At 63.1% G+C, this 57,671-nt stretch carries 50 protein-coding genes and 1 tRNA gene (1 of these 51 only partly in view); 19 read left to right on the top strand and 32 right to left on the bottom strand.

What is annotated here, in order from left to right; translation table 11 throughout:
* Positions 1-64: 64 nt before the first annotated feature.
* From ABWI03_RS06375 to ABWI03_RS06340, 8 genes are all read right to left on the bottom strand, one after another.
* Entirely contained in the window at positions 65-2,647 is a 2,583-nt protein-coding gene (locus tag ABWI03_RS06375) for a glycosyl hydrolase 2 galactose-binding domain-containing protein (RefSeq protein ID WP_298775038.1), read from the bottom strand.
* A 2-nt stretch (positions 2,648-2,649) separates the two neighbouring features.
* Positions 2,650-3,636 (bottom strand): DUF1839 family protein, encoded by a 987-nt coding sequence (locus ABWI03_RS06370; RefSeq protein ID WP_296555420.1) that lies wholly within the window; start codon positions 3,634-3,636, stop codon positions 2,650-2,652.
* Positions 3,636-4,592 carry an amino acid--[acyl-carrier-protein] ligase gene (locus ABWI03_RS06365; RefSeq protein WP_095972141.1) on the bottom strand — a complete coding sequence of 319 codons (957 nt, stop codon included), beginning with the start codon at positions 4,590-4,592 and terminating at the stop codon, positions 3,636-3,638. Before ABWI03_RS06365 ends, ABWI03_RS06370 begins: the two co-directional genes overlap by 1 nt.
* Positions 4,589-5,779: an acyl-CoA dehydrogenase family protein gene (locus tag ABWI03_RS06360; RefSeq protein ID WP_298775035.1), complete on the bottom strand. Its 1,191-nt coding sequence runs from the start codon at positions 5,777-5,779 to the stop codon at positions 4,589-4,591. Before ABWI03_RS06360 ends, ABWI03_RS06365 begins: the two co-directional genes overlap by 4 nt.
* Complete coding sequence (locus ABWI03_RS06355) at positions 5,776-6,018, bottom strand: acyl carrier protein (protein ID WP_095972139.1); 243 nt, start codon at positions 6,016-6,018, stop codon at positions 5,776-5,778. Before ABWI03_RS06355 ends, ABWI03_RS06360 begins: the two co-directional genes overlap by 4 nt.
* Positions 6,011-6,457: a holo-ACP synthase gene (locus ABWI03_RS06350; RefSeq protein ID WP_095972138.1), complete on the bottom strand. Its 447-nt coding sequence runs from the start codon at positions 6,455-6,457 to the stop codon at positions 6,011-6,013. Before ABWI03_RS06350 ends, ABWI03_RS06355 begins: the two co-directional genes overlap by 8 nt.
* Before the next feature lie 285 nt (positions 6,458-6,742).
* Positions 6,743-7,384 (bottom strand): ScbR family autoregulator-binding transcription factor, encoded by a 642-nt coding sequence (locus tag ABWI03_RS06345; protein WP_003946317.1) that lies wholly within the window; start codon positions 7,382-7,384, stop codon positions 6,743-6,745.
* A gap of 189 nt (positions 7,385-7,573) precedes the next feature.
* Positions 7,574-8,227, bottom strand: coding sequence for a TetR/AcrR family transcriptional regulator (locus ABWI03_RS06340; RefSeq protein ID WP_095972137.1), 654 nt, complete (start codon positions 8,225-8,227; stop codon positions 7,574-7,576).
* Positions 8,228-8,381: 154 nt separating this feature from the next.
* On the opposite strand from ABWI03_RS06340, the gene ABWI03_RS06335 reads away from it, so the two are divergent.
* The 6 genes from ABWI03_RS06335 to ABWI03_RS06310 all read left to right on the top strand — a co-directional run bounded on the left by ABWI03_RS06335 (position 8,382) and on the right by ABWI03_RS06310 (position 14,458).
* Positions 8,382-8,452 (top strand) — tRNA-Gln (locus ABWI03_RS06335).
* A 78-nt stretch (positions 8,453-8,530) separates the two neighbouring features.
* Complete coding sequence (gene glmU / locus ABWI03_RS06330; protein WP_095972136.1) at positions 8,531-9,982, top strand: bifunctional UDP-N-acetylglucosamine diphosphorylase/glucosamine-1-phosphate N-acetyltransferase GlmU; 1,452 nt, start codon at positions 8,531-8,533, stop codon at positions 9,980-9,982.
* 54 nt (positions 9,983-10,036) lie between these two features.
* On the top strand, positions 10,037-11,017 hold the full coding sequence (locus ABWI03_RS06325) for a ribose-phosphate diphosphokinase (RefSeq protein ID WP_003946284.1): 981 nt from the start codon (positions 10,037-10,039) through the stop codon (positions 11,015-11,017).
* Between the two features lie 239 nt (positions 11,018-11,256).
* A complete protein-coding gene (locus ABWI03_RS06320; protein ID WP_030536285.1) occupies positions 11,257-11,913 on the top strand; it encodes a hypothetical protein in 657 nt (218 codons plus the stop codon).
* Between the two features lie 77 nt (positions 11,914-11,990).
* Positions 11,991-13,571, top strand: coding sequence for an SLC13 family permease (locus ABWI03_RS06315; protein ID WP_296556503.1), 1,581 nt, complete (start codon positions 11,991-11,993; stop codon positions 13,569-13,571).
* Positions 13,571-14,458 (top strand): cyclase family protein, encoded by an 888-nt coding sequence (locus ABWI03_RS06310; RefSeq protein ID WP_298775026.1) that lies wholly within the window; start codon positions 13,571-13,573, stop codon positions 14,456-14,458. The genes ABWI03_RS06315 and ABWI03_RS06310 overlap by 1 nt, the downstream gene beginning before the upstream one ends.
* Before the next feature lie 19 nt (positions 14,459-14,477).
* Here the strand turns inward: ABWI03_RS06310 and ABWI03_RS06305 are convergent, their stop codons facing one another.
* The 7 genes from ABWI03_RS06305 to ABWI03_RS06275 form a co-directional block, all read right to left on the bottom strand.
* Complete coding sequence (locus ABWI03_RS06305; RefSeq protein ID WP_298775023.1) at positions 14,478-15,683, bottom strand: PQQ-dependent sugar dehydrogenase; 1,206 nt, start codon at positions 15,681-15,683, stop codon at positions 14,478-14,480.
* A gap of 108 nt (positions 15,684-15,791) precedes the next feature.
* Entirely contained in the window at positions 15,792-17,339 is a 1,548-nt protein-coding gene (locus ABWI03_RS06300; protein ID WP_353798766.1) for an HNH endonuclease signature motif containing protein, read from the bottom strand.
* 110 nt (positions 17,340-17,449) lie between these two features.
* Complete coding sequence (gene egtD / locus ABWI03_RS06295; RefSeq protein ID WP_298775019.1) at positions 17,450-18,421, bottom strand: L-histidine N(alpha)-methyltransferase; 972 nt, start codon at positions 18,419-18,421, stop codon at positions 17,450-17,452.
* On the bottom strand, positions 18,418-19,164 hold the full coding sequence (gene egtC / locus ABWI03_RS06290; protein WP_298775017.1) for an ergothioneine biosynthesis protein EgtC: 747 nt from the start codon (positions 19,162-19,164) through the stop codon (positions 18,418-18,420). The genes egtD and egtC overlap by 4 nt, the downstream gene beginning before the upstream one ends.
* A gap of 1 nt (position 19,165) precedes the next feature.
* Positions 19,166-20,473, bottom strand: a complete 1,308-nt coding sequence (gene egtB, locus ABWI03_RS06285) for an ergothioneine biosynthesis protein EgtB (RefSeq protein ID WP_353798758.1) — start codon at positions 20,471-20,473, stop codon at positions 19,166-19,168.
* A complete protein-coding gene (gene egtA / locus ABWI03_RS06280) occupies positions 20,470-21,693 on the bottom strand; it encodes an ergothioneine biosynthesis glutamate--cysteine ligase EgtA (protein WP_298775015.1) in 1,224 nt (407 codons plus the stop codon). The genes egtB and egtA overlap by 4 nt, the downstream gene beginning before the upstream one ends.
* Before the next feature lie 78 nt (positions 21,694-21,771).
* The gene (locus ABWI03_RS06275) at positions 21,772-23,046 is read right to left on the bottom strand and encodes an APC family permease (protein WP_298775012.1); all 1,275 of its coding nucleotides are present in this window, start codon (positions 23,044-23,046) and stop codon (positions 21,772-21,774) included.
* Between the two features lie 14 nt (positions 23,047-23,060).
* Between ABWI03_RS06275 and ABWI03_RS06270 the strand changes: the two genes are divergently transcribed.
* Together ABWI03_RS06270 and ABWI03_RS06265 are read left to right on the top strand one after the other, a co-directional pair.
* A complete protein-coding gene (locus ABWI03_RS06270) occupies positions 23,061-24,242 on the top strand; it encodes an aminotransferase class V-fold PLP-dependent enzyme (protein ID WP_095973540.1) in 1,182 nt (393 codons plus the stop codon).
* Between the two features lie 82 nt (positions 24,243-24,324).
* Positions 24,325-25,785 (top strand): FAD-dependent oxidoreductase, encoded by a 1,461-nt coding sequence (locus ABWI03_RS06265; RefSeq protein ID WP_298775007.1) that lies wholly within the window; start codon positions 24,325-24,327, stop codon positions 25,783-25,785.
* On the opposite strand, the gene ABWI03_RS06260 is transcribed toward ABWI03_RS06265, so the two are convergent.
* A complete protein-coding gene (locus ABWI03_RS06260; RefSeq protein WP_353798757.1) occupies positions 25,782-26,987 on the bottom strand; it encodes a GAF domain-containing protein in 1,206 nt (401 codons plus the stop codon). The genes ABWI03_RS06265 and ABWI03_RS06260 overlap by 4 nt on opposite strands.
* 306 nt (positions 26,988-27,293) lie before the next feature.
* On the opposite strand from ABWI03_RS06260, the gene ABWI03_RS06255 reads away from it, so the two are divergent.
* The gene (locus ABWI03_RS06255) at positions 27,294-27,902 is read left to right on the top strand and encodes a 50S ribosomal protein L25/general stress protein Ctc (RefSeq protein ID WP_003946242.1); all 609 of its coding nucleotides are present in this window, start codon (positions 27,294-27,296) and stop codon (positions 27,900-27,902) included.
* 109 nt (positions 27,903-28,011) lie between these two features.
* Positions 28,012-28,584 carry an aminoacyl-tRNA hydrolase gene (gene pth, locus ABWI03_RS06250; RefSeq protein ID WP_003946229.1) on the top strand — a complete coding sequence of 191 codons (573 nt, stop codon included), beginning with the start codon at positions 28,012-28,014 and terminating at the stop codon, positions 28,582-28,584.
* Between the two features lie 3 nt (positions 28,585-28,587).
* Here pth and ABWI03_RS06245 read toward each other — a convergent pair whose 3' ends face one another.
* Entirely contained in the window at positions 28,588-30,222 is a 1,635-nt protein-coding gene (locus tag ABWI03_RS06245) for a fatty acyl-AMP ligase (protein ID WP_124567123.1), read from the bottom strand.
* A gap of 292 nt (positions 30,223-30,514) precedes the next feature.
* On the opposite strand from ABWI03_RS06245, the gene ABWI03_RS06240 reads away from it, so the two are divergent.
* From ABWI03_RS06240 to ABWI03_RS34180, 3 genes are all read left to right on the top strand, one after another.
* Positions 30,515-32,179 (top strand): peptide chain release factor 3, encoded by a 1,665-nt coding sequence (locus ABWI03_RS06240; RefSeq protein ID WP_378375548.1) that lies wholly within the window; start codon positions 30,515-30,517, stop codon positions 32,177-32,179.
* Positions 32,179-32,829, top strand: a complete 651-nt coding sequence (pnuC, locus tag ABWI03_RS06235; RefSeq protein ID WP_124567125.1) for a nicotinamide riboside transporter PnuC — start codon at positions 32,179-32,181, stop codon at positions 32,827-32,829. Before ABWI03_RS06240 ends, pnuC begins: the two co-directional genes overlap by 1 nt.
* 325 nt (positions 32,830-33,154) lie before the next feature.
* Positions 33,155-33,463 carry a hypothetical protein gene (locus ABWI03_RS34180; RefSeq protein ID WP_003946211.1) on the top strand — a complete coding sequence of 103 codons (309 nt, stop codon included), beginning with the start codon at positions 33,155-33,157 and terminating at the stop codon, positions 33,461-33,463.
* A 14-nt stretch (positions 33,464-33,477) separates the two neighbouring features.
* Here the strand turns inward: ABWI03_RS34180 and ABWI03_RS06225 are convergent, their stop codons facing one another.
* The 7 genes from ABWI03_RS06225 to ABWI03_RS06195 all read right to left on the bottom strand — a co-directional run bounded on the left by ABWI03_RS06225 (position 33,478) and on the right by ABWI03_RS06195 (position 41,496).
* Positions 33,478-34,152, bottom strand: a complete 675-nt coding sequence (locus tag ABWI03_RS06225; RefSeq protein ID WP_124567126.1) for a pyridoxine/pyridoxamine 5'-phosphate oxidase — start codon at positions 34,150-34,152, stop codon at positions 33,478-33,480.
* A gap of 25 nt (positions 34,153-34,177) precedes the next feature.
* Positions 34,178-34,678, bottom strand: a complete 501-nt coding sequence (locus tag ABWI03_RS06220) for a nuclear transport factor 2 family protein (protein WP_003946235.1) — start codon at positions 34,676-34,678, stop codon at positions 34,178-34,180.
* A 97-nt stretch (positions 34,679-34,775) separates the two neighbouring features.
* Positions 34,776-35,417: a TetR/AcrR family transcriptional regulator gene (locus ABWI03_RS06215; protein WP_234036829.1), complete on the bottom strand. Its 642-nt coding sequence runs from the start codon at positions 35,415-35,417 to the stop codon at positions 34,776-34,778.
* A 5-nt stretch (positions 35,418-35,422) separates the two neighbouring features.
* The gene (locus ABWI03_RS06210) at positions 35,423-37,159 is read right to left on the bottom strand and encodes an ABC transporter ATP-binding protein (RefSeq protein ID WP_298774994.1); all 1,737 of its coding nucleotides are present in this window, start codon (positions 37,157-37,159) and stop codon (positions 35,423-35,425) included.
* A complete protein-coding gene (locus tag ABWI03_RS06205) occupies positions 37,156-39,069 on the bottom strand; it encodes an ABC transporter ATP-binding protein (RefSeq protein ID WP_298774992.1) in 1,914 nt (637 codons plus the stop codon). The genes ABWI03_RS06210 and ABWI03_RS06205 overlap by 4 nt, the downstream gene beginning before the upstream one ends.
* The gene (locus ABWI03_RS06200; protein ID WP_166813724.1) at positions 39,066-40,058 is read right to left on the bottom strand and encodes an ABC transporter substrate-binding protein; all 993 of its coding nucleotides are present in this window, start codon (positions 40,056-40,058) and stop codon (positions 39,066-39,068) included. The genes ABWI03_RS06205 and ABWI03_RS06200 overlap by 4 nt, the downstream gene beginning before the upstream one ends.
* A 55-nt stretch (positions 40,059-40,113) precedes the next feature.
* A complete protein-coding gene (locus tag ABWI03_RS06195) occupies positions 40,114-41,496 on the bottom strand; it encodes an MFS transporter (protein ID WP_298774988.1) in 1,383 nt (460 codons plus the stop codon).
* Positions 41,497-41,581: 85 nt separating this feature from the next.
* On the opposite strand from ABWI03_RS06195, the gene ABWI03_RS06190 reads away from it, so the two are divergent.
* Positions 41,582-42,220, top strand: a complete 639-nt coding sequence (locus ABWI03_RS06190; protein WP_298774986.1) for a TetR/AcrR family transcriptional regulator — start codon at positions 41,582-41,584, stop codon at positions 42,218-42,220.
* 70 nt (positions 42,221-42,290) lie between these two features.
* The gene (locus ABWI03_RS06185; RefSeq protein ID WP_298774984.1) at positions 42,291-43,265 is read left to right on the top strand and encodes an ABC transporter substrate-binding protein; all 975 of its coding nucleotides are present in this window, start codon (positions 42,291-42,293) and stop codon (positions 43,263-43,265) included.
* A gap of 1 nt (position 43,266) precedes the next feature.
* Here ABWI03_RS06185 and ABWI03_RS06180 read toward each other — a convergent pair whose 3' ends face one another.
* From ABWI03_RS06180 to ABWI03_RS06160, 5 genes are read right to left on the bottom strand one after another with little or no spacing between them, the layout of a single operon-like run.
* Positions 43,267-44,307, bottom strand: coding sequence for an ABC transporter substrate-binding protein (locus ABWI03_RS06180; protein WP_298774982.1), 1,041 nt, complete (start codon positions 44,305-44,307; stop codon positions 43,267-43,269).
* The gene (locus ABWI03_RS06175) at positions 44,304-45,155 is read right to left on the bottom strand and encodes an ABC transporter ATP-binding protein (protein ID WP_353798756.1); all 852 of its coding nucleotides are present in this window, start codon (positions 45,153-45,155) and stop codon (positions 44,304-44,306) included. Before ABWI03_RS06175 ends, ABWI03_RS06180 begins: the two co-directional genes overlap by 4 nt.
* A gap of 23 nt (positions 45,156-45,178) precedes the next feature.
* Positions 45,179-46,228: an iron-enterobactin ABC transporter permease gene (gene fepG / locus ABWI03_RS06170; protein WP_095973554.1), complete on the bottom strand. Its 1,050-nt coding sequence runs from the start codon at positions 46,226-46,228 to the stop codon at positions 45,179-45,181.
* A complete protein-coding gene (locus ABWI03_RS06165) occupies positions 46,225-47,352 on the bottom strand; it encodes a Fe(3+)-siderophore ABC transporter permease (protein WP_124567135.1) in 1,128 nt (375 codons plus the stop codon). Before ABWI03_RS06165 ends, fepG begins: the two co-directional genes overlap by 4 nt.
* Positions 47,349-48,236: a siderophore-interacting protein gene (locus ABWI03_RS06160; RefSeq protein WP_253253098.1), complete on the bottom strand. Its 888-nt coding sequence runs from the start codon at positions 48,234-48,236 to the stop codon at positions 47,349-47,351. The genes ABWI03_RS06165 and ABWI03_RS06160 overlap by 4 nt, the downstream gene beginning before the upstream one ends.
* Positions 48,237-48,493: 257 nt before the next feature.
* On the opposite strand from ABWI03_RS06160, the gene ABWI03_RS06155 reads away from it, so the two are divergent.
* Complete coding sequence (locus tag ABWI03_RS06155; protein WP_235169932.1) at positions 48,494-50,152, top strand: ABC transporter ATP-binding protein; 1,659 nt, start codon at positions 48,494-48,496, stop codon at positions 50,150-50,152.
* Positions 50,149-51,906, top strand: coding sequence for an ABC transporter ATP-binding protein (locus ABWI03_RS06150; RefSeq protein ID WP_235169933.1), 1,758 nt, complete (start codon positions 50,149-50,151; stop codon positions 51,904-51,906). The genes ABWI03_RS06155 and ABWI03_RS06150 overlap by 4 nt, the downstream gene beginning before the upstream one ends.
* Positions 51,907-51,949: 43 nt before the next feature.
* Here ABWI03_RS06150 and ABWI03_RS06145 read toward each other — a convergent pair whose 3' ends face one another.
* Positions 51,950-52,774 (bottom strand): helix-turn-helix domain-containing protein, encoded by an 825-nt coding sequence (locus tag ABWI03_RS06145; protein ID WP_298774968.1) that lies wholly within the window; start codon positions 52,772-52,774, stop codon positions 51,950-51,952.
* Between the two features lie 139 nt (positions 52,775-52,913).
* Here ABWI03_RS06145 and ABWI03_RS06140 point away from each other — a divergent pair, with 139 nt between their 5' ends.
* Complete coding sequence (locus tag ABWI03_RS06140; protein ID WP_298774966.1) at positions 52,914-54,404, top strand: acetyl-CoA acetyltransferase; 1,491 nt, start codon at positions 52,914-52,916, stop codon at positions 54,402-54,404.
* Positions 54,405-54,470: 66 nt separating this feature from the next.
* On the opposite strand, the gene ABWI03_RS06135 is transcribed toward ABWI03_RS06140, so the two are convergent.
* Positions 54,471-55,709: an HNH endonuclease signature motif containing protein gene (locus ABWI03_RS06135; protein ID WP_353798755.1), complete on the bottom strand. Its 1,239-nt coding sequence runs from the start codon at positions 55,707-55,709 to the stop codon at positions 54,471-54,473.
* Between the two features lie 188 nt (positions 55,710-55,897).
* On the opposite strand from ABWI03_RS06135, the gene ABWI03_RS06130 reads away from it, so the two are divergent.
* Complete coding sequence (locus ABWI03_RS06130) at positions 55,898-56,290, top strand: TetR/AcrR family transcriptional regulator (RefSeq protein WP_298777705.1); 393 nt, start codon at positions 55,898-55,900, stop codon at positions 56,288-56,290.
* Here the strand turns inward: ABWI03_RS06130 and ABWI03_RS06125 are convergent.
* A protein-coding gene (locus ABWI03_RS06125; protein ID WP_003946255.1) for an ABC-F family ATP-binding cassette domain-containing protein crosses the window boundary here: on the bottom strand, positions 56,287-57,671 show its 3' portion. The gene runs 424 nt beyond the window's last position; the window shows 1,385 of its 1,809 coding nt (coding positions 425-1,809); its start codon lies beyond the right edge, outside the window; it ends in the stop codon at positions 56,287-56,289. The genes ABWI03_RS06130 and ABWI03_RS06125 overlap by 4 nt on opposite strands.

Raw genomic sequence — 57,671 nt, 5'->3', positions numbered from 1 at the left:
GAGGCAGAGTTGTGCGCCGGTTCGATTCTATCGGTGCGCGATCTCGCAGCGCAGTCCGATCCGTTCAGTTTCCCGCAACGCTCGTCTTCTTCGTCGTCCGTTTGGTCGGTGAAGATCGGGTGGCCGGGACGCTCGGCGGTGTCACAGCCACGCTGGTGTGAGAGTTGAGCGCCCGAACCCGGCCGATTACCTTCGTTGCCTGGCCGGTTCTCCGCAGATGCACGGTCCTGCGACCGTTCGGCGCGAGGTGGAACCAGGAGTCTTCGGGCTCGAAGCCCTGCAGTTCGAGGGCAACGTATTGGGCGGCAGCATCGGTCGTGACGTCGACGACCCACTCGTCGTCACCGACAGTGCGCGCAGTAGCGACAAGTCCGACCGACCGCTCGAGGGGCCGTGCCGAACTCCCCAGGAGGTGCACCACTTCGTCCACCATCTCGCCGTCTTCGCCTTCGAGTGTGACGGTGACGGCGTCGTATGTCCGCGCCCCGAACCGAAAGACGTGAGTGAGGTCGGTGAAACGGCCGACAAGACTGTCCACCGACCAGGTCAGACTCGAATGCGCCTCCACCTTGACCGGTAACGCGACGTCGACCGGGACGACTCCTGACCGACTGTGCGCTCGAAACCTGATCTCGCCGACGACAGGTTCGGCGGTCTCGTTGATCGCGTCGAGCCTCAATCCGTCCATACCGTCGTCCGTGACGAGGAGCGCGATCGGTTTGGCGCTCCTGCGGAGCACGAACCACGGAGCTTTGGGGTCGCCGTTCCAATCGAGGACCCCCCATCCCGGTCCGGGCTCCAGATCCCGCAGTGCAAGCGTCAAGGCGCCGTCGCACCGAGAGTCCGGCCGACGCCAGTAACCGAGAGTGGACGCGAACGCCTCACAGACAGCTGCGCGTCCGAGGTCGAGATAGCGTTCCGGGTCGGACCACCGGACTTCACGAGCATCTTCGCCGAAGAGCGCGTGGACGTAGTGGTCCCGTACATCCTCGAAATCCCACGACGATCCGTTGTCCCGCGGCACCGCGGCTTTCCACGCCGGGTGGTGCCCCGCGACGGCGAGTGAACCGAATTCGTTCTCGATCACGGCATTCGACGGTGGAATCGAAAACGCCAGTGATTCGGTCGCAAAACGTACTCGCGCGCTGAGCACGTCAGCCAAGGGACGACGATAGGCCCCCACCCCGAAGTAGTGAGCGACCCCGCTTCCGACGTGCGTGGTCAATTGCTCTCCCCCGCGGGGCGCCGAGGGCGACGACGTCACGTACTCGAGGTCAGGTGCCACCGTCGAGATCAACTCCGGCAGTCTCGAATGAATGAGTGGGATGTGTTGATCGACCAAGCCCAGCATGGTCGGCTGCTGTTCGGTCTCGCTGCCCCCACAGAAGACTGCCAATGCGGGATTTCCACGCACCCTGCGCAGGTACGCGGTGACCTCGGCGACGACGAGTTCGAAAAATTCGTCGGTGTCGGGCGGGTCGAGCGTCGCCAACATCATGTCCTGCCACACGAGAATGCCCAGTCGCGCGCATTCGACCCAGAAGTGGTCGCTCTCGTAGAACATCGTCCCCGGGATTCGAACCATGTTCAGGCCCGCCTCGGCCAGTTTCTCCAGCACACGGGTGGTGCCGGCGTCGCCTTGAAGCGAGATCGGGTCGGTCGGCACCCACACCGAACCACGGCAGTACACCCCGATACCGTTGACACTCAACCGGAATCCACCATCGGATCTGTCAACTTCCACCGTCCGGAATCCAACGGAACCAAGATGCTCGGAGACTCCGTCCGTTTCCAACGTCACAGGATAGGTACACGGGGCGCCGTGCGTATGCGGCCACCACAATTGCGCGTCCGCCACTTCGACGACGCCGGACACGTCGTGGAATCCGTCGGGTCCGGCAATCGCAGCCAATCGTTGCGAGTGCTCGCCGACTCGCACGGTGACGTAGTCCAGCGAGGCCGGCAACCCGGTGAGCCGAGCGCTGATCGCAACGCGACCGGTTGTGCCCTGGACACTCGCCTGAGTGGACACCGCGGTTACGGCGGCAACCCTTTTGTCCAACAACCGGATACCTCGCCACGGACCCACCGGCACCGGCACGCCACTGAATACAGGGGCCATACCGAGCATCGTGGTTCGGATCCACCGAAGGCCCTGCTCGCGTACCATCGACGAGCGCCAACGTCCGCGTGGGCGGCGTGCCTTCAAAGTCGCGGCGAGCGAATGAAAATGAATAGCCACCCGGACACGTTCACCCGCTCCGACTCCGGCCGGAATGCTCACTTCCCCAGGTGCGAACATGGATTCACTGGACGCGACGAGGACGCCGTCGATCCAGACGTCCGCAAACGCCGTCAGACCGTCGAACTGGAGCAGCCACGACCCCTCACCGGTCGTAGCCGCTGTGGTTACGAACCACCAATCCGACGATTCAACAGATGACGAAACTGACGGCGATGCAAACTGTTTTGCACGTCCGGCGTCCGATTGCGACTCACGCAACGCACCGACGACTGTTCCCGGCACGGACGCCGTCACCCACTCGGTCACGGTGTCGAGAGCATCCGGATGAGTCACGGATCCTGGTTCGGTTGCAGCGCATCGCCATCTCGCGCCGGCCAACACGTCTGCCGACGATCTGGTCACTGCTAGACCAACCTCAGATGTCGATGCGAGTCGACGCCGACCGTGTCGGCCACGACGTCCATCGCCCTCTTCCACGACACCGCCATCTCGTCGAGTTGCTCACGTGGGTCCACGGCGCGGCCCCGGGCGGCGCGCGCCATCTGAAACTGCACGCTCTTGGCCCCGGACGCCACTTTGCGGAAATCCGCCGCAGCTTCGACCATCCCGGAAAAACCTGAGGTGTCCAGGAACTCACTGGCGTCGGCCGCGAGCTCCGCGCTGGCACCGCACTGACGAAGAAGCCCGAAGGACCAGAGGTGAAAGGCATCCATGCCTGCCCCCTGCACCCATTCGAGGTCGGCGATCACCTTGCGCCCCAGCTCGCGCACGGGATTACCCGCTGCTCGAACCGCGACGTTCCGCCGAGCCACTTCGGCGATGTTTCCGGCGTTGGTGGCATGGACCGGATTCAACCGAATCTGTTCGACGTAAGGAACAAACGACGGAAGTGAGGAACGATCGAGATCGAAGACACCGGAGAAGTCTTCCCCTCGCAACATGTAATACCCGCTGTTGTGGAAGTATTCGAGCTCGCCGGCAACCCTGTCGATCCGATTGGGCACGATCGTGGTCTTGGTGTGCCCCTCGTGATAACTCGTTCCGAGGGTGTCGGGAAGCCAATATCCGTCCACCTCGACCGTCGACAACATCCCAACCGCGAGATTGTCCTCGACATGTATCAGTGGCGCCCGCCAGACGTTCATCTCGGCGACTTCGATTCCGTACAGCGCGTAGATGTCTTCTGCCTTGAGTTTGAGAAACGTCCACTGATTTCCGTCGAAACGCGACGAGAAGGCACAGGCCAACGCCGGGACGGGATCCAATCCGAGCGAATGCAACACTTCGATCCACAGATCCGTGTAGCAGTTGGTCTGCGCCCATACCCGGTCGTCCTCGTGCAACGTGTGGGGCCGGTAGCGATCAGGTGAAATGTCGATGAGCCGGGACATCAGATGCCCATTCGTTCACGAACGGTAGTCGGCCACGCAGTCACATCGAGACCATGAGTCCGCAACAAGGACAAGGCAATTCGCTCCATCCCGAAGCCGACGCACGAGCTGTGTGCTACTTCGCCCGCTGCCGTTCGGATGTCGAAGTTGACACCGAAATGGTCGAGATGGTTGTTCGAGGACACGATTGCCGTGCCCTCGTCGAGATCTCCGTAGAGCCGAACCGTCAGTTCCGTCTTGAGATTCTCTTCACGCTGGTTGGCTGCAAGCATCTTTCCAGCGCGTCCGAAGAAAGGGTCATTGGCGATCACCGGGGTGGCGTCGAGTTGGAGCTGACCGAGCACCTCGAGTCCCCGCTCGATCCAATGCTCGCGATGCGCTCGTGCTGCGGCGGCATCACCGATAGTCACGAACTCGTGCATCCGAAACGCTTGCATGCGAGCCGGATCGATCGCCGGTTCGTGCCGGAAGCAAAAACCGTAGATGTCCAGCAGCACCCCACCTTCGGGGAGCACTCCGGTGTATCGCGCATAGGCGGGATGGCACGCAGCGGACACGAGCATGGTCTCGGTCGGCTCGAGGTGGCGATCCCACGATTGCCCCTCGGCGCGATCGGCGAGCAGTCGTGCGTGATCGCGATTGGAACCGGCGAAGGTATTGATGGCGCCGGTCAGGTTGGGGAATGAAGCGATGTAGTCGGTGCGCTCGAAACTGCTTCGCGGGAACACCGGCGGAAACCGCAACCGCGTCGCGGCAGCGCCTGGTCCTGCCGCAACCACCACTCGGTCGATACCGTCGACGATGTCCTCGAACACGCCGGAACGCCCGTAGAGTCCCGGTACCTCCGTCTCGACGAGAAGTCCCTCGACGAGCAGTTCGCGCTGAAATGCGGCCCGCGCCAGATCCAGGTCGGTCTCGCCGGTCACAGTTTCGGTTGTCACAGTCTCGCTTGTCATATCGTTCCCCGGTATCCGATTGCCATGTGCGCTGAACCCGCCATGATTCGATCGTTGTTCACCATCACAGCTGCGCCGTGCGCGTCACGAAGGTGCCGGCCGAGCGAAAACTCGGTGTCCTCGCGATATCCGGAGATGCCGCAAATCAACATTGTCTGCCCGACGATTTCCACCACCGCAGTGGAGGTTGTGACTTTCAAGTTGTTCATCGCGAGCGAAAAGCCCACCGCGCCGGTCGCCTCGAAATCGGCGCTACCCTCTTCGGCCCGAACCGCCCGGTCGTACCTGCGTGCAGAAGCATCAACGAGATCGGCGAATTGTTGTGCGGAAGCAGCAACTTCGGCGAGACGCAGCGCTCCCGGCGAAGTGACTCCCGGCTGCTTACGGGCGGCGGCACGCACGTACTTGCGCGCCTTCTCGACTGCAGCGTCGGCGATTCCCAGCCACACCGAACTCCAGACGACGTGCGAGACCGGAAGCATCGTGTGGGTGGAGATATCGGAGTACGGAACGTCGGCGACCATCTCGGGCGTCGAGGTGGCCCGAAGAATGTAACCGAGACTACAAGTTCCCCTCAGTCCCAGCGTGTTCCATTCGGTGGTGCGTTCGAGCGTCAGGTCTGGGGTACGACACACCACGAGAACCTGGTCGTTCGGCTGGCTCTCCGGTGTTCGCCGGGCCGTGACGACTATCGCGTCGGAATGCTCACCGTACGAAATGACGGGCGCATTCTTGATCAGTAGTAGATGCCCACCCAAATCTTCCACCGCACAGTAACTCCGGCTGACATCTCCGCCGATTCCCAGCTCGGTGGTTGCCGACGCCAACAGCAGTTGCTTGTTCGCCGTTTCTTCGATAAACCCACGTAGCGCTTCGGTGTTGCCATGCTTGACCAACGAGTAGATCTGTGTCTGATGCATGGCAAAAATCATTCCGCTTGCTGCACAGCGCGTTCCGATCACGCGAGCGATCTGCGACACCTCCTGCAGCGAGAGCCCTTCGCCCCCGAGTTCCCTCGGTACAGCCACGGACAGCAGCCGTTCGCTCCGCATGGCATCGACAGCTTCACGAGGAAACCTTGCCTCGGCATCGACTTCGTCGGCCCACACCGCTGCAACGTCGTCGGCCAACCGTGCGGCGCGCTCGAGGGCCGTCCCGGTGGAGCACTGCGATTGCGGAGCGTTCATGCAGCACCCAACTCCGCCAGCGCACCCTCGATCGCCTTGACGCTCGAGAAAGTACTCTTCCGCAACAACTCGTCAGGAAACTCGATGTCGAACGAATCCTCCAGCGCCAACATGACATTCACGCTCGCATGCGAAGTCAAACCCAACTCGTAAAGATCGGCCTCTCCGTCGATCGTGCTCACGTCGACTGCCAGCCGACCGTGCTCGACGAGCACTTTCCGAATTGCCTGATCAATCATCAGCGATGTCGTCCTTCTTTTCGATGCGAGTGCCCGAGCGAGTTGCGATCACCATTGCGATGGCAACGTCCGCTTCGTGCGAGATAGATACTTGAAAGTCGTGCAGATCCTGGGCCCGAGCCAGTTCCGCGGCATTACCGGACAGCGTCACCCCACAACCACCCCAGTCGGCCCGAGTGATTTCGATGGAATTCCACGGAACGGGAACGTCACCCGGTCGCAGCACCTTCACTACAGCCTCTTTGGCGGCGAAACGTGCAGCCAATCGCTGATCCCGCGCCGGACCGGCGCACGTCTGCAATTCGTGTGAAGTGAAGGTTCGATCGAGATACCTCCGCCCGAAGAGGTCGATACTTCGAGTGACATCCACGACGTTCACCACGTCACAGCCGATACGCGGGCCGATGTCGAGCATCGGCGTCGGTGCAGTGTCACCCATCTGTTGACTCCCCATCTGGGGTCGTACACGCCGGGCAGCCCCCTATGCTGCCCGGTGCGCCGACGCCGTCACCCTGCCCTGACAAACCCTCGTTATCAGCAATTATTCAGCTACCGGAAGAACATACCGCAATCCGTCGATAGTCGGCAAGATCAGACTTCCGGAATCCCATCGACACTGTAAACATACTCTCAGTTTGTTTCGAATGCAGAACAAAGAGAACAAGCTCCCTACCAGGACATTTCAAACAAACAAATCAAACGAGTCGCAAGGCGGGCTGCGATTTCAGTGGTCGCTGGCTAGACGCCGTGCCGCGAATTGTCTGAAGTACTCAACTTTCGATTCCGGGACCACGATCGGAAGTATCAGGTTCCACGATGCCTTCATGGAGTCCGAAAGCTCACGAACGGTCCCGGTCGCGGCTGCCATCAGCCGAACTCCGGACGCCACTTCCAACAAGAAACGAGCGATATCGGCAGAGTCCGCGTCCGAACGAAGATCACCTTCGTCGGCCGCACGGCTGGCAAGTTCGCGGTAAATGTCGAGCCAGACGTCCAGAGTCGCCGGCCCGGAGCCCCGATAGTCGCCGATCTCGACCAACAAGCGGAACGTCGCTCTGACCATGGCGTCGTGCGCACCGATGTCGACGATGACCGACGAGATACCGATCAGCGACTCGAGCGCCGGAGTGCGACGGTCCAACCAGAGCTCACATTTTGCGTCGAACCGTGCCGAACCCTCGTCGATCACCGCCCGCGCGAGTTCTTCCTTCGACCCGAAATGGAAGTACAGGGCGCCTTTGGTCACCTGCGACTCGGCGATGATCTCACTCAAGCTGGCATTGGCATAGCCCAGGCGCAAGAACACACCCGCTGCTCCGCGCAGCACCGAATCACGGGTGGCTTCTGCCCGCTCTTGCCTCACCATCGATCCGGCCTCCAATCACCACACATCGAACGAATCCTTGGTCTTACCCGTTCACAGCGTCAAAATGGAAGGCACGGTTCGGCATTCAACCCACCCTGCAAACAAATGAGACATTTGCCCATCAAACGATCGTGATACAGCGAACACAGCTTAGACCGCGATCCATCTCTGCGTGGCAGGCGCGCCTGGTTAACCCTCCAATTGTGGGTCGGCTTCCAGATTCGTGAGGCCGTTCCAACACAAATTCACGAGGTGGGCGGCGACAACTTCCTTGGACGGAGTTCGTTCGTCGAGCCACCACGTAGCCGTCGTTGACACCATTCCGACAAGCGCCTGCGCGTACATCGTTGCTAGTCCGGGGTCGAAACCGCGTCTGGAGAAGTCTCCCGCCAGCAGGTAGCCCACCTGACTGATCGCGTCGTTGAGGAGGCTCGAGTAGGTTCCGCTTGGCGCGACAACAGACGAATCGCGCACGAGTATCCGGAATCCGTCAGTGTGCTCTTCCACGTAGGTGAGCAAAGCCAACGCAACCCGCTCGACTCGAACTCTCGAGCGATTTTGCGAGAGGGAAGAAGTGATCATCTCGAGAAGGCGCGACATCTCCCGGTCCACTACGACGGCGTACAGCCCCTCCTTGCCACCGAAGTGCTCGTACACGACCGGCTTGGACACGTTCGCTCGCTGGGCGATCTCCTCGATCGAGGTCGCTTCGTATCCCCGTTCGGCGAAGAGCGCCCGCCCGATCTCGATGAGTTGCTGACGCCGTTGGGTACCGGTCATCCGGATTCGTGTCGCTCGTTCGGGGACTGGATCCCCGCCACCCGAACCGGACACCGTCGCCATTGTCTTCCTCTCGCCGACTCACAAATTGTTGCTGTGGACACTCAGCCTATCGGGACTTCGGGGGCCCAATCGGAGGAGCGGTTCGACCTACGGCGGGTCGGCGTGCGATTATTCTTTCGCGCGTTCGGCCGCAAGGCTCGGCAATGCGTGGCAATCCGCCGTGGTGTAATGGCAGCACCTCTGATTTTGGTTCAGATAGTTCAGGTTCGAGTCCTGGCGGCGGAGCTGGTGAACAACATGCATTTCCCGAGCGGAAATTCATGTCTTGATCGACAGCTTGATCGACAGAGGGAGCTCAAACCAGTGCAGACCGCCGTGATCGTTCTCGCAGCGGGTGCCGGTACACGAATGAAGTCGAAGACTCCCAAGGTCCTCCACACTCTCGCCGGACGCAGCATGCTGGCACATTCGCTTCACGCGGCAACCTCACTGAATCCCACGCACCTCGTGACCGTCGTCGGCCACGATCGTGAGCGTGTCACCGAGGCCGTCAACACAGTCGCCGGCGAGCTGGGTCGTCCCGTCACCGTCGCCGTTCAGGACGAACAGAAGGGCACCGGGCACGCCGTCAGCTGCGGGCTCGAGGGGCTGCCGGCCGACTTCGCCGGGACCGTACTCGTCACAGCCGCCGACGTGCCCCTGCTCGACGGCAAGACCATCGCGGATCTCCTCGCCCAGCACACGGCTGCTCCCGCTGCCGCGGTCACGGTGTTGACATCGACGGCCGTCGACCCCACCGGCTACGGACGAATCCTTCGCACGACGGACGGCGAGGTCAACGCCATCGTCGAGGAGAAGGAAGCCACTGATTCGCAGCGCTCGATCACCGAGGTCAATTCAGGGGTGTACGCCTTCGACTTCGAAACTCTGCGCGACGCCCTGGCATCCCTCGACTCCAACAACGCACAGCACGAGTTCTATCTCACCGATGTGATCATGATCGCTCGACGCGCAGGAAAGCGTGTTCGTGCGCAACACATCGCGGATTCGGTTCTCGTCGCCGGCGCCAACGACCGAGTGCAGCTCTCGACGCTCGCCCGCGAGATGAATCGTCGAATCCTGGAGTCGTGGATGCGCGCCGGCGTCACCGTCGTCGACCCCGCGAGCACCTGGATAGATTGCGACGTGCACATCGCGCAGGACGTGACGCTCCTGCCCGGAGTTCAGCTGACCGGCACGACGTCGGTGGGCGAAGACGCCGTGATCGGCCCGGACACCACCTTGGACAACGTGACAGTCGGCGAGCGCGCAGTGGTCGTCCGCTCGCACGGGACCGACTCCGTTGTCGGCGCTGACGCAACTGTCGGCCCCTTCGCCTATCTCCGGCCGGGTACCCGCCTGGGTGCACACGGCAAGATCGGCGCTTACGTGGAAACCAAGAACGCGGATATCGGCGAGCATTCGAAGATTCCGCATCTTACCTACGTCGGCGACGCCACCATCGGCCATCACAGCAATATCGGAGCTTCGAGCGTCTTCGTGAATTACGACGGGGTGAACAAGAGCCGTACTGTGGTGGGGTCGCACGTCCGAACCGGCTCCGACACCATGTTCGTCGCCCCACTCACTGTTGGTGACGGCGCATACACCGGTGCGGGCACGGTCTTGAAGAACGACGTACCGCCTGGGGCGCTTGCCGTCTCGGGTGGGGCGCAGCGCAACATCGAGGGTTGGGTGCAGAAGAATCGACCCGGCACTCCTGCGGCCGACGCCGCTGCAGCGGCTGCTCAACCTGACAGCCCTGCAACAACCTGACAGCACAGATCACCACCAGATCGACCGGCAAGTACAAAAGGATGGCATGAACCAGTGACTGCGAATTGGATCGACAACCAGAAGAACCTGATGTTGTTCTCGGGTCGCGCACATCCCGAGTTGGCGGAGCAGGTGGCGAAGGAACTCGACATCCGCGTCACCCCGCAGACCGCGCGCGACTTCGCGAACGGCGAGATCTTCGTTCGATTCGAAGAGTCCGTTCGCGGCTCCGACGCGTTTGTCCTGCAGAGTCATCCGGCACCGCTGAACACGTGGGTGATGGAGCAGCTCATCATGATCGACGCTCTCAAGCGTGGATCGGCAAAGCGCATCACTGCAGTGCTCCCGTTCTACCCGTACGCCCGCCAGGACAAGAAGCACCGCGGACGCGAGCCGATCTCCGCTCGCCTGATCGCGGACCTGCTCAAGACCGCCGGCGCCGATCGCATCATCACGGTCGACCTGCATACCGATCAGATCCAGGGCTTCTTCGACGGGCCCGTCGATCACATGCACGCACACAGCCAGTTGGCCAACCACATTCGCGCGGGCTACAACCTCGAGAACATCACGGTGGTCTCCCCCGACTCGGGCCGCGTTCGTGTCGCGGAGAAGTGGGCCGACTCGCTCGGCGGAGCACCGCTGGCATTCATTCACAAGACGCGCGATCCGTTGGTACCCAACCAGGTCAAGTCCAACCGCGTCGTCGGTGAGGTCGAAGGTCGCACCTGCATCCTGATCGACGACATGATCGACACCGGTGGAACCATCGCCGGTGCGGTCAAGGTCCTCAAGGAGGCCGGTGCGGGTGACGTCGTCATCGCCGCAACCCACGGCGTCTTGTCCGACCCTGCGGCCGAGCGTCTGTCGACGTGTGGCGCAAAGGAAGTTGTTGTCACCAATACACTTCCGATCGACGAGTCGAAGAAGTTCCCGACGCTGACGGTGCTGTCCATCGCACCGCTGCTGGCACGCACCATCAAGGAAGTTTTCGAGAACGGTTCTGTGACTTCGCTGTTCAACGGCAGCGCCTAGTCTCCCGCCGCACTACGGGCGCGTACCTGTGACTTCACGGTCACCGGTACGCGCCCGTAGTCGTCTTCGCGAACCTCACAGAAACAGACCACCTGGTCATCATGAAACCACCTGTGGGACACACGAATACCACCAAAAGCGGCAATCAGCATGATCTTGATCACGCCCGCGTCGAGAAACCCAGGTCGATGTTGGGGCGGTGTTCACCGCGCCGCAATCTTCGCCTAGTGTGGCTCGTCGTGATCGACGCGCAAACCCTGGAATCCCGGCCCGAATCTCATTCCCTGAATTCATCAGTTCCGACGATCCGGCGGTGGCGCCCAGGATCTTGTGTCTGGTGCGGAGACGACAACTCCGTGGACATGTTTCGCAACGAACCCCGCTGCGGAAAATGCCGTGAAAACGAAGGCATCATCGACGACGCGAAGCGTTTCCTCGGCATGTACGGTCTGCGCCCGCTCGGCGGCACGCTGCAGTCCGACGACGACGAAGAGCGCGAGTACCGCGTCAACGCTCGCGAGGCACGCCGAGTCCTGAACGAGATCCGCATGGACGTCCTTCCCGATGCGGCCGCGGTTCGCAAGGCAATTCGGCCCCGCGCCGCGACGGTTGTCGCCGACACGTCGCCCGCACGCGCTTCCCGCCCCGCCAGCACGGGCACCGCGACGCGCGTTGCCGCTCCGGTCAAGACGGACACCGTGGACATCGACACGCTCCAGACGCGCGTCCTAGGGCTTCTCGATCAGCTCGGTTCGATCGACGAGCAGATCAAGGTCGCCGAACTCGCACAAGGGTTGCCGGCGCGCGCTCGACTGAGCGATCTCAACAAGCAGAAGGCCACGGTTCTTCGCACGCTGGCTGCTCTCGAGAAGGCCCGAATCGCCGCCTCCAACTAATTCCTTCGCGTCCGTCCCACGGCCCCGTCTCCTTGCGAGACGGGGCCGTTCTGTATGAGCAGGTACCTTTACGAATCGTGAATGACATCACCATCACCTTCGTCGTGCTTGCACTGGTAGTGGCGCTGTTCGTGATCGGCCGAATCCCGGTCGGCATCATCGCGATCGGCACTGCCCTGGCGCTGTACGCCACCGGTGTGATCACGATGGAGCAGGCGCTCGCCGGATTCGGCGATCCCACGGTGGTGTTCATCGCCGCGCTCTTCGTCGTCAGCGAAGCCCTCGACGCCACCGGCGTCACCACGTGGGCGGGCGAGAAACTGCTGGCGAAAGTCGGCGAATCCCGAGTCCGTCTCGTGAGTGCGATCATGTTGCTGGTTGCCGCGTTGACCGCACTGATCAGCGTCAACGGAGCGGTAGCCGCGTTGGTGCCGATGGTGGTGGTCTTGGCGGTGCGTCTCGGTAAGTCGACGTCACAACTGCTTCTGCCGTTGGCATTTGCCGCCCATGCCGGGTCGATGCTCACCTTGACCGGAACGCCGGTCAACATCATCGTTTCCGAAGCCGCCGAGGAATCCGGGGCCGGTGCTTTCGGGTTCTTCAGTTTCACCTTGGTCGGTGCGCCCCTGGTGTTGGGAACGATCGCGATCGCCGTACTTCTCGGCCCTCGCGTCCTCCCCCATCGTGCGGGGACGTCCATGTCGCCTGATCTGAGCCGACACGCCAAGACCCTCGCGAAGCAGTATCAGCTGATGGGCAAGGATGCGCCGTCCGCAGAGCCCTTGATCACCAAGCACGACGGTGTGGTCGAGGTGATAATCCCGCCGCGCTCGGAAATGATCGGCGACAGGGCTTTTCCGGGCATGGTGACCGACAGCGGCGATCTGGTGATACTCGCAGTCCAGCGTGCCGGTGAGGACTGCGGCCCGAAGGGCGTCAAGTTGGCGGCAGGTGACACGCTCCTCCTGCAAGGCAGCTGGGACGATCTCGACACGCACACCGCGGTCGATCCGAATGTCCTCGTGGTGGACGCACCTGCCCAGATCCGTAAGCAGGCAGCGCCGTTGGGCACCCGCGCGGTCATCGCTCTCGTCGTCGTCGCAGCGATGGTCGTGTTGCTGACGTTCGGATTGGTGCCGTCGGCGATAGCCGGACTCCTCGCGGCGTGTGCGATGGTGCTGCTACGAGTCATCAGTGTCGAGCAGGCGCATCGGTCCATCTCGTGGACGACGTTGATTCTCGTCGGCGGAATGATCCCGCTGTCGACCGCGATCCAGCAGACCGGCGCAGCCGAGAAGCTCGCGCATGCCTTCGTCGACGTCGTCGGTGGTGCAAGCCCGTATGTCGTCGTCGCCGGGCTCTTTGTCGTGACGGCGACTCTGGGCCAGCTGATCAGCAACACCGCGACCGCGTTGATCATCACGCCGATAGCTATCTCGGTCGCCATCGAACTCGACATCTCGGTGCTGCCCCTACTGATGACGGTCACCGTCGCTGCGGCGGCATCGTTCCTGACGCCCGTAGCCACGCCGGCGAACATGATGGTGATGGGGCCTGGCGGGTACAAGTTCGGTGATTACTGGAAGCTCGGACTCCCGATGTTGTTGTGGTTCCTGATAGTTGCAACGGTATTGATCCCACTGATCTGGAGTTTCTGATGTGCTCACCGAAGGTCTTGTCGGAGGTCTACGAATCGATCGGACGCGAGGGCAGGAAGGTCAGCCGACGATCGATGTTCGCGGCGCTCGGCACTACTGCGCTCGGCGCGACCGTCGTGGCCGGCGCGGTGCAGCCCATAGCGTCGGCAGCGCCATCGGGTCGGACCATTGTCGATCTGACACACGTACTGACGCCGGATTTCCCGGTGTGGCCGGGCGCGCGCTCGTTCGAGATGAGGAACCTGGCGAAGATCGCCGACGCCGGCGGGTCTCTGGGCTCGCTCGGTTCTGCCGGGTCAGGTGGAAAGTTCTACCTCAACGAACTCCGCCTCGAGGAACACACGGGTACTCACATCGACGCGCCCGCACACGCCAGTGCGGACGGAATCACCGTCGAGAAGATTCCGGTTGCCGACCTCGTCGTACCGATTGCGATCGTCGACATCAGCGCCCGCACCGCCGCCGACCCTGACACATTGCTCACCCGCCAGGACATCCTCGATTGGGAAGCCGACCACGGGACGATCTCTCCCCGCAGCCTGGTGGCGATGAGCTCGGGTTGGGATACCCGGGCCGGTGCCGGTGGTGCCTTCACGAATCGAGATGCACTCGGCGTGCAGCACACACCCGGATTCGCCCCCGAGGCGATCGACTTTCTCGTCCGCGAGCGCGACATAGTCGCCGTGGGCTCGGACACCCTCAGCATCGACGCGGGCCGAAGCACGACCCACGGGGCTCACCGAAGCGCTTTGGGCTCAGGCAAGTACGCAGTCGAAGCCCTTGCAAACCTGTCCGCACTTCCAGCCGCCGGCGCCACGGCGATGGTGGGCGCGCCGACGCACGCGGGCGGTTCCGGTGGTCCGTGCCGGGTTATCGCCTGGTACTGAACGCTGACGTGTTGAGAGATCAGGGTGTGGGTGTCACCCGAAGCACCTTGTCGCCTGTTCCGTTGTCCGTGGTCACCAGAAGCGAACCGTCGGGCGTCGGAGTCACCGACCGCAAGCGACCGAACTGGTTCTCCAATCCGAAGGTCTGCGCGTCGACCGAGCGTCCGTCGGCACTCAGGCGGAGGAAGATCAGTTCTTTGCTCTTGAGACCACCCAGTACGAGCGCACCGTCCCAGGCGCCCCATGCAGCCCCACCGGTGAAGGCAGCGCTCGCGGTAGCCAACGTCGAGCTACCCGAACGCCACACCGCCGCAATCGCTCCCGGCACTCGCACCGGGTCGGTCATCGGCACGGATTCGTCGTACGTTCCGGGAAGCCGATCCGGGCGGTAGCCGTAGTTTCCGCCGGGGGTGAGCAGGTTGACTTCGTCGTCGACGCTTGTGCCCTGTTCGACCGAGTACACCCGGCCAGATCCGGGTTGCACGGCCAAGCCCTGGACGTTGCGGTGCCCGAGCGTGTAGACCGGGCTGGAAGCATTCGGATTCCCTGCCGCCGGAGTTCCGTCGGCATTGATGTGCAAGACCTTGCCGCCCAGCGAATTCGGATCCTGCGGCACGCTCGGTGTCGCGGTGTCACCCGTTCCGACGAACAGCGTTCCGTCCTGGGCCGCAAGAATTCGGCACCCACCATGACGGCCTGACGAGACCGGGATCCCGGGCAATACGGTTCCGGTTCTCGTCAGTGCGGTCCATCCGGCGTCGACGGTCCACGAGATCACTCGAACATCCGTGACTCCCCCGGCACTGAATCCCTGGCAGGTGTACAGGGTGCGCGACTGAGCGAAGTCGCGAGCAAGCGCGATGCCCATGAGTCCGGTTTCGGACTGCGCGTAGAGATCCGAAAGGTCAGCAGAGACTGGACCTGTCGTGTTGTCGCTTCGGCGAACGAAGAATCCGCCGGACCGTTGTCCGGTCAGGATCGCGCCGTCCGGGGCCGCCGCGACGTCCCAGGGGTGATCGAGTCCGTCGACCAGTGTGGTGACCGACAGCTGTGGGAGGGTGTTCTCGATGGGTATGTCCGGGTCGTCGCTCCCCAACGATCCGGTGCTTCCGTTGCCGAAACTGCCGGGGTCGAAGGGGAATGGTTGAGCCACACACTGCGCCACCGGCATCACCAGTACTGCAGTCAGGGCCACGGTCAATGCGGCGAGCTTCGGATGACGCACGCGTTCTCCTCGGGTCGGAAACCGTTCTGCGCCTCACTATAAACAGACAAACACCATTTTTCGGGCCGTCGCGCTATACCCGCAGGCCACAGGAGAAACGAAACCCCTTCAGAAGTCTGCAAACTCCGACAAAGCGTTCGCCAGCGGGGACGCGGTCCGTCTTGATGCAGATCGTGCCTTCCGCCAGGCGGGCACACTCCAGTCCAGGAGGTATTCAAGATCCGCTTCCACTCCCCTGTCTCGAAGCCCGAAACGTCGTTCCAGCGCATCGTCGTCCGTCAAATGCGGTCTCGCCGCGTCGGGCACTTTCACTTCGGGGTCACAAAACAGGCCTACGGGCGCGGTAACCGTTCGTCGTCCTGAGGGATCTTTCCACTCCAGATGACCACCTCCGATTTGCTGCACTGTCCACCTGCCAAACGTCTTCAGTCGGTGATGTTTTCGACACAGACAGGCCAAGTTCCGTTCTGCAGTAGGTCCTCCCTGGGCGGGGTTGCCGTGATCGAACGGCACCGTGTGATCGATATCGCAACTATCGGAACGCACAACACAATTCGGAAAGCGGCACGTACCGTCTCGCGTCCTTACAATCTTCGCCAACGCCGCGGACGGCTGGTACGTGCATTCACTGCGCCGCGAACCACTGTTCCTTCTCGAGCGATTGCCCCTTGTCGAGCGATTACCCCTTGTCACAGCGGGCAGTATCTCCGGTGAGCGCATCGACCGACCCACGCCGAGCACCGGTCCGACTGCCCCCGCAGTCGAACAATGTTGCACCTCGGACGGTGAAAGGGTGAGGACTCTCTGCCACGTGGCATCCGCGGCGATCGCGCGCGCAAGGTCGGCATCGATATGGCCGTGCCCCTGCAAATAGCCTGGCAGGTCGTCGAATCCGAGCAGGGTGGAAGCGTTGACACCCACAAGAATTGTCGAAATCGGGAGCGCGGAGGTCTTCGAATCGTCCCTGCTAGTGCAATCGCCGTCGCACTGACAATCCAACAACGTCCTTCCCTCCGCCAATGCGATCAGTGCATCGGCACGACGTTGCCCGAAAGTTCTCGGATCTGAACCACACACCTGCATCGACATCGCACGGAGTCTGGTCGCCAAAGTCTGAGCGCCGACCGCTGGAAGCATTCCGTCCAGAGTCGACATGCCGTCGTGAGACGCGCACGTCCGAACGTCCCGATCCGCCTCCACACGAACCCGCCTGGCACGCACCCCATCAAGGTCGTGCCGAGCAATGAGACCTCGTGCGCGCGCCTTCAACTTGTTACCGGTTGCACGGCAGGCACCGGCCACGAGGAGTCGCTCGATCTCATCGAGCGCGTGCTCGGAAACATTGGCGAGAGCTTCGGACAGTGCCGTCGCTTTGGCCAGATCGATGTCACCACAAGCAAAAGCGGCCGCCACCCGCGGGAGCCGCCAGCGCAGGTCACATCCCAGTGCAATCATTTTCTGCGCGGCATACTCCGTAATACTCAGTATCGACGCGATCTCCACGTGCGCGAATTGACCCTGAAAAGCCTCGTTGACTCCAACCGCGGCGCCCTCCTCACAACGGTCCAGGTACAGCGCAGTGACTGCGTCGATCTCGAGGAAGTGGGCGCGCGCGATTTCCGCATGCTGCCGAGACAGCGCATCCGCGGAAATCATTGATTCGAACATATGATCGATACTACGGGCACCTACCGACAAGTTTGCGGAATCCCGGGGTAGTCACCGATACCCAAGGCGGAGACAGCATCCTCTGACGTGCGCCCACTTCACGCCCGCTGCGCACACAACAGCGCGAAGCGCTGATCCTGATCCGTCCACACCTTCCGTACCCCGAAGCCCGCCGACGCGAGTTCCGCGGCAATCCCGTCCTCGGTGAACTTCGCCGAGATCTCGGTTCGCAGTTGCTCGCCCGCTGCGAAGGTGATTTCCAGATCCAGGTCGTCGATACGCACCGAGAGTTCTCGAAGCGCTTCCAGTCGCATCTCGATCCACTCGTTCTCGGCGTCCCAGAGCGCGACGTGGCGGAAGTCCTCCAAGGGAAAGTTCGCTCCCAGTTGCTTGTTCAGGACCGCGAGAACATTGAGGTTGAACTGCGCCGTCACGCCGGCAGCGTCGTCGTAGGCGGGTACGAGAACAGCCGGATCGATCACCAATCCGACGCCCAGTATCAGGTTCTCCCCCGGATCGAGCACCGCCGCGATCCCCGAGAGGAAATCGGCTCGTTCTGCCGGAACGAGATTTCCGAGAGTTCCGCCGAGAAACGCGACCGCCCGCCGTCCGCCACCGGGCAGATGATGCAGCGAGCCGGTGAAGTCGCTGACCACTCCGACCACGTCGATTCCGGGAAACTCGGCACCGACCTGCTGCGCAGCGCCTTCCAGTGCCGTCACCGAAACATCCTGCGGTACATACGTTCGCAGAGTTCCGCGAGCGGTCATCGCGTCGAGGAGCAACCGCGTCTTCTCCGAGGAACCGGAACCCAGTTCGATCAGGATCTCGGGTTCGGTCAACGCCGCGATCTCGTCGGCGTACTGCGCGAGCAGGCCGCGCTCGGTACGGGTGGGGTAATACTCGGGTAAGGCCGTGATCTCCTCGAACAATTCACTTCCACGCGCGTCGTAGAACCATTTGGGCGAGAGCCATTTCGGCGTAGCGGTCAAGCCCTCCCTGGCCTCGGCTCGCAGTGCGTCGACCGATTCGGCCGGTGTCAGATAAACCTCGAGTGTAGGGGATTTCATTGTTCTCCCATCGGAATCGGAGTGATGATCAAATGACCGGGACGCACGCAGACTATGTGCCGGTCCGGCACCTGCTGCCAGTCCGGGAGTTGATCGAACGGTTCGGAAACGATCAGGGCCCGCGACTCGTCGACCCGCGTGTACAGCGTGTGGCCCCACGCTGTGGCCCACAGTTCCTGCCCGTCGCCGAACAGGAGGTTCAATCGTGAATCCGGTGCCACCGCAGCCACATCGTGAACGAGGCTCGTCACGGCGGCCTCCGCGGGCTTCGACTTCAACCGATGCCGTAGCACCGTCCACAACAAGGCAGCATCCGTCGGGGCGGGCATCTTCAGCAGTTCGACGGCGGGTACCTCCGCCGCCAAGTCGGCAAGTGAACCAGGCCAACCGGATACCGCTCCGTTGTGGCTGAAAGCGTAGGTTCCGTCGACGAACGGTGCACAGGCCCCGATCTCGACGGCCATCCCCTCCGTCGCGGAACGTACGGCAGCGAGAACGGATCCGGAATCGATGTGGGACAACGTCTCGTCGACAGTCGGGTCCGACCAGATCGGCGAGACACTGCGGTACCGTCCCTGCCTTCCACCGTTCCACCACGCCGCACCGAATCCGTCGGCATTGATGGTCCCGCCGCCACGCATCTCCCGAGGTGCCCACGACTGTCGCATCAGCGAGTTCTCGCCGTCGTGGAGGAGTTCACGAACCGAACGCGGCGGCCCGAGATACCCGAGGTGCCGACACATGTCAGGGTCTACCCGAAATCGTTCTGGCGCACCGAAAACCCGAGAAGATCTGGCGCCTGATCGGGTGGTCCCAGTTGCGGAACGTCCCGCGACAGGCAACGCTGTCGGTCCCGAACGATCCCCCTCGCAACACCTTGTAGTCGCCGCCGAAGAACACCTCCGAATACTCCCGATACGGGAAGGCCCGGAACCCCGGATACGGATGGAAACCCGAAGACGTCCACTCCCACACGTCGCCGATCATCTGCTCGACACCCGCTGCCGACGCCCCGGCCGGGTAGGAGCCGACGCCGGCGGGACCGAGATGGCGTTGACCGAGATTGGCGAGATTCTCGTCTGCGGGGACGTCCCCCCAGGGGAACCGTCGTGATCTTCCGGATTCCGGATCCCACCGCGCCGCCTTCTCCCATTCCGCCTCGGTGGGAAGCCGTTTGCCTGCCCAGTTGGCGTAGGCCTCGGCTTCGTAGAAGCTCACATGCACGACGGGCTTGTCCGGTGGGACCGGCGCCTCGACGCCGAAAGTCTCGTGCCACCAACCCGAACTGTCGCGTTCCCAGAACAGGGGTGCACGGAGTTTCGCGTCGACGCGATGCCGCCAACCGTCTCGAGACCACAGTTCCGGGCGGGAATACCCACCGTCCTCGATGAATTCGACGAACTGCCCGTTGGTGACCGGGAATCTGTCGATCGCGAAGTCGGTGAGATAGACCTGATGTGCGGTGCGCTCGTTGTCGAGTGCCCACGGTTCGTCGTCGGTCCCCATGACGAACGGGCCGGCCGCGATGGTGATCTCGTCGAGTTCCGGCATGCGAGCCGCTTGCGGAGCGGGTGTCGCAACGAGTGCCGTGGGCCCCGAACGTAATTGGTGTGTCGCAAGCATGGTCTCGGCGTGTTGCTGTTCGTGCTGCGCGATCATCCCGAAGGCAAAACCGTCCATGTCGAGTTCTGTGCGCCCGAACGTGCTGGCTTCGAGCACATCCCAGACCTTCCCGCGAACAGTACGTACGTATTCGCGCGCCTCGGACGGGTTGAGCAGGGGAAGTGTGGGTCTCGACGATCTCGAATGCTTGAACGCGTCGTACAGCTCGTCTATGTCGCTACGCACCGGATCGCGGCCACCGACGTCGCGCACCAGCCAGAGTTCCTCTTGATTGCCGATATGCGCCAGGTCCCACACGAGTGGACTCATCAACGGGGAATGCTGAGCGACCAATTCGGTATCGTCGACGCAGTCGGTGAGCAGCGTCGACCGCTCACGCGCTCGCAGAAGTACGGCCTCGACCGCTTCCTTGGTGACCTCCCCCGTCATGTGTCGCTCTCACCGGGCACGATTGCGCGACAACACCGTTCGGCAGCCGCGTCGAGAAGTCGAACAAATTGCGGCTCCGGCGCGTACGACGCGGCAAGCGACATCAGAGAGGTTGCCGCCGAACGCAGTTCGACGTCATCCAAGCCGTACTCTGCCGCGTCCCGCCATCTCCCGGCCGTCGACGCTGCAGCATCACTCGCCTCACGCATCACGGCAGGCCCGGACAGCAACGCGTCGATCGCTGCTACCGGTACTCGCCACAGATCTCCCGGCTGCGCATCAATGTAGCGAACCTCCAGATGGCCGACGGCGCGAACCGGCGGGAACAGCGTGGACAGGTGATAGTCCAAGTCCGCCCAGACGGGTCGGCGTCCGATCTCGGCATCCAATGCGCCGTCGATCCAGTCTCCGAAGGTGGCACCCCGCGGAGCCGTCCAATCGTCGCCCTCGTTCCTCACGCACATCAGCGGAACGTCGAGCGCCCAGCCTGCGTAGTCCTGCGCTTCCGGGACTGCGACTGTTCGCCAGGAATCGAGTTCGAGCCACGTCCGCATGCGTTGGGAGGCCCAATCTCCTCTCGGAACCCCTTGCAGGCGCGGAGAACACGCAAACGCAGCGATGAGGGCCGGGCCCATGTCCCCGAGGAGTCGCCAACGCTGGGCGATGGACTCAGGACTGCTGCCGGCATCGACACTGACCTGTACGGCTGCGGTATTGCACATCATCAACGTGCCGTACGGGCCTATCCCGGCGAAGCGGGATTCCATTGCGCAGTAACGCGGCAACCGGAGAATGCGGGAGGGTGGGCGGGCGACGTCGGCCGCGGCCGCATTGATTTCTATGGAGTACGACGCGAGGAGCGTTTCGAGAGTCCGACGGTCTTCGTCGAGACAGTCACACAGTTCGCGGGCGGACGTGCGCGGAGCTGAGGAGAGTTCGATCTGTCCGCCAGGTTCTACGGTGACGAGGCTGCCGCGTGGAAGCGGCGCCGCCGGTGAATCCGGGTCGATACTGGTGGGTGCGTGTCGCCCGAGTGCCTTTGCCAGAGTCGCGGCTGACGGCCGCTCTCCGCCGGGAACCTGGCTGGTCAGCCACTCGAGCTCAGCTCCGACCAAACGGGGTGGCCCCTGTTTGAAGCACACACCACCGACGTAGGCCTCGGCCGCAGGACGTGAATCCACCTGCGTGGTCTGTGCTGCTGTCAACGCTGCTGTCACCATTCGACTTCCCCTTCGGGCGGTCTTCGCGGTCGTTACCGACGATAGAACGCCAACGTCCGAGATGCACCCTTTGTGGTGTTACGTGTCGTTGAATTTCTTCAGTCGTATCCACCGGTACCCACAACCGGCGAGAACCACACCTGCCCCGGAAACAACCGCGATCCACGGAAGTGTGACCACCAGAACGACACAACCAGCCGCGCCGACGGCCTGCAACCACTTCGGATACAACCGGTCCACACGGCGTTGGCTGTACGCACTCACGTTCGCGACGAAGTAGTAGAGCAGCACTCCGAACGACGAAAAGCCGATCACCCCACGAAGATCGGTTGTCGAGACCAAGACGATCACCACGGCACCGACCACAAGTTCAGCATGGTGAGGGACCCCGAACCGCGGATGGACGGCAGCGAGCGAAACGGGCAGATCGCGCTCGCGGGCCATGGCCATCGCCGTGCGGCTCACTCCGGCTATCAAAGCCAGCAGCGCCCCCGCCGACGCCGCCGCGGCACCGATCACCACTACGGGAACGGCCCAGTTCCACCCGGCTGCGCCCACTGCATCGGCGAGGGGCCGCGCCGAATTCGCCAGCCGACCTGGCCCCAGTGTCACCAGCAGTACCACCGCTACCAGTGCATAGAGGACAACCGCGACGGTGAGTGCAATCAGAATCGCCCGCGGAATCGTTCGACGCGGATCACGCACTTCCTCCCCCAGCGTCGCGATCCTGGCGTAACCGGCGAACGCGAAGAACAGCAGTCCCGCCGATTGCAGAATCCCGTACCACGACCCGAACGCGAGATCCGGGAGCTCGCGCACCGCACCAGGGCCGACGACGGCAACCACCAGCGCTACACACAGTGCTGTCGTCGACACGGCGACGATCACCCTGGCCATGTGCGCCGTCCGTGTCACCCCGCGGTAGTTGACCGCAACCAGCGCCGCTACTACCAGTACCGCAACGGGAACACGCCAGGACGCCGGAACAACGTACGTCGCGAAGGTGAGAGCCATTGCCGCGCAACTCGCGGTCTTCCCGATCACGAACGACCAGCCGGCGGCAAACCCCCACCAGGGTCCAAGCCGCTCACGTCCGTAGACGTAGGTCCCACCTGACGTGGGGTATCTGGCTGCAAGCTGGGCCGACGACGTCGCGTTGCAGTAGGCGATGAACGCTGCGATCGCCAAGCCCACAAGCAACCCGGTACCGGCTACTGCGGCAGCAGGCGCGAACACCACGAAGACTCCGGCGCCGATCATCGCGCCGAGGCCGATAACTACGGCATCGGCCGTGCCCAGCCTTCGCTCCATCGGGACAGCTTCGTTCACAGGTAGTTTGAACCACACCGACATGAACGGAAGGTGCCATGTTCGATCTCGACACGATCCGCCGCGACACTCCTGGATGCCTGGACAAGGTGTTCCTCGACAGTGCAGGGTCCTCGCTCCCGCCCGAGCCGGTGCTGACCACGATGATCGAGCACCTGCGACGTGAAGCCGACGTCGGCGGATACGTCGCAGCTGCTCGTCAGAGCGGCGCCCTCGCTGCTGTTCCCCATTCGCTGGCCCGGGTCATCGGCGCTCAGGCAACCGATATCGCGTTGACGGACAGCGCAACCCGCGCGTGGAACGACTTCTTCGCCGCCGTTCCGCTCGGACCTGGCGATCGAATCCTCATCAGCGGAGTCGAATACGCGAGCAACGCCATCGCCGCTCTGGGTCGGGCGCGCTCCACCGGCGCCGGAGTCGAGATCATCCCGAGCGATCAAGACGGACGCATCGACCTCGACGCACTCGAGGCCATGCTCGACGATCGGGTTCGCCTCGTCTCCGTCGTCCACGTCCCCACCAACGGCGGCCTGATCAACCCGGTCCGTGAGGTCGTCGAACTCGCCAGGGCCCACGGCTCTCTCGTTCTGCTCGACGCGTGCCAGTCCGTCGGCCAATTGCCCATCGACGTCGGCGAACTCGGCGTCGACGCACTCAGTGCCACCGGGCGCAAATGGCTTCGCGGGCCACGCGGGACCGGATTCCTGTACGTCCGCCCCGGACTCGTCGACGCGCTCGAACCCGCTGCGATGGACCTGCACGGAGCTGAATGGACCGGCGGGGACAGCTACGTCCCTGCGCCGGACGCAACACGATTCGAGCTCTGGGAAACGAGTGTCGCTGCGCGCCTGGGTCTCGGCGTCGCCGCCGATTATCTGCTCTCGATCGGCACCGACACGGCGTGGGCGCAGATCGAATCCCGAGCCGGCGCACTGAGGCAAGGTCTGGCCGCGATTCCCGGAGTCGAAGTCCGCGATCGAGGAACTCAGCTGAGCGGCATCGTCTCCTTCACCGTCGACGGCGTTTCCGAGCACCTCGTGCGGGATCAGCTTGCAGCACAGAACATCACCGTCACCGTCAGCGGTCGCGGGTCCACGCTCCTCGACATGGACGCCCGCGGGCTCGACGCCGTGGTTCGTGCATCGCCGCACTACTTCGTCGACGAATCGGACCTGGACACATTTCTGGGAGCAGTCAGGAGACTGCAAACCTCCCGTTGACCGGGACCATGCCTGATCTGCGGAAGTCGAAACTGCAACTGTGGGGTGATCAGCAGTTTCGCCTTCCGAGAGGACTATTCGCATGGACGACCCCACCGTCAGACCGATCTCCGCTGCCGACATCACCACCTGGGACTACGAGGCCGACGTCGTCGTCGCGGGATACGGCATCGCCGGCGTCACTGCTGCGATCGAAGCAGCGCGAGCCGGCGCCGAGGTTCTCGTCCTGGAGCGAACGGGCGGTTGGGGCGGAGCAGCGTCACTGGCGGGTGGATTCATCTACCTGGGCGGTGGAACGCCGCTACAGAAGGCGTGTGGGTTCGAGGATTCGGTCCAGAACATGAAGACGTTCATGAAGGCAGCGCTCGGACCCGGAACCGACGACGCAAAGATCGATGCCTACTGCGAGGGCAGCGTCGATCATTACAACTGGCTCGTCGACGCCGGCGTCCCGTTCAAGGAATCGTTCTGGGGTCAGCCCGGCTGGGAACCACCGTACGACGACGGCCTCATGTACTCGGGCGGTGAGAACGCTGCGCCGTTCAACGCGCTCGTCGATCCCGCGCCCCGCGGACACGTCCCGCAGATGACCGAGAAGAAGACCGGCGAGCAGGGCGGCGGCTACATGCTGATGAAGCCACTCGTCGAGGCGGCCGAAAAGCTCGGTGTCCGAGCAGAATACGACCTGCGCGTCCAGACTCTGGTGGTCGACGGTGATCGGGTTGTCGGAGTACTCGCCAAGCGTTACGGCAAAGACGTCGCGATTCGTGCCCGCAAGGGTGTCGTGCTGGCGATGGGCAGCTTCGCGTACAACAACGAGATGGTGCGCTCGAACGCACCTCGCATCTTCGGCCACCCGGCAGCCTCCATCGAGGCCCACGACGGCCGAGCAATCCAGATCGGTCAGGCTCTCGGCGCCGACACCGCACACATGGACGCCACGGAGGTCGCGTTCTTCTGCGACCCACAATTGATGGTGCGCGGCATTCTTGTCAACGGCCGCGGTCAGCGATACATCCCCGAGGACACCTACCCGGGCCGCATCGGACAGGCAACACTGTTCCAGCAGGACAACCAGGCATTCCTCGTGATCGACGAAGCTGCGTACGAGGAAGGCATGAATGCCGAATCGTCCAGTGCGCAGTTGCGGGCGCAACCGACCTGGGTAGCGGAAACCGTCGAGGAACTCGAAGCCGAAATGGGGCTTCCCGCCGGATCGCTGCAATCGACCGTCGACCTCTACAACCGGCACGCGACTGAAGGGTCGGACCCGGTGCTGGGGAAGAAGCCGGAGTGGGTCAAGCCGATCGTCGGACCGTTCGCAGCGATCGATCTACGCGGCCGCACAGGCGGATTCACGCTCGGCGGGTTGAAGACCACCGTCGATTCCGAGGTTCTGCACGTCTCGGGTGCGCCGATCCCCGGGCTCTTCGCGGCAGGCCGTTGCACGTCCGGTGTCTGCGCAGGTGGTTACGCCAGCGGAACCAGCCTCGGCGACGGCAGCTTCTTCGGACGTCGTGCCGGAATCAGCGCGGCGCGTTAGGTCACCACAACCCGCACGCCGTCGGCAAAGCGGTACGGCTGAGTCTGCAGGACTGCGCCGAGGTGTTTCCTCAGTCTGGACACCTCGGCGCGCACTGCCACGACGTGCTCGCGATCGCCGCAGAGCACTTCGCTGAGGCCTGCGGCATCCACGCCCGCCGAACCGACGGCTGCCAGGGCCCGCAAGATCTGAGCGTGACGCGGCGAAAGCGCGCGCGTCCAGTTGGCGTCACCACGCACCGTCACCTGCGGCGACGCACCGAGGGACAGCTCCAGTTCGATCACCGGTCCGCCGACGCCGGTGCGCAACAGCCAGCCGTCCCCGAGCGGCTCAGGCAGACACATCCCCAGGCCGGGCACGATGACGGGCTTGCCCGCACTCGGTGCCGCCACGCGGTCTGGTGCGGCAATTCCGCTGGCGCCTGCCACCCAGCCGAACTCGTCCACCACCAGCGCCGGACCCGCGCCGGCCGCGAACAGCGGCGCCGCCCGCGAGCGCAGGCGCTCGAGCGTAGCCGCGTGCTCGCGCCACAGCGTCGCCTCCGCGAGGCGAACCGCGGTTCGGACCAACGCAACAGTGGTGGGATGCACCGAGGCTGCGGACCCACTGATGTCCACCACTCCCAGAATCTCGCCGGTCCGCGGATCATGAACCGGTGAGCCGGTGCACGACCAATTGTGATGCGTCGGCGCATAGTGCTCGGCCGAGAAGAGTTGCACCGCAGAATCTTCGATCAGCGCGGTGCCTATTGCATTGGTACCCACCGATTGCTCCGACCAGCGCGCGCCTTCGGCGAACCCGAGAGCGTCCGCCGCACGTTTGACGGTCTTCGCCCCTTCGCGCCAGAGCAGCACACCGTCGGCGTCGGCAACGACCACGATGAAGCCCGCGTCCTCGGCGACCTCGGTGAGCGTGGTTCGCAGTTCCGGCAGAACGCTACGCAGCGCGGTACGCGAACGCCTCGACTCCAACTCGGAGAAGTCGGCGACAGCAGACGCACCGCAGTGATCCGGCGTGAGCCCGCCCGCGGCCACTCTCGACCACGATCGCGCCACGACGGTCCGCGGCTGCGCCGGTGGTTCCTGCCCGGAGAGAACTGCGTCGTGCACCCGACTGAGTAGGCGGGCATGCTGCGACAGGTCGGTACCCGGCACGACGGCACCGAGCCGACTGCCTTCGGGAGCGTTCCCCACGGTGGTCACTCCGTCAGGCTACCGCTTTCGATGTGACGCGAACCACGTCCACACGGCCAGGTCCCCACCACCTGCGATTAGCGGCGGGGAGCAAACTCCGGTAACGTATCCAAAGTTGTCTCGGCGAGGGTGAATCGCAGCAGTTCCACACGTTGCAGGTTTACCGTGATCGACGCGGCTACGGCTCAGCTCGAGCGTTTCGCTCCTGGCCGTGTGCGCGCCTGTCTCACTTGTCGCAGGCAAAACCTGTCGCAGACAGAACCACACGTCAGTAAACCGAGCACGAACCCCGTGAGTTGTAGGAGCCGTTTCATCATGTCTGAAGAAAACAACCTCGTCGCCGTCGTCCGCACCGAATTCGGCAAGGGCGCAGCTCGCCGCGCACGTCGCGACGGCCAGGTCCCCACGGTTCTCTACGGCCACGGCGAAGATCCCCGCCACCTCAACGTGCCGGCACGCGACTTCGCCGCCATCCTCCGCGCACACGGCACCAACGCCATCCTCACCCTCGACATCGAGGGCACGGAGCAGGTTGCACTGACCAAGTCGGTCGTCGTGCACCCCATCCGCAACTACATCGAGCACGCTGACCTCCTCGTCATCAAGAAGGGCGAGAAGGTCACGATCGACGTGAACGTCATCGTCGTCGGTGACGCTGCTGCAGGCACCATGGTCGCGCAGGACGCATCCACGATCTCCATCGAGGCCGACGCGCTTCACATCCCCGAGCAGATCGAGGTTTCGGTCGAGGGTCTCGAGATCGGTACCCAGATCCTGGCAAGCCAGCTCGAACTGCCCAAGGGCTCGACCCTGCAGGCTGACGCCGACACCCTGATCGTCAACGTCGTTGCTGCACCCACCGAGGCAGACCTCGAAGAGGGCGCAGAAGCTCCCGCCGCCGACGAGGCTGCAGAAGAGGCCTGATCCTCTCGGTTCCTACAGAACTCACTGCGCGCGGCGCGTCATTCCGATTCGGAGTGACGCGCCGTTCGCGCGTAGCAGGAAAAAAGAACAAGCCAGAAAGTAGCGACCGTTGAGCACAGATACCGCCCTCGTCATCGGCCTGGGTAATCCCGGCCCGCAGTACGAGAAGACTCGGCACAACGTCGGCTTCATGGTCGCCGGCACCCTTGCCGGGCGCATGGGTGGAAAGTTCAACGTACACAAGAAGAGTGGCGCCGAAATCGTCGAAGGTCGTCTCGCCGGCCGACGCGTGATTCTCGGAAAACCACGCTCGTACATGAATCTCTCGGGTGGCGCTGTCGCCGGTCTCGCGCGGTTCTTCTCGGTCGACGCGGCGAACATCATCGTCGTCCATGACGAACTGGATCTCGATTTCGGGACAATCCGACTCAAACTCGGCGGCGGCGAAGGCGGCCACAACGGCCTGCGGTCCATTTCGAGTTCGTTGACCACCAAGGACTACCTGCGCACGCGCGTCGGGATCGGTCGCCCGCCGGGCCGTATGGACCCGGCGGACTACGTTCTCAAGCCGTTCTCGTCCACGGAGCGAAAAGAACTCGATCTCGTGTGCGAAGAGGCCGCGGATGCCGTGGAACTACTGCTCGAACTCGGCCTGGAAGCCGCACAGAACCGCCTGCACTGACGGTCAGTTACCCAGCAGGGCAGCCGAATTGGCGCGTCGGAGCTTTCCCGACGACGTCTTCGGGATACTGCCGGGCCCCAGGACCGCAACGGCGCGAGGTCGGACACCGACGTCGGCAACCACGGCGTGGACCACTTCACGCTCGATACGCTTGACCTCTTCCGGATCCTCGAAAGCGTTGGTCTCGACGGCGACCGCAAAGCTCTCACGCTTCTGGCCAGCATCGAGACGGATTGCGACGGCATTTCCGGGACGCACACCGGCAACACTTCCGGCCGCTCGCTCGATGTCGGTCGGATACACGTTCCGGCCGCCCATGATGATGACGTCCTTGACTCGCCCGCACACCACGACCAGGCCTTCTTCGGTGAAATAGCCGACGTCACCGGTATCGAGCCAACCGTCGGCGTCCTGCGCCGGCTTGTGTCCGTCGACTGTGACATACCCCGGAGTGACTGCTTTGCCGCGAACCTCGATGATTCCGACGCCTCGGGCCGGGAGCACCTGGCCGTCACGATCGACGATGCGACCCTCGAGGTCAGGCACCATCTTTCCGAGTGTCGCGAGGGCACGAGCGTTGGGACGATTGGACGGCACCGCCCGAGACATCGACTCGAGAAAGTCTGGATCGACGTAGTCGAGAACCTGGCCTTGATCGGGATCCGGAATCGACACGGCCAGGGTGGTTTCCGCCATTCCGTACACGGGGGCCAGAGCAGTCGGGTTCAACCCGAAACGCGCGCCCGCCTCGGCGAGGGCATCCATCGTGTCAGGATCCACCGGCTCGGCACCGTTCCACATGTATCGGACGCTGGACAGATCGACTGCCCCGTCCTCTGCCTGTGCGAGTCGACGAGCCAAGAGGGAGTATGCGAAGTTCGGTGCGGCAGTGACAGTTCCGCCGTACTTGCCCATCAGTTCCGCCCACAGCACCGGGGTGCGGAGGAAGTCCATCGGCGTGATGCTGATGACCTCCGCGCCCACCTGCATCGGAACCGTCAAGAACCCGACCATGCCCATGTCGTGGAACAACGGAAGCCAGCTCACCATCACGTCGTCCTCGATGGAGAACTTGATGCGGTTGATCATCGCGTACGCATTTGTGTAGAAGTTCTCGTGCGTGATCTGGACGGCCTTGGGTGATCCGGTGGAACCGGACGTCAGCTGCTGGAGAGCGATATCCGATTCGGCCGTCTCCACAGGATCGATCGATGTTCCGCCACGAAGCTCGTCCACTGTCACGACGGTGATGCCACGCTCTTCGAGGAGCGGTTTGGCCGCGTCGAAGGGCGCACCCAGGATGACGGCTTTTGCCGAGATCATGTCGATCACCGTCTCGGTGTCCTGAGCCCAGACACCCAGATCCGTTCGGGGGGTCGGCTGATGCAGCATCGTCACCGACGCACCGCGCATCCACGTCGCCTGGCAGGCAGGTGCGATGTCGACGGGCTGTCCGGCGAGAATGCCGATCGCGACGCCGCGATCGATACCGACGTCGGCCAGGCCACCGGCCATGCGCCGAGCTTCCTGGTGGATGTCGCCCCAGGTCTGACGGAAAGCGTTGTCCGGCTCTCCCGTCACCAGGCCGCGGTCGGTGACTGCGGCGGTCGCATACATCTCTTCGGTGAACTTGCTCAACGCAACTCCTCGGTCAGTGTCACTCTTCGATCAGTGCAACTCTTCGCAGGACACAAATGGCTGTGTGTTCGAACACACACATACATGGATAATCAGCGATCGTTCGCCGAGTGTTACGCCGCAGTGGCTATTGCATTGTGGTCTGCGAGTATCCTTTCTCTGTTGTGCTGCCGCACTCTCCACCTGTCCGCGCACCGGCACCTCGCCGGCACTGACGCCCACTTCGAGAGGTTCTTCGTTGACTACCCCGTCCGACTCGACCGTCCCTACCGACTCGACTGTCCAGTCCGACATCGAAGGCCCCGAGTCCACCGAGAGCGGGTCGGTCGCTGTCACGACGACCACCAAGGGCTTGTCCGCAGAGGCGGAGCGTCGCCGCACCTTCGCCGTCATCTCGCATCCTGACGCCGGTAAGTCGACACTCACCGAAGCGCTCGCACTGCACGCGAAGAAGATCTCCGAGGCCGGCGCCGTTCACGGCAAAGCCGGCCGCAAGTCGACGGTCTCGGACTGGATGGAGATGGAGAAGGCCCGCGGCATTTCCGTCAGTTCCACCGCACTGCAGTTCAACTACCACTCCTCCGAGACGCCGGACGAGCAGATCAACGTCATCAACCTCGTCGACACCCCCGGTCACTCCGACTTCTCCGAGGACACGTATCGCGTCCTGACCGCCGTCGACGCGGCGGTCATGCTCATCGACGCTGCCAAGGGCCTCGAACCGCAGACGCTCAAGCTGTTCCAGGTATGCCGCCACCGCGGCATTCCGGTCATCACTGTCATCAACAAGTGGGACCGGCCCGGTCAGACTCCTCTCGAACTGCTCGACGAGATCAGCGAACGCATCGGCCTCACTCCCACTCCCCTGTACTGGCCCGTCGGCATCGCCGGCGACTTCCGCGGACTGCTGCGGCGCGGCGAAGACGGTGAGGCTCGCGAGTACGTCCGCTTCACCCGTACCGCAGGCGGCGCGAAGATCGCCCCCGAAGAGGTCATGGACGCCGACGCGGCGCTCGCCAAGGAAGGCTCCGAGTGGGAGACCGCGGCCGAGGAGAGTGAGCTGCTCTCCGCTACCGGCCAGGACCACGATCAGGAGATGTTCCTCGCCGGTCAGACGTCCCCGGTGATCTTCGCGTCCGCGATGCTCAACTTCGGTGTCCGCCAGATCCTCGACACTCTCGTCGAATTGGCGCCGCCGCCGCGGGGCCGCGAAGACCTCAGCGGTAAGCCGCGCGAGGTCACCGATCCGTTCAGCGCGGTCGTCTTCAAGGTGCAGGCCGGTATGGACACCGCGCATCGTGACCGACTGGCATTCATGCGCATCGTCTCCGGCGTGTTCGAGCGCGGCATGGTCGTCACGCACGCCCAAACCGGCAAGCCATTCACGACCAAGTACGCCCAGACGGTCTTCGGCCGTGAACGTTCCACCGTCGAATCCGCGTTCCCCGGCGATGTCGTCGGCCTCGTCAACGCCACCGCACTCGCACCCGGTCACACGCTGTACACCGAGAAGAAGGTGGAGTTCCCGCCGATTCCGTCGTTCGCGCCGGAACACTTCTCGATCCTGCGCGCCGAAAGCGCCGGCAAGTACAAGCAGTTCCGCCGAGCGGTCGACCAACTCGATTCCGAGGGCGTCGTCCAGATTCTTCGCAACGACATCCGCGGCGACGCCTCCCCCGTCATGGCGGCTGTCGGCCCGATGCAGTTCGAGGTTGTCGCAGCGCGCATGAAGGCCGAGTTCAACGTCGAGGCCAAGATGGAACCGCTCGGCTACGCATTGGCTCGCCGTACCGACGCCGCGTCCGAGGTCGAACTGAACCGTCAGCGCGGTGTGGAGGTCTTCACCCGATCCGACGGCGTCCTGCTCGCCCTGGTCAGTGACAAGTGGCGACTGCAGTACATCCAGAAGGAACTCCCGGATCTGACGCTCGAACCCCTCGTCGCTGCTGCGGACTGATGAGCCTGATCGAGGCGCTGTTCGACGCCGAGCTGCACATCGGCAGCGCCACGATTCTCTGGCGAGAGATCATCGGAAACGCGTTCGGAATAGGCTCCGCGATCGCGGGCGCGCGACGCTCGGTATGGGCGTGGCCTGTCGGTATAGCCGGAAATGCCTTGTTGTTCACGGTGTTCATGGGCGCGCTTTTCCACACGCCGCAAGAGCTCAATCTCTACGGCCAGGCCGGCCGTCAGTTGTTGTTCGTCACCGTCAGCATCTACGGATGGACCCAGTGGCGACGTGGGGCACGTGACTCCGGTCGCGCAGTCCTGCCCCATTGGGCGACAGCCCGCGAGCGCATCGCCATGATCGCCGTCATGGCAAGCGGCACAATCGCTTTCGCCTGGATCTTCGACCTTCTCGGCTCGTACGGAGCGTGGGCGGAGGCCTGGATCTTCACTGGCTCCATCCTCGCGACGTACGGCATGGCACGCGGCTGGACCGAGTTCTGGCTCATCTGGATCGGCGTCGACGCCGTTGGTGTTCCCCTTCTCTTCCGAGCCGGCTACTACCCTTCGGCGATCCTCTATCTGGTCTACGCATTCTTCGTGTTGTGGGGCTTCGCAATGTGGCTGCGCATTCAACGCCGAACTCCACAAGGGGTGTGACCATAAACGAACTCCTGGTATGTTTGCGTCGATTAAGCAAACCAGCGGTCTGTTTACGGGCATCAGGAGCGAAACAATGGAAGACAAGAATTCCCACGGAATAGCGGGCCCCAACGGTTCCGGCAACGGATCGAGAGCCAATGGTTCCGCGAGTAATGGTTCTGCGAGCAACCTTTCCACGGGTAACGGTTCTGCGAGCAACGGTTCCAACAGTGCCACCGCCACAGCGGATTTTCTGTCGACCGCACCCAAGCAATCGGACGCATTCACGTTTCCGCTTCCTGCCCGAACCACGGCCGCACACAGCAGCGGAGAGGACCTTTCAGTGCCAGCTTCAACACGCGAATCATCGAGGACACTCGAGACTCGGAGTCGCACCGTCGTCCGGCGCGACGCGATGGGCGTAGCCGCCGTTCGAGTGGCCGGGCGACTCACCCACACCGAACTCATCGCAAATCAGGCCTCACCCTCGAGCACGCACTCCTCCGACCCGACGACGGATCTGGACGAGTTGCTCACGATGCTCGGCAGCTACCTGTTGTCGTCGGGCTTCGAGCACCCCGAAATCCACGCCAAGCTCGGTGGACAGTCGATCGTCGTCAACCTCGTGTCGCCGGAGATCAGCGCCAGCTGAGCTCGACCAACTGTTCAGGGCCACAGCACTGCGCGTGTCCATGCTCGGTCCGAGCCACGCCGGTACAACCACCGCTGATGCCGACGCCCGGAGTCTGCCTGCCAGAACTCGACAGACTCCGGCTCGAGGCACCACGCCCGCCAGTCCTTCGACACGAACCCCGGGTCGCCGCCGATTCTCGCTTCCGCAGCGGCCACCGATGTCTCGTACGCCCCGGAGTCTTCGAGTACCTCACTCTGCTTACTCGCCGTCGCCACCGCCCTCGCAGTGACGGATCGTTCGACGAAGTCGCGGGTCCGAATTGCGTCGTCACCCTCGCGAACCAATCCGCGAATCCGGACCTGCTGGCCCGTCTCACGCCAGTAGAACGCCAGGGATGCTCGCGGATTTTCTTTCAGCTCAACACCTTTCGGTGAAGCAGCCGAACCGGAGAACCAGAAACCACCCTCGGTCACGTCCTTGAGAATGAGGAAGCGGGAATCAGGCATACCGTCACCGTCCACGGTCGAGAGCGCACACACGTGTGGCTCGACGACCCCGAAGGCCACGGCCGCACGGAGCCAGTCGAGGAACAACTCTCCCGGCTTCTCCGGAAAATGTTCAGGCGCGGGCGGCGGAGTTCCGGTCAGTGCGGGGATACCGCGAATCCACGTCCGTACGTCAGGCAGCGAGAAATCTGCATCAACCATGAGCCGACTCTAATCGTGAGCGGCCTCAGGAGACGTTGCGAACTACCGAGTCGCCGAACGACGGTTGCTGCAGCAGTGCCCACTTGTTGGACGTCAATCGGAAACTCGGCATGTCGGCGAGCGCCACCACAGATTCCCAGGTTCGCTCGTAGCTCGTGTGGGAGATTCGCCATTCACCGTCGCTGCAGCGGGTGTATCTGTCGTGATAGAAGGCCGATCCGCGAAGCAGCATGCCGTCTTCGGGGATGACCACTGTGTCCGCGAGGCACCAGATCCCGGTTGCGGTGTCTCCGTCGACGTCGATCTCGGGTTGCCCGCACTGATGTTCGGTGATGATGTGTGAGCCGAGGGTGTTCTCGAGGAAGGAGACGAATGAATCCCGGGAATCGAAACTGAGTTGTTCTCCATAGATCGCGGTGGCGTCGACGGTCAAAGTGTCGGCGAATTCGACCCACGATTTGGTGTCCAAGGCGCGTGCGTATCGGTACTTGAGTCTTTGGATGAGAACAATCGCTTCGAGATCCATGATCCCCGCCTCCCGGTGCAGCAACCACCCGTCCTATGTGTGCACATTAGCCTGTATCACGCCGAAACGGGCATTACTCTCAAAGCTAGTAGAAATGTCAGCCGATAACACGCTTTTCCAGGCCGTCGAGCATGATCGTGATCTTCTCGTCCAACCATCCTCGCCCGTGCCACGTCGATTCGTCGCCGATCCCCTCGACCAACGACTCCGACGCATTCCAGCTCTCTTGATACGCCTGGCGCGCAGAACGTGAATCCGCGGAGCTCACGGTCTTGTCCATCGCCGCCATCATGGCGAACTGCGTCATGGTCACCTCGGAGATGAAGTCCACCGCCAGGACTGCGTCATGTGGTGTGAAGCCTTGCGCAGTCAACGAACCGACCAGTCTCTCCACGATCTCGATTATCGCCGGCGGCGTGCCCGGAACTGCGAGACCGACCTGGGCTAGACCTGGATAGCGCTCGAACGAGGACCACAGAACGTCGCAGAAATCCTTCAGGAATTCACGCCACGGGCGATTTGTATCGGGCCATACAGTCTGACGCACAACATGATCCGAGCAGGCCCGCAGCAGCGCTTCGCGGTCGGCGAAGTAACGATAAAGTGCAGAATGACTGACGCCCAGACGTTTTGCCACACTCGGCATGGTCAATTCACTCAGATCACCAGCCAGGGCGGCCTCGACGATGTCCGCTGTCGACAACGTCGGCGGCCGCCCCGTCTTCTTTCCGGTCTGCATTCTGCTCAGCTTGCCACCAACCGCCATCCCGACGCACGGTGGCGCTGATTCCAGAACGCGGCGTAGTTCCCACCGGCTGCGAGCAGAACTTCGTGGGTTCCCACTTCGACGATCGAACCGTCGTCACCGAGCACGATGATCTGGTCTGCGGCCACGACGGTCGACAGTTTGTGAGCGATCACGAGCAGTGTGCTTTCACTGGCGAGTTCCTGCATCGCACGCTGCACATGGGCCTCGTTCTCGGGATCGAGCGCGGCCGTCGCCTCGTCGAGCAGAACGATAGGTGCTCGTTTGAGGAGTGCGCGCGCGATGGACACCCGCTGCCGCTCTCCACCGGACAGCGCCGTCCCGCCCTCACCGACACGGGTGTCCCAACCCCGCGGGAGGCGCTCGACGATTTCCGCGACGCCCGCGATCCGAGCGACGTCGAAGACCTCCTCGTCCGTGGCTTCGGGGCGGCCGAGGCGGATGTTCGCGATCAACGTGTCGTCGAAGAGGTACACGTCCTGGAAGACCAGGGACAACTGCGACATCAGGTCGGCACTCGTGAGGTCCCGTACGTCGACACCACCGACACGCACTACCCCGGAGTCGACGTCGTAGAAGCGCGAGATCAGCCGGGTGACGGTTGTTTTGCCAGACCCTGACGGACCGACCAACGCCGTCAACGACTTCCGTGGCACGTCGAAGGAGATGTTTCGCAGAACCTGCCCGCCGTCGGCGTAACCGAAGTCGACGGCGTCGAACTGCACGGCCGTCTCCCCCGTCGCCTGCCCGCTGGTATCGGGTTCGACCAGTGGTTCCACTTCGAGGATCTCGGACATCCGACGGATTTCGTTGCGTGCCATTCTGATTGCACCGCCGAACTCGCCGATCTCACCCAGCGGCTGGATGAACCGTGCGGTCAGGCCGAGTAGCGCGATCAACGTGACCGGGCCGATGTCGCCGCCGAGCGCGAGGAACGCGCCCAGGATGATCACGGCAGAGAACACGAACTGCAGGGCGATCCCGTTCACCACGGAACCGATCACCACGAACCACAGTTGTGAACGACCAGCGGTGTGCTGAGCTTCGATCGCGTCGTCGAGCGGCTCGTACACCCCGTGGGTGCGTCCGAAAGCACGCAGGACCGGTTGGCAACGCGCGTATTCGAGCACTCGATTGTTCGACTCGACGGCCGCGGCATGCGCTCGATCGTCGGCCTTGGCAGTCATCGTCGCTGCAAATCGTGCTGCCACGAACAGAATCGGAACACTGATCACCAGTGCGAGCCCGAGCCGCCAATCGAAGAACAGCATGCACACGACAATGGTTGCCGGGCTGGCGATTCCGGAGATGATCGGCGTCATCAGATGCGCAGCCGCCCCCATCACCGAGATGGTGCCCTTGCTGGCGACCTGCGATACCTGACCGAGTCGGCCGGCACCGAACCAACCGAGCGGGAGTGTGACGAGGTGATCGCCGAGGCGCAGATGCATCGTCCGCAGCAGAGTGAGTGCCGACTCGAACCCCTTTATGGCCTGCAGGTAGTGCGCAATCGAACTGATCACGGCGCACACGGCCATCGCGGCGAGCCACCGAACGAAACTGCCCCAGTCCTGCTCGAACAGCGCCTGCACGGTCGGCACGAGCAATGCCACGGCCAACCCTTGCATCACGCCGTACAACACTGCCCACACCAGGAACTCGCGATAGCGGCCCTGATTCTGCGGGCCGAGTATCCGGAAGAGGTCGCGAATCATGAGTTGGCCTTTCCTGCTGCGTCAGACATACCTGCGATGCTGTCGGCCCGACTGTTTCCAATCGAGTCGGCCCGACTGTGTCCAATCGAGTCGGCCCGACTGTGACTCGCCCACATCCGGGCATACGTTGAACCATTCGCCACGAGCTGATCGTGCGTGCCCTTCTCCACGATCCGCCCGGCGTCGAGGACCACGATCTGATCGGCACTCACGATCGAAGCCAACCGGTGCGCGATCACCAGCACCGTACGGCCGACCGTCAAGCGCGACAACGCTTCCTGGATATCGGCTTCGGACTCCGGGTCCGCGAACGCCGTCGCCTCGTCGAGCACGAGAACAGGGGTATCCGCGAGGATCGCCCGCGCGATGGAGACTCGTTGCGCCTCACCGCCCGAGAACCTGGCGTCGACTCCGACCACGGAGTCGTACCCTCTCGGAAGCGCTTCGATTCGGGTGTCGATCTGCGCAGCCGCGGCGGCAACCTTCACCTCCGCCAACGACGCCTGCGGCCGGGCAAGCCGAATGTTGTCGAGCACAGTCGCTTCGACCAGCTGCACGTCCTGCAGAACGAATCCGACGTGGCGGTACAGCTCGTCGGTAGCGACTTCCCTGACGTCGACACCACCGATCACCACGGATCCGGCACGCACATCGTGGAACCTCGGAACCAGCGTCGCCAGCGTCGACTTACCCGAACCCGAAGGTCCGACCAACGCCGTCACCGTCCCCTCCGGCAGTGTGAGATCGATGTCGGACAGAACATCGGCGGCGTCGTCGTAGGCGAAGGAGACTCCGGAGAATCGAACTTCGTTCCCCGCAGGCTTTTTCGGATGATCGGTTTCCGGCAGAGCGTCGGTTGCGAACAGCGCGATCAGTCGCGCCGCAGCGGCGGCTGCCTCACGGCGTGCCTGCATACCGAAACCGATGGTCGTCACCGACACCGGAATCACCATCGCGACAAGAGAACTGGTCAGCACATCGATGGGTGACACCCATCCGGAGTGGACGAACCACGAACCGAGACCAAGGTTGACCACCAGCACTACCGGTGCACTCAATGCAATCGAGGCCAGCGCCTCGGTTCGCAGCATCGGGCGAACCCAACCCTCGTACGAGACGGCGAAAGCCTTGGCGGCATCACGGTATCGAGAATGTGACTGCTTGTCCTGACCGAAAGTTTTGACCACTGCGATGCCGGTGACGAACTCGACGATGGTGTTGCTGATAGCCGCGATGCCCTCATTCATCCGGCTCATCTTGACTGCCATGTCCTTGGTCATCGTCGCATAGGCGATCATGTAAATCGGGAGTGTGGCAATCGCGACCAATCCCAGACGCCAGTCGATCGAAATCACGTAACCGAGCCCGACCAGTGGCACCGCGATGGCGCCGGTGGTCTCGACGGCGCTGTGTGCAACCAGGTAGTGGAGATCGGAGATGTCGTTCTGCGCGGCTTTGCGCACGGTTCCGGACGAGTGGGAGGTGAACCAGCCCAGTGGAAGTCGACCGAGAGTCGCTGCGATTCGACGCCGCAGCACCGCCTGCAGATTCACGTCGGCGAAGTGCGTCACGATCAACGCACCGCCTCCGAAGAACGCACGCATACCCAGACCGAAGACGACCACCCACACGATCGTCCAGACACGAGACGAGTCGATGTCACCGCCCACGATCAGCGTCTTACCGAGTTCGGCGATGGCCACGTACGGCACGATGGCCGCGACCGCGGCGATCACCTGCATCACCATCGCGATGGTGGTCCGCGTGCGAACTGGAGCAAGGAGTTCGCGTAGCGCACTCTTGTGCGCCGCCGCTTCCGCCTTGGCTCGCGAGGCTTCGGCCGCAGATCCGTGCGGTGCGTCAGCCTCCGCCGGTGGAACGTCTGCTGCCTTGTCCTGTGTTGTCGTCATTTCGAGAACGCCTTCCATCGGGTGACTGCGTCGGTGTCGGATGCGATGCGGCCCTGGAGTTCCGCGCCGGTGAGAGTGCGATCGGCAAGAGCCTGGAGGTCTTCGAGGATCCAGTAGACCGCGAAAGGATAGCTGCCGAACCAAAGTTCACCGCTCACGTCCGCCGTGCGTCCGGCCTTCACTGCGGCGATCTCGTTGAACAGTGGATTTGCGTGAACGAGAGCGCCGTCGTAGATGTTGCCCGAGGTCACGACCATCGCGTCCGCCGCGTGCTGTCCAACCTCCTCGCCCGACACCGAAGACGTGGCAACACCTGTGTTGGGGCCGATCTTCGCGTCGAGTTCGGCTTGCGGGCGCCCGAAACCGGCTTCCTCGATGATCGAGGACATCGGCGACTCCGGAATGACGGTGTAAATGCCGCCGGAGAATCCCACCAGCACTGACAACGTCTGTGGTTGCGCCTCGACCGTTCCGGATACTTCGGCAAATTTGGTCTCGAGCCTCGACACGATTTCGCGAGCTTCGGACTCTCGACCCAATGCAGTCGCCGCGGTATTCAGAACTTCGCGCCACGGCGCCGCATAGGCGAGCACCGTCGTCGGGGCAATCTCGTTGGCCTGCGAGGTGATCGACGTCAGCGAGCCGACATCACTGAGCAGGATTCGGTCAGGATGAACGGCCGCGATCTGCTCCACATCTGGTGACTGGAAGAACGTCGGTTTGTCGATGACCTCGATCCCCTCGCTCTGCAATATCTCCTTCGCCGCGTGCGATTGCAGCGTGGCGAAGACCGTATCGGGCCTGACCCCGAGCGTGAGTGCGTTGAGCGCTGCAAACTCGTCCAGTGCGAGCAATTTCTGAGGTGCAGGTACGGCCGACGACTCGCCTGTTTCCGATGCGTCTGCGTCATCGCCGCCCACGGAGCAACCGACAAGCGCCGTTGCTGTCGCTGCGAGTGCCGTTGCTCGTAGGACCCACTGCTGACGCATCTATCTCTCCCTGCCTTAGTTACATGCTGTCTCTATTAGGGGAGCCTACAATAACTCATGCCGTTTGTGCAGCCTTCTTCACCGGAAGTGCAATTGCCGGCAGACAGGCGACGACACTGATGGATGCACCCATCACGAACGCCACCGCGAACGAGTCGCCGGAAATGCCGATCGCCAGGACTGCCGTGGTCACCGGCGCACCCACCGCCGATCCCACAGTCCTGATCACGCTGTTCACACCACTGGCTGCCGCCATTTCCGATGGTGGGACGATCGAGGCAACCAACAGGGCGCAGACCGCGAATCCCACGCCGTTCCCCAAGCCGACGAGGGAGAAGAACGCGACGATCGCAACCACTGAACTCGGCCAGATCGCGAGTCCGACTGCGCCCGCCGCCATGAGGGCAAGCGCCATGACCGCGGGCACCCGCGGCCCGTATCTCCGCGAGAGAGCCGGCGTCAAGCGGCCACCGAGGAAGACGAGGACAGCGGCGGGAAAGAGTGCCAACCCCGTCTGTACAACGGTGAATCCGCTTCCATACGTAGATGATTCCGGCGCTTGGAGGATCCGCGGCAGGCAAAGGTAGAAGATGTACGGCACGAACCCGAACACCAGGGTGAGTGCACTGGTGATCATCATCGGCTTGTCCCGAAAGACTCGCATGTCGACGATCGGCGCGTCGTGGCGGGAATCCACGGCAATCAATACTGCGAACGAGACGAACGCGATCACCACCAGACCCCAGAATCCTAGCGACAGGACTCCCCAGTCGGAGGCCTTGGTTATCGCCAGGAGCAAGCTCACCAGCCCGAACGCCAGGGCACCGGCACCGGCCCAGTCCGTCGGCATACCCGGCCGGCGATGCGAACCAGGAACCACAGCCACTACCGCAGCCAACGCGAGCACGATCAAGATGCCGGTGATCACGAACAGCCACTGCCAACTGAGATACTCGAGAATGACGCCGCCGATCACCAGTGCACTTCCGGCACCGATCCCCAAAGTCCCAGCGAGCCAACCTATCCCCGAAGACAACTCGGGGCCTGCGACCGTTCTCCGCAGCACTGCCATCGCGAGTGGGAAGCTCGCCATACTCACTCCCTGGACAGCCCGAACGGCAAGCAGCACGCCGATATTCGGGGCGGCCGCCGCGGCGAATGTCGCGAGAGCAAAGATGATCAGGACGATCACCAGGACTCGCTTGTCCCCGAAACGGTCACCCATCGCCCCGACGATCGGAGCCAGCACCGCGGCCGCCAACAGGTACGACGTCAGAATCCAGCCCGTAACCGCCGCGGATGTCTCGAAGTGCTCACCCAACACCGGCAACGCCGGCACCAGCATGGTCTGCATGAGCGAGTAGACGAGTACCGCCCCAGCCAGCGCGGCGATCACCCGACTCCCGGATCGCACGGGCGTCTCCACCAAGGTTGCCATCATTACCTTCCTCTGGATCACGATTTGAATCGGAACGGAGCATTCCGTTCCGATTCAGTAGATCACGCATTGCTAGCCTGTGGGGATGGTGAAAGAGAATGCGGGCCTTCCCGGGCGCGCCCGCGAAGCCGCAGACAACGACGTCACCGTCCTGCGCGCAGCACGCGAGATCTTCGCCGAACAGGGTTGGAATGCACCGGTATCGGCAATCGCCGCACGCGCCGGAGTCGGAGTCGGAAGCATCTATCGGCGCTACCGCGGCAAGGAGGAGCTGGCGCAAGCCCTACGCGTCTGGGCGATCGACCACCTCGCCACTCTTGCCAGAGAGTGCGTGAGCAACGCAGACACCGACGAAGCCGTACTGAAGACGTTCTTCTCGCGATACCTCACCGAATCGGTGGGACCGCTCATTCCCGTCCTCGGCGGCAGATTGCCCGAACACGCCGAAGTAACCCGCGCCGCAGCTGAATTGGAGGCCGCACTGCAGTCGATGGTCGACGCCTGCATCGACACTCGCGAAGTCCCGCCCGACTTCACCTCTGCTGACGTCATGCTCATGACAGTGCATCTGCGGCCGACCCTGCCGATCGAGGGCGATCGAGCCACCGAAATACACACGCGCTACCTCGACTTCATGCTCGACGGACTTCGTGGCGGAAACCCCCGACCGTCGAGCACTCCCCCGTCCTGGAGCGAATGGCTTCAGATGTGGCAGGGCAACTGACCCCGACGACCCCCGAGCGATGGATCAGGTTAGGCTTACCTGGCTTAGTTCTCCATGTTCGGAAGGTTCCATGAAAATCAATCGCCGTCTCACCGGCTTCGCCGTACTACCCGCCGTTGCGGCGCTCCTCCTCACCGGCTGCGGAAGCAGCGACGCACCATCTTCTACCGCGACCGATTCCGCCGACCAGTCCTGGAGTTATACAACGGGATACGGCAACACGATCACCCTCGATCATGCCCCCGAGCGGATCGTCGTCGATGCGTATTCCGCAGCTGCGCTGTGGGACTACGGCATTCGGCCGGTCGGAATCTTCGGTTACGGCGTCGGCAATCCAGACGTCACCGATCACGCCGACGAGTCGACGATGACCGTCGTCGGCCGGGAAGGTGAACTCAGCGCGGAAGCTCTTGCCGCACTGGATCCCGACCTCGTCATCGGGTACGGCAACAGCGACGACCCGACCCGCTGGACATGGTGGGACGAGCCGATGGGCAAGACCGTCAACAATGTCGCACCGTTTGTCGGCGTCAAATTCTCCGGAGCCTCGACACCGGACGTGTTGAGCGAATACGCCTCACTCGCCGAAGCTCTCGGCGGGAACACCGACACAGCCGCAGCACGCGAGGGCAAGGAAGCATTCGACTCCGGTGCAGAGCGCATCCGGACGGCCGCGGCCAAGGTCGACGACATCGAAGTCCTCGCCCTGAACGGTGACGGGTCCGAGTTGTACGCAGGCACAACAGCGCTCGCTCAGTTCGGGTACCTGAAGGAACTCGGCGTGAAGTTCACCGGCCCGGGAGGCGACAAAGGCTGGGCCGATCTCAGCTGGGAACAGGTCCCGGACTATCCGGTGGACATCGTGTTCCAGTTCGCGAAGTCGGCAGAAGCATTCGCAGCATCACCGGTGTTCGTCAAGCTGCCCGCGGTGACCGCGAACCAGGTGATCGACTTCGACGACAAGCGTCCCAACACCTACGCCAATTACGGCGCCTGGTTCGAGCAGGTTGCTCAGCTACTCGACCAGGCCCGCAACGTCGCCTGACCTACTGCCCAGCGGTGAATCGCCCGGCCGCTTCCTCGAGAACGTCGAGGAAGATGGCCGCGGTGAGCGCGAATCCTTGGTTGTATCGTGCGTCGCTCGTCAACACGTTGCCCGCCTGAACTGCAGGCAACCGCTGCCACGTCGGCTGCGTCTTGATCGCGTCGAGCGCTTCCTGATCGCGCGCCTGGGCGATGATCACATCCGCCGGAGCCAACGTGTCGAGTTGCTCGAACGACAACTCGAACGAGTTCTCTGCATTGTCGTCGTCACGGAAAAGTACGTCCAGGCCGGCATCGATGGCAACACTGATCCGCAGATTCCGCTGATGCACAAGGAATCCGGTCGGCGTCTGAACGCCGAACACGATCTTCTTTCCGCCCAGCTTCTCCTGCAACATCGGTCGCAGTCTCGCGAGCTTGTCGTCGTACTCCGCGATGGAAGCCTCGGCGATCGCCACACGATCGAGCTGGCTCGCCTGCGCCATCAGTGCACCTCGCCAGTCGACCGGGTGTCCGGCGATCGGCTCGACGTCGTCGCCGACGACCAACAGCGGCGCGATGGAAGACAAGCGCTCCGTGCCGTACCAGTCACTGGTGTAACCGATCGCGGTGATGACGATCAGGTCGGGCTCGAGAGCGAGCAGAGCCTCGAAATTGGTGGAGAAGTCGCCGGCGACGTTGACGAAGCTCGCGTCCTCGATGGTGCGGCCGGGAAATTGGAATCCTGCCTTGGCGTCGGGGAACCAGAAGTTCCCCGAACCGACGATCGGGTAATCCATCATCATGGCGAATTCGAGGTCGACGCGGCCGTCGAGCACCACCACACGCTTCGGGTCGCGCGGAATGTCGCCACTGAACTCGGCCCACGCGTACGGGAGAGTGTCACTGGCAGAGTCGGATTCGCTGTCGGAGCTTCCGCAGGCGCTCAGCGCCAGTGCTGCAGCCACACCGGCTGCGCCACCGAAGAATCGACGCCGTGAAATGCGGTCGACGATCTGAGCCCACTCCGATTCGGTGACCTGCGCATCCAGGACGAGTGTCATACCTTTGCTCCTTCGATGTTTCGCTGACGCTCGCGTCCCAGCGGAATGACAAGCGGTGTATGGGAAACCGGATCGTCGATGATGCGGCACGCCATGCCGAACACCTCCTGCACCAGTTCTTCGGTGATGATCTCCGCGGGCGGGCCTTCGGCGACCACGGCGCCGTCCTTCATCGCGATGATGTGAGTTCCGTAGCGGCACGCGTGATTGAGATCGTGAAGCACCGCCACCAGCGTGTGTCCGTCGTTCTCGTTCAGATCGCGGCACAGCTCCAGCAGCTCGATCTGATGCGCGATGTCGAGGAACGTCGTCGGCTCGTCCAGCAGCACCAACGGAGTCTGCTGCGCGAGAACCATAGCGACCCAGACACGTTGGCGCTGACCACCGGACAGTTCGTCGACCGGCCTGGCCGACAGATCCGTGACCTTGGTTGCCTCCATCGCCTTGATGACGGCGGCTTCATCCTCCCGGGACCACTGACGGATCAGCTTCTGGTGCGGATAACGTCCTCGCGCAACCAGATCGGCGACTTTGATGCCGTCCGGGGCGATCGACGTCTGCGGCAGAAGCCCGAGTCGCCTCGCGACTTCCTTGGCCGGGTACGACGTGATCGCCTTGCCGTCGAGGAGAACTTTGCCGGTAGTCGGCTTGAGCAACCGCGACAACGCACGCAGAAGCGTCGACTTGCCGCAGGCGTTGGGGCCGACGATGACGGTGAAGCCACCGTCGGGGATCTCGACGTCGAGGTGCTCCGAGATGACGCGCTTGTCGTTACCGATCGTGACGTCCTCGGCGCGAAGCCGATTCGTCCTTTCAGCCACGACGGCGGCCGTACTTGTCTCGTTCACGCTGTTCCTCGTTCCTTCACCGATCACTGCTTACGTGCCTCTCGCGCGAGAAGCCATACGAAATAGATGCCACCGATGGAGACGGTGACGACGCCGACCGGCAACTGTGTCGGTGCGAAAGCTCGTTGCGCCACCCAGTCGCTGACCATCAGCAGCGCTCCACCCATCGCCGCCGACGGCAGCAGGGTCACTCCGGCACTACCGGTCAATCGCCTCACCAACTGCGGAGCCGCCAGCGAGACGAATCCGATCGGTCCGGCCGCCGCCGTCACCATGGCCGTCAGTGCGACGCCGAGAACAACCAGGGAAAGTCGCGTGGGTTCGGCCCGGACGCCGAGCGCCTTGGCGGCGTCGTCACCCATCTCGAGCATCTGCATCCGCCTGCCCAACACCAGGATCAGCGGAACGAGTATGGCCAGCACGACGACCACCGGCCACACCTGGGTCCAGCCGAGACCGTTCAGCGAACCGGCACCCCACACTGCGGCAGCCATGGCGTCGTCGAGTTTCGCCTTGAGGATCATCCAGGTGTTGACCGAGCCCAACATCGCACTGATGGCGATACCGACGATGATCAACCGGAATCCCTGCACACCACGTTTGTACGCAAGGAGGTAAACCACTGCTGCGGTGGCGATACCGCCTACCAAGGCGCCGACTGCGATCTCGTAGTAAGTGCCACCGATGAGGAGGATGACCACCAGAGCGCCCGTGTACGCACCCGAGTTGAAGCCGATGATGTCCGGGCTACCCAACGGGTTCCTGGTGAGCGACTGGAAGATTGCACCACTCATGCCGAGTGCCGCACCGAGCATCAGCGCCAACAGAACTCGGGGCAGACGCCATTCCACGACGACCATGTGAATACGCGCGGGAGCCTCGCCGAACAGTGCGCCGAGGACGTCCCCGATCGGCACCTGGTAGTCACCACTACCGAGCGCGATGACACCGATCGCCAGTGCAAGCGCAACGAGGACGAGGCAGACCGTGACCGTGCGGACGTCGATCCGCGCGGACCAGCCTTCTTTGGGTGAGCGCACCACCGTGGTGGGGCGCCCGAAATCGATGCTCACAGACCGCTCACCTTGCTTCGACGCACCAGCATGATCAGCACCGGAGCACCGATGAAGGCCGTGACGATACCGACCTGAAGTTCACCCGGGCGCAGCACGATTCGGCCGACGACGTCGGAGAAGAGGAGAAGAATCGGCGAACACACCAATGTGTACGGAAGAATCCATCGCTGATCGGGTCCGACGAACCATCTCGCGACGTGCGGAACCATCAGACCGACGAATCCGATCGGTCCGGCCGCAGCCGTCGCCGCGCCACACAGCAACGTCACCGCGATCACGCCGAGAATACGAGTGCGAGTGATATTGGCACCGAGCGAACGTGCCAGATCGTCACCCAAAGCCACGGCATTGAGCTGGCGTGCCAACGCGAGCGCCAGGAAGAGCCCGATGAGGATGAAGGGTGCAACAGCCAGAACGATTTCCAAGGAACGCCCGCTGAGTGAGCCGGCATTCCACTGGCGCATCTGGTCGAAAGCGGTCGGGTTGAGCAGGGTGATGCCGGAGGAGATGCCGCCGAGCACGGAGCCGATGGCGACACCGGCCAGCGTCAGCCGAATGGGCGTTGCACCGCCCCTGCCGATCGAGCCCAACGTGTAGACGATCGCCGTGGCTATCACCGCGCCGAGGAAAGCGAACCAGATATAGGACCAGATGCTGGTCAGGCCGAAGACCGCGACGGCAACAACCATCGCGAACCCCGCACCGGCATTGACACCGAGAATTCCGGGGTCAGCCAAGGGATTTCGTGTCATCGCCTGGATGAGGCCACCGGCGACACCGAGCGCCATGCCGACTATCAGACCGAGGAGAGTACGCGGTAGCCGCAGGTCACGGATGATCACGTGATCATTGGAATCGTCGTAGTTCACCAGCGCGTCGATCACGGTGCCGAACGGAATGGTCTTCGATCCCACCGCGATGCTCAGGAGGAGCACGGCGGCGAGCACCACCAGGCACACCAGAAGCCCGGCCATGCGACGAGAGTTTGTCGATACCAGCCCGTCCGGTTGCTTCTGCTTTTCTTGCAGCGACTCGTCGATCAGTTCTTCGGTGTGTTTGTCGGAGGCGCTCTTGTCAGCCTGACTCTTGTCGACGGCGCTCTTGTCCAGTCCAACGCTCACAATCCGGCGCTCTCTAGAGTCTTCTCGACCTCGTCGCGGATCTCTTCCTCGTCGCGGTCGGATTCCCAGGCAGCATCGAGTGCAGCGCGGACACTCTCGTCGAGGGCCTCGTATTTCGCATTCCACACCTCGGCCTTGTAGGTCCAGTAGCCGATGACCTTGTACTGCTCACCCGGCAACTTCAGTTCGTGGCGAAGGTACTTGCGGATGTCACGGAGCATCGTGCTTTCGCCTGCCACCCACACGTATCCGAGTTCGGTCGGAAGGTTCATCGCGCGAACAGCATCCGGGAGCTTCGACGGTGCAACACCGTTGCCACTGCCGACCAGCCAGATGAACTCGACGTCGGCGGCCGAGGCGATCTGCTGCTTGTGAGACTCGTCCACCACCTCGACGATCGCCTTGGCCGACATGCCGGCGGGCAACTGTTCGATCAAGCGCCCGAGTGCGGGGAGTCCAGTCGCGTCGGCGACGAACACCTGCCAGCGCGCGTCGGCCGGCGGCTCGTAGAGGCCACGAGACTCGCCGATCGCCAACTTGTCACCGATCTCGGCCTTCTGTGCCCAGTCGCTCGCGACACCACCCTCGTGAACGACGAAGTCGATCGTCATGCGGCTGGTCTCGGAATCGAACCGTCGCACGGTGTACGGCTGGCACGGGGACGGTTCCTCGCCCTCCGGGTATCGCCAACCGCGCGGTGCATCCGGATCTTCCGCCGGCAGTACGAACTTGCCCGTGGCCGGGACCGGGAAGTGGAGACGCAGGTATTCGTCACCGGTACCGGTGGTTTCGAAGGCGGTCAGCTCCTCCCCACCGAACACGATACGAACCATTCCCGGGGTCACGTACTCCTTGTGAAGTACCTCGCCGAACACAAGACTCACAACAATCTCCAACATCGATGGAACATGAACCGGACCCGAACACGAGGATCAATCCGACTTCCGGACATAGTTAACCCGCGCTAAGTAAGGTAGACCTTAATTTATTGCAGTGTTGTCGATGAGTCGATGCCTTCTCCGCTGCAACGGGGCCAACTACTATCGCAATTCGGCCAACGCAATACGTATGGCCTGTTCACGACAAGTATTGGCATCGGTGTGACTTCTGACTACCGCCCACGATCCCTAGCGTGGACCCAGTGCCTTCGACACCACTTCTTTCGGCCGAGACAAACGGCCCCCCAGCCAGGCCGGCGATCACGCCGCGCCAGGTAATTACCCGCGCGATCGCTTCCGAAGGTCGCGGAGCCAAGCTGGCGGCCGCCTCCGTCGGCTTCACCGGCCACCAGGTCGCGGAAGCATTGGTGCCGGTGGTGATCGGTGCGGTCATCGACCGAGCTGTGGCGACCAGCGATGCCGCAGCACTCGGAAAGTGGATCCTCGTTCTCGGAATTCTCTTCACCGGCTTGTTGCTCAGTTGGCGATTCGCGGCGCGTATCTCCGATTCCGTCACCGAGCACGGAGCACACCGCCTACGGATGGACATCGCGCGCCGAGGCCTCGATCCGCATGGCATGTCGCCTCGGCGCATGCCGGGCGAGGTCTACTCGATTGCGACATCCGACGCGGGTTCGGTGGCCGGATTCACGCACACGCTGAGCACCAAACTCGCCGCGGCTTGCGGGGTGCTGACCGCGGCGATCTCGCTGCTGGTGATCTCGGTACCGCTCGGCCTGCTCGTCATCCTCGGCACTCCCCCGGTGTTGGCTCTCATGCAGGTGGTCAGTCGACCGCTCGAACGCCGAGCCGAAACCGATCAATGGCAGGGCGCCAAGGCCGGCGCGCTCGCCGCTGATCTGCTCTCCGGACTCCGAATCCTGTCCGGTATCGGCGCCGGAGACGCTGCAGCGCAGCGATATCGGGGGGCGAGCCGAACTTCGCTGGAAGCAACCCTTCGCGCACAGCGATACCAAGCGATGTACTCCGCCGCCAACGTTGCAATCGCCGGCGCTTTCCTCGCCGTCATCGCGTACGTGGGTGGGCGGATGGCAGCGTCCGGGAGCATCTCGGTCGGTGAATTCGTTGCCGTGGTGGGTCTGGCACAGTTCCTTCGCGGTCCGCTGATCGACATCATCTACTTCGGCGCCGGCCTGGCCCGGGCGCGCGCCTCCGCCAACCGCGTAGCATCGCTTCTGGCGACCGGCGAGGCTGTCACTCCCGCGAGTGATCCTGCACCCCTGAACCACGCAGAGTTCCTGACGCTGCGCGACGTCGTGCTGGCCGGAGCTTCACCTGTCGATCTGGACGTCAAGCGCGGCGAGATCATCGGCATCGTCACCGAGAATGCCGCCTGGGCGGATGCGTTGGTCGACGCACTGGCTCGTCGAATCGAGCCTTCGAGCGGAACGATTCATCTCGGCGACAACGCCATTCACGAACTGCACATCGACGAACTCCGGGCTCATGTTCTGGCAGCACCGCACGACGCCGCACTGTTCATCGGCACCGTGGGCGACAACATCGAGGCACTCGCACCGATCGGCAGGCGCAGCGACGAGGCTGTCGCCGCTGCTGCCGCAGATCAGGTGATCTCGGCACTGCCGCTCGGCCTCGCCACCCGAGTCACGGAGCAGGGAAATTCGCTCTCGGGCGGTCAGCGCCAGCGCATCGCATTGGCGAGAGCACTCGCGAGCGAAGCACCGGTGCTGGTTCTGCACGACCCCACCACCGCCGTCGACTCCGTCACCGAAGCGCGCATCGCACGCGGGATCGCCGAGGTACGCGGTGCTCACGCGACTCTTCTTCTGACCAGCAGCCCCGTGCTGCTCGATATCTGCGATCGGGTGATCGAGCTGTGAACGAACTACTCCCCACCGCGACACCGAAACAGGCACGCCGCGCGGCACTTCGGTTGATGGGTCCGCACCGGATATCCGCTATCGCCGCCGTGGTCACTCTGACCGCCGCGACCGCGATCGGTCTACTCACGCCACTTGTCCTCGGCGCCATGGTCGACGCCGTGACAGACGGAGACGGCGACACTGCCTCGCGCATCGGCACGCTGACTCTCGCGTTGGTCGCCATCGCGGTTGCTTCCTCCCTTCTCGTCGGAGTGAGCAACTACCTGCTCGCCGGTGTCGGTGAACGTGTAGTCGCCGACCTGCGCGAAGAAGTAGTCGTCCGGGTTCTCGACCTGCCACAGAGCGACGTCGAGCGAGCCGGACGCGGAGACCTGGTCTCCCGGATCACCGGAGACGTCCGGTTGGTGACCCGCGCTGTATCCGAAGCGCTTCCGGTTTTTGCCACCGCAGCACTGACCATCGTGTTGACCCTGATCGGATTGGGCAGCCTCGATTGGCGATTCGCCGTCGCCGCGGTGATCGCAGCTCCCATCCAGATCCAGGCGCTGCGCTGGTATCTCTCGAGGTCTGCCCCGGTCTACCGCGAGGAGCGGGAGGCGGAAGGTGCACGTGCGCAACAGCTCCTGGACTCGCTCAGCAACTCCGACACCGTCGGATCGCTCCGTCTGGCCCAGCCCCATCTGGAACAGATCGAATCTCGATCGATGACGGCCGTCCGGCTGAGCTTGTTGACCACTCGTCTGCGCACGAGGTTCTTCGGCCGACTCAACATCGCCGAGTTCATCGGTCTGTCCGCCGTGCTGATCACCGGCTTCTGGCTGGTGAAGGACGGTCAGATCAGCATCGGTGCCGCTACCGCCGCAGCACTGTTCTTCCACCGTCTCTTCGATCCGGTGGGTGCAGTTCTCAGCGTGTTCGACGAATTGCAGGAAGGCACAATCGCGTTGGCTCGCCTGGTCGGAGTCACGCTTGCGCCCGTGCCACCCGCACCGACCGATCCACGTGAACCTGTCGACAGCTCGGCATCGTTGGAACGCGTCACGTTCTCGTACCGACGCGGCGACGCCCCCGTTCTGCGAGACATCGACATCACCATTCCGGCAGGGACCGTCACCGCACTGGTGGGCGCAACCGGAGCCGGAAAATCGACGGTGGCCAAACTGATCGCGGGAACCTATGAACCGACCGAAGGCGTCGTGAAGATCGGGGACATCCCCCGGAACGAATTGCCGCGGTCGACTTCTCGAAGCGCGGTCGCCCTCGTGACGCAGGAGGTCCACGTCTTTGCCGGTACGTTGGCCGAGGATCTGCGGCTGGCCGACCCGTCGGCTACCGACAGCGACATTATCGCAGCGCTCGAAACCGTCGGCGCCTCCGATTGGTTGCGGGCACTCCCGGACGGACTCGAAACCGTCGTCGGGGACGGTGGACACCGGCTGACCGCAACACAGGCACAACAACTTGCGTTGGCGAGAATCGAATTACTGGATCCGCCGCTTCTGATTCTCGACGAGGCGACCGCCGAAGCGGGCAGCGCCGGAGCCAAGGTCCTCGACGACGCCGCGCTCGCCCTGACCCGGGGTCGCACTGCCGTCACAGTGGCACACCGACTCTCGCAGGCCGTCGACGCCGACCAGATCCTCGTCATGAACGACGGCCGCGTGGTCGAGCACGGCTCTCACGACGAGTTGGTCAACCTCGGGGGTCGGTATGCGGAGCTGTGGGAAGCGTGGTCCGCGCCGCGGCGTTGAGCGCGACGGTTGCACCGGGCACTTCCGGCCGGTGCAACCCAACTCACGCGTGCAGAAGGTACGGCACCGATTCGGGAGCCACACTCCCCTTGTTCATCATGCTGCCGGGTGTACGGCCGGTGACTCGGCGGAACACGGCGACAAAAGCACTCGGGGTTTCGTACCCGACTCGCCTACTGACCACCGAAACCGGCACTCCAGCAGCTAAATACGTCAGCGCCGCGCGGACACGAACCTGAATTCGCCACTGCGCAAACGTCATTCCCGTACCCTGCGCGAACACGCGCGTCAAGGTCCGGACACTACCGCCAGCCGTCAGCGCCCATTCCGACAGCGAGCGCTGGTCTGCCGGATTGGCGACCAACGCTTCGGCGACGAACAGCGCTCGCGGATCGGTCGGCATCGGCACCTCCACGGCAGCAACCGCGAGCGGCTGCAGCATGTCGAAGGCCACCCGCTCCGCGCGGCTACGGGCCTCGTCGGGCATGTTCCGTCGATGCATGTGCAGGAGTACCTCACGCAGGAGAGCACTGACTCCGAACAAACCGGGAACACCCGAGGGCGCGGCGTGCGCCTCAGGCCGGAAGTAGGTGCAGAAGAACTCGGTACCAGGGCCGGCCTTCACGGCATGTAACGCACCGGCAGGCAACCACAGTCCCGCCGACGGCGGCACCTCCCACGTGATGCCGTCAGCCACAACCGTGAGCATTCCGCCGGAGTTTCCCCAGATCAGCTCGTGCTCTGGATGACGATGCGGGGCCCACTGCCGCTGGTGAGAGAGCTTCAGAGTCACCGTTGTCATCGAGTAGGGGTGATCGATGGAACGCGGCCCCACGGGCACCGAAATTCTCTCTGCCACAGCTGTCATGATGACGAGTATAGGACTTTCGTTAGGCATACCTAAATAGGAACCCGAAAAATGTTGACTGTGACCCGAGAGTTACAGATACTGCGGGCACCGATATCGTGACGTCAACTCCCGGCTACGGGTCGGCAACGAGAGGTACATGATGGTTGACGCATCACGAATCCCGGTCATCGTCGGCGTCGGTGATCTGCGCTGGAACCCAGCCGACGGGCACCGCGAACCTCTCGATCTGATTCACGACGCCACCGTCGCCGCCTTGAACGACAGTGGACACGCCGAACTGGGAACCCAGATCGATTCCGTGTTCGCAATCAAGACCGTCAGCTGGTCGTACGACGACCTCCCCGGGCTGCTTGCCTCACGATTAGGTGCGACCCCCACGGTCACGTCCACCTCTCCGATCGGTGGCCACTGGCCCGCGGCGCTCCTCGATCGGATCGGCGCGTCCATCGCCCGAGGTGAATCCTCGGCTGCTCTGCTTGTGGGTGGCGAATCGCATGCCAGCAGCACTGCGCTACGAAAGGCGGGAGTCACCCCTGACTCGATCGGGTGGACGGCAGCACCGGGTGGGCCTCCCGGATTCGATCCGGCCGACCTGGGAAGCCCTGAAATGCAGCGCGCTGGTTTCATCGTGCCGACGCGCGTCTACCCGCTCTTCGAGAACTGTTTCAGTGCTGCCGAGGGCAACGGCGCCCGCGAATCGCTCGACTGGTCCGCGCGGATGTATGCCGCATTCTCGGAACTGGCGTCGAAGAATCCTGCCTCCTGGACGTCGGAGATCCGATCGGCAGAAGAGATCGGCACCGTCGGTCCGGGCAATCGGATGGTCTCCGAACCGTACCCACTGATGCTCAACGCCATGCCCTTCGTCAATCAGGCTGCGGCCGTTGTCGTCTGTTCGTTGTCGATGGCCCTCGAACTCGGCATGGACGAGAGCAAGCTCGTCTACCACTGGGGCGGCGCAGGTGCCAGCGATCCGTTGGACATCCTCAGCCGCAACAGCTTCGACAGTTCAGCTGCAATGCATGACGCCGTCCATCGCACACTCGACGGTGCCGGAGTAGGCGCCGACGCACTCGACATCGTCGATGCCTACAGCTGCTTCCCGATCGTGCCCAAGCTGTTGATCCGAGAACTCGGACTTCCCGATACCGCGATCCCGAGCGTCACCGGCGGTCACTCGTTCTTCGGCGGACCACTGAACAGCTACACGCTACATTCCGTCGCCGAGGTCACCCGGCGAATTCGCGACGGCGCGAACCTTGCCCTCGTCCACGGCAACGGTGGATTCCTCACCTACCAGCACTGCGTTCTGATGTCGGCCGCCGCTCATGCCGACGGGTACGTCGGCGATCCCGACGCACGTGCTTTGACCGCGGAGGCTCCGGAACTGATCACTGACTACAAGGGCACTGCAGAAATCGTCACGGCCTCAGTCGAATACGGTCGCACCGGTGAGCCCGAGATCGGATTCGTGATCGCGACAACGCCGGACGGCCGCCGCGTCGCTGGGCATACCGGTCCCGAGAATGCCGCCGAACTGACCCAGCTTCGGGGCGACAACCCTCCGGCCATCGGGCGGACCGTTCATATCAGCGACGAGAACGGGCGACTCACGCTCACGTTCTGACGGCAGACAGCCGTGAGCACCGGGGCATGATTGCGCCTCGGTGCTCATGTCTTCGGTTGTCGCGGTTCACGCTGCTGTCGGTGGACTGTTCCCGCCGATCGGCCGCTGATACGGGTCGATCGACATCGGCGGATAGAACACCGACTTCCGATCGGGGCCGATCTCCACCCGCCACTGCGTGTGGTGCAGTGTCCGATGATGATGACCACACAACAAGATCAGATTATCGAGATCCGTTGGGCCACCATCATTCCAATGAACGATATGGTGAGCATCGCACCACCCCGACGGTGTCCCGCACCCCGGAAACGCGCACCCACCATCCCGGACCGCCAACGCCCGCCGCTGCGGCACCGTCGCTGTTCTCGCTTCCTTACCGCAGTCGAGCGGAACACCATTCTCGTCCAACAAGATCCGCGTGACCGTGCAGTCGCAGGCCAGCATCCGGGCAGTGTCGATACTGATCGGGCCCACCCAATCCGTCCACGCGAATCCCAACTCCTCGGTGGACGGCAACAGATCCTTCAAGGCTTTGAGGTCGGTCATGTCCTTCGCCGACGCTGTCACCGTGATGTGCGGTTTCACCCCACCCTCGATCGGACCCAACCCCGCCCGCTCGTACCGGCGCAACAACTCACAAAACCCATCCGCACGCCGTAAAGCCGGCGCGCGGGTGTCTTTGACACCATCCTTCTCCGGCGTCGGAGCCGACAGACGCGACAACAACGTGATCAACCGCGCCCCGTTCACCGCATCCACATCACCCTTCACCGTGACCCGCCCGTACAAGCCTTTCGAGGCGTAGAACTCATTGCGCTCCGAGTCTTCCCCGACCGGAACACCGTCCTCACGGTTTCCGTACTGCTTCTCGATCCGCCGAATCGCCGCCCGCACCGCATCACAATCGGCAATATTCTTCGACGCCAGATCAAGCAAAATCCCGCGGGCCTTCTCCACGTCCGCCAGGGTCATGTTCTTCGGCGGGTGCTGACAAAACGACGCCACCTGCCGGGCTTTCAACGCATCCACATCACCCCGGTGAAACGCATCGCCGACAACGGGTTCGAGCATCAGCAACCGCGCCAACCCGACCAGCAGACTGCACTCACCGATCTCCAGATTCGTCGAACCATGCAACCACTGCGCGATCGCCCGAAAACCCTTCCCGCCGAGAACATCCCGGGAAAACATCTCCACGATCAGCAACACCATCCGCGACTGCAACTCGTGCCGGACACGCACCAGATCCAGAACCTCACTCTTGAGGTCCTCACCATCCAGTTGCCACGCATCCCGACCGTCCATACTCAAAGTCTAATCGAACACACTTTCGATAACCAGAGACAAAACGGACAACTTCGAGAGCACGGAGACTCGAGACCTGTTGAAGTACATCACCATTCACCTAGTCGTCCAATAACACGCGATAGAAGACATACCCCGCGAAACATACAATCGCGACAACGCACAGCACGAGCAGGCTCGCCGAAAAAGTGCCACACGGCAGCGCGCGGCACTACTTCGCGAACCAACGCGGACTGATCTTCGAAGTGGTGCAACACCTTTTGGACGGCGATCTCCCTCGACCGGGCGAGACGCCGAAGCAACAGGTAGCCCGATGGCTGGGCCCCGAATCCAGCCGCACCCGGGCACGTTACGAACTGGTCGTCGCGTCATTCCACGATCCCGACCTCGCAGTGGAACTGGTGCGTGGTCGGGATCGGTTTGTCGACATCTTGGTCGAACGCGGCATGACCTCGTCCAATGCAACGGAGTTGGTCGCGGCGCTGGACGGCCTCGTTCTGGACGCACTGCTGCGCAGGCAAGAACCGGAGACCGTGGACCCAGAGCGAATCTTCGAGAAGTTCGGGATGAAGCTCCCCTAGCCGTCCAGCTCCGCGAACAGCTCCATCCACTGCTCTTCGGCGGCTTCCTTGTCAGCGATGACCTGCTTGAGTTCAGCGCCGAGCTTCTGCAGCTTGTCCGGGTCGGTGGCCGCGTCGGCGAGGGAAGCGTGCAGCTTCTTCTCACGGTCGTCGAACTTCGCGATCGACCGCTCGAGCTTCGAAAGCTCCTTGCGTGCAGCGCGATCCGCAGCGCCGTCGCGAACCTGCTTGCTCTTCGACGCACCGCTCGCGGTCGAAGCCACAGACGGATTGTCACCATCCCCCATCGCAGCACGTCGACGCAGGTAGTCCTCGATACCGCCGGGCAGGTTGGTGAGCTTGCGATCACCGAAGAGTGCCCAGGTGGTGTCACAGATACGCTCGATCAGGTACCGGTCGTGCGAGATGACAACCATGGTGCCCGCCCAACCGTCGAGCAGATCCTCGAGTTGCTGCAACGTGTCGATGTCGAGATCGTTGGTCGGCTCGTCGAGAAGCAGGACGTTGGGCTCGGCCATGAGGACACGCGTCAACTGCAGGCGTCGTCGCTCACCACCGGAGAGGTCTCCGACTGGCGTGCGCTGGCGGGCGGGCGTGAAGCCCAAGCGCTCGGCCAGCTGACCGGCCGATACTTCCTTGTCACCCAACGTGATTCGCTCGGCTACATCCTTGACTGCGTCGAGTACGCGCATGTCGGTCGGCAGATCGTCGAGTTCCTGCTTGAGCCAACCGATGTGGACGGTCTGCCCCTGAATGCGCTTGCCTGCTGCAGGCTCGAGTTCGCCGGCCAGGGTCCGCAGCAGCGTTGTCTTACCGGAGCCGTTGACGCCGACCAGGCCGACACGCTCGCCCGGAGCAAGACGCCAGGTCAGATCCTCGACGAGTACGCGGCCGTCGGGGGTCTCCAGACGCGCGTCCTCGAGTTCGATGACAACCTTGCCGAGTCGACGCTGGGCGAACGACGCAAGTGCCACCGCGTCACGAGGCGCCGGAACGTCGGCGATCAGGGCTTCCGCGGCTTCGATGCGGTACTTCGGCTTGGACGTACGGGCGGGAGCACCGCGGCGCAGCCATGCGAGTTCCTTGCGCGCAAGATTGCGTCGACGCTCTTCGGAGGCGTCGGCCTGACGCGAGCGCTCGGCGCGGGCGAACACCCAGTCGTTGTAGCCACCCTCGTAGCTTTCGACGCCGCCACCGACAACCTCCCAGGTGCGGGTGGCGACGGTATCGAGGAACCAGCGATCGTGGGTCACGACGACAAGCGCGCTGCGACGTGAAACGAGGTGCTCGGCCAACCACTGAACACCTTCGACGTCGAGGTGGTTGGTGGGCTCGTCGAGCACCAGCAGATCGAGGTCCTGAACGAGAGCCGCGGCCAATG

The organism is Rhodococcus baikonurensis, from assembly GCF_040489275.1.
GTDB classification, from domain to species: domain Bacteria; phylum Actinomycetota; class Actinomycetes; order Mycobacteriales; family Mycobacteriaceae; genus Rhodococcus_F; species Rhodococcus_F baikonurensis.
Note: the sequence above shows the minus strand (reverse complement) of the source record. Positions and strands in the feature narration are given on the sequence as shown.

Bases quoted from the DNA above. Each gene is read 5' to 3' on its own strand.
- ABWI03_RS06270 (WP_095973540.1), top strand. From the start codon at position 23,061: ATGTTCGATCTCGACACGATCCGCCGCGACACTCCTGGATGCCTGGAC.
- ABWI03_RS06275 (WP_298775012.1), bottom strand. From the start codon at position 23,046: ATGTCGGTGTGGTTCAAACTACCTGTGAACGAAGCTGTCCCGATGGAG.
- ABWI03_RS06145 (WP_298774968.1), bottom strand. From the start codon at position 52,774: ATGACAGCTGTGGCAGAGAGAATTTCGGTGCCCGTGGGGCCGCGTTCC.
- ABWI03_RS06225 (WP_124567126.1), bottom strand. From the start codon at position 34,152: ATGGTTGATGCAGATTTCTCGCTGCCTGACGTACGGACGTGGATTCGC.
- egtB (WP_353798758.1), bottom strand. From the start codon at position 20,473: ATGACGGGGGAGGTCACCAAGGAAGCGGTCGAGGCCGTACTTCTGCGA.
- egtC (WP_298775017.1), bottom strand. From the start codon at position 19,164: ATGTGTCGGCACCTCGGGTATCTCGGGCCGCCGCGTTCGGTTCGTGAA.
- ABWI03_RS06300 (WP_353798766.1), bottom strand. From the start codon at position 17,339: ATGATTTCCGCGGATGCGCTGTCTCGGCAGCATGCGGAAATCGCGCGC.
- ABWI03_RS06135 (WP_353798755.1), bottom strand. From the start codon at position 55,709: ATGGACGGTCGGGATGCGTGGCAACTGGATGGTGAGGACCTCAAGAGT.
- ABWI03_RS06185 (WP_298774984.1), top strand. From the start codon at position 42,291: ATGAAAATCAATCGCCGTCTCACCGGCTTCGCCGTACTACCCGCCGTT.
- ABWI03_RS06215 (WP_234036829.1), bottom strand. From the start codon at position 35,417: ATGCAGACCGGAAAGAAGACGGGGCGGCCGCCGACGTTGTCGACAGCG.
- egtA (WP_298775015.1), bottom strand. From the start codon at position 21,693: ATGGTGACAGCAGCGTTGACAGCAGCACAGACCACGCAGGTGGATTCA.
- ABWI03_RS06210 (WP_298774994.1), bottom strand. From the start codon at position 37,159: ATGATTCGCGACCTCTTCCGGATACTCGGCCCGCAGAATCAGGGCCGC.
- ABWI03_RS06195 (WP_298774988.1), bottom strand. From the start codon at position 41,496: ATGGCAACCTTGGTGGAGACGCCCGTGCGATCCGGGAGTCGGGTGATC.
- ABWI03_RS06355 (WP_095972139.1), bottom strand. From the start codon at position 6,018: ATGATTGATCAGGCAATTCGGAAAGTGCTCGTCGAGCACGGTCGGCTG.
- ABWI03_RS06255 (WP_003946242.1), top strand. From the start codon at position 27,294: ATGTCTGAAGAAAACAACCTCGTCGCCGTCGTCCGCACCGAATTCGGC.
- ABWI03_RS06200 (WP_166813724.1), bottom strand. From the start codon at position 40,058: ATGCGTCAGCAGTGGGTCCTACGAGCAACGGCACTCGCAGCGACAGCA.
- ABWI03_RS06365 (WP_095972141.1), bottom strand. From the start codon at position 4,592: ATGACAAGCGAGACTGTGACAACCGAAACTGTGACCGGCGAGACCGAC.
- ABWI03_RS06220 (WP_003946235.1), bottom strand. From the start codon at position 34,678: ATGGATCTCGAAGCGATTGTTCTCATCCAAAGACTCAAGTACCGATAC.
- ABWI03_RS06360 (WP_298775035.1), bottom strand. From the start codon at position 5,779: ATGAACGCTCCGCAATCGCAGTGCTCCACCGGGACGGCCCTCGAGCGC.
- ABWI03_RS06265 (WP_298775007.1), top strand. From the start codon at position 24,325: ATGGACGACCCCACCGTCAGACCGATCTCCGCTGCCGACATCACCACC.
- ABWI03_RS06340 (WP_095972137.1), bottom strand. From the start codon at position 8,227: ATGGCGACGGTGTCCGGTTCGGGTGGCGGGGATCCAGTCCCCGAACGA.
- egtD (WP_298775019.1), bottom strand. From the start codon at position 18,421: ATGAAATCCCCTACACTCGAGGTTTATCTGACACCGGCCGAATCGGTC.
- ABWI03_RS06190 (WP_298774986.1), top strand. From the start codon at position 41,582: ATGGTGAAAGAGAATGCGGGCCTTCCCGGGCGCGCCCGCGAAGCCGCA.
- ABWI03_RS06345 (WP_003946317.1), bottom strand. From the start codon at position 7,384: ATGGTGAGGCAAGAGCGGGCAGAAGCCACCCGTGATTCGGTGCTGCGC.
- ABWI03_RS06310 (WP_298775026.1), top strand. From the start codon at position 13,571: ATGTGCTCACCGAAGGTCTTGTCGGAGGTCTACGAATCGATCGGACGC.
- ABWI03_RS06140 (WP_298774966.1), top strand. From the start codon at position 52,914: ATGATGGTTGACGCATCACGAATCCCGGTCATCGTCGGCGTCGGTGAT.
- ABWI03_RS06180 (WP_298774982.1), bottom strand. From the start codon at position 44,307: ATGACACTCGTCCTGGATGCGCAGGTCACCGAATCGGAGTGGGCTCAG.
- pnuC (WP_124567125.1), top strand. From the start codon at position 32,179: ATGAGCCTGATCGAGGCGCTGTTCGACGCCGAGCTGCACATCGGCAGC.
- ABWI03_RS06205 (WP_298774992.1), bottom strand. From the start codon at position 39,069: ATGACGACAACACAGGACAAGGCAGCAGACGTTCCACCGGCGGAGGCT.
- ABWI03_RS06350 (WP_095972138.1), bottom strand. From the start codon at position 6,457: ATGGGTGACACTGCACCGACGCCGATGCTCGACATCGGCCCGCGTATC.
- ABWI03_RS06370 (WP_296555420.1), bottom strand. From the start codon at position 3,636: ATGTCCCGGCTCATCGACATTTCACCTGATCGCTACCGGCCCCACACG.